The sequence below is a fragment of the Candidatus Pseudothioglobus sp. Uisw_050_01 genome (genome assembly GCF_048085775.1).
Classification (GTDB): Bacteria; Pseudomonadota; Gammaproteobacteria; order PS1; family Pseudothioglobaceae; genus Pseudothioglobus.
The window spans coordinates 460071-517741 of record NZ_CP159804.1 but is presented as its reverse complement, the minus strand read 5'-3'; the positions used below and the strand labels follow the sequence as shown (position 1 = coordinate 517741).

The following is a 57671-nucleotide window of genomic DNA, read 5'->3' as shown; positions in this document are numbered from 1 at the left end:
CATTAGGGCTCGAACACGACAAAATAGCGAGTGAGATTTTTTTCACTCCTAAGTTACCTCGTGTCTATGACTATATTTTTTCGTAAAAGCTTTTTAGCTCTTTGAATGAACTAGGCGCAATTCATATTTAATACCTTATGAAACGCAGCATATTAGATATTGTCGATTATCTTTTTCTTCATTTTTTCAAACTGTTCTTCACTAATAATCCCTGAATCTAATAATGCCTTTGCTTCTTTAATCTTTGCAATATAGTCATCTTCCCCCAAATCTGATGTTGTTTCAGACGAAACTTTGGCTTTTGGAGATACTATCGGTACTTCTGCTGCACCCCCACCCCCCCCACATTTGTATACAAAATAAAAACCATCATCAGAAACACTCTTTGTTGGTTCACCACCATCAGGACAACTTTTAGTCGGAGCAGGTTCATTTGATAATTCTTTAGAAGAATCATCAGCCGGATAAGAAGTACCACTATAACTTATAGTCGAAAAGAAGGATAGAGTTAAAAGGAGAAGTAGACTTTTCATAAAATCACCAAATTTCAAATTTATTTAAATCAGAATACCATGATTATCTATGAATTATTAGAAATATTGCAAGTTGAACTATTATCCAAACCCCCTCCGATGTTATTATTAATAGTTAGCCGAGCTCAATTAGCCTCTCCTCCGGGTATCAAAGTCTGCATATATATGCCTTCCCAATAACAATGAGCCTCCCACTACCGGCATCGAAGTTTGTATATCAACTTGAGCTCTTAAAGCTACTCCATCCATATTAAATGAGCCATCCTTCCAGAGTACTTACCATCTCTTCGGTATGAAAAAAAATGATCTGACTCTTTATAAGTACACCTATCACCTCCACTAATTGAACTAATTCCAAAGCCTTTTAGTACCACTCTTGCTGCATAATATAAATCAAGATAATATTTATTATTTAAATAAGTAAAGCAATTTTCAAAATTTTTATTTTTAGAAAGATATTGAGATTTAATCTCACCTCCTACTTCAAAAGATAATTGAGAAATTGCCGGCCCTAAGTGAACTATTAAGTCTTCTCCTTTACAATTCAAAGATTCAATTAAAGATTCTATGACTCCGTCAACTAAACCTCTCCAGCCAGCATGAGCAATTCCAACAACGGTTCCCTCTTTATTACAAGCAAAAATTGGTAAGCAGTCAGCTGTAAGAACTCCACAAACAGTCCCAATTTTTTTGCTATAACTTGCATCAGCATTCACTATTGATGATATTGCATCAGCATCAACAGTTATTTTAGAGTGCGTTTGATTAATCCATGCTGGCGCAGAAGGTAAATTATAGTGCCTTAACAATAAGTCACGATTTGCCAATACTGAGTTCTGATCATCATCAACATGAAGAGCCAAATTAAAGTTATCAAAGTTACCTTTGCTTCTCCCACCCTCTAAAAGCCTTGGTGTTGAAAGTAACTTAATGTTATTTGGAAAAAAAATCATAATTTTAATTAGTCAAAATTATCAGGAATCACACTTTTTTAATACTTCCAATAACCCTGCCATATCATCTGGTAGGTGTATCTTCCATGACATTGATTCTCCTGAAATAGGATGAATTAGAGTTAATTTTTTTGAGTGAAGTGCCTGCCTTTTAAAATTAAGTAGAGCATCCTTTAGCTCCTCACTTGCTTTTTTTGGAAAACGAACTCTGCCACCATACATTGGATCTCCAATCAAAGAATGACCAACATAAGACAAATGAACGCGTATTTGATGAGTCCGACCAGTTTCTAAAATTGCCTTCACATGAGTATGGCTTTTAAACCGATCAATTGCTCTATAGTGAGTCCTAGCTTCTCTTCCACTTGTTAAAACGGCTTGTTTAACCCTGTCTCTTGGATCTCGTCCTATAGGTTCATCAACTGTTCCACCTGCAATCATATGTCCGTAAACTATTGCAGAATATTCTCTTTCAACTAGGTGAGATTGTAGCTGTTCAACTAAATATTTTTGTGATTTTTCATTTCTTGCAATAACCATTAAACCTGAAGTATTTTTATCTAATCGATGAACAATACCAGCCCTATCAAGCTTTGATAAATCTGAATCATAATAGAGTAGAGCATTTGCTAAAGTACCAGTCCAATTTCCTGCCCCTGGATGAGTAACAAGACCGGATTGCTTATTTATTACAATAATATCTTCATCTTCATAAACAACATTTAATGGAATCTTCTCAGCAATCCAGTCATTAGTTTGCTTCTGATTAAAGGTTAAATAAACAATTTCATTGCCACAAGATTTGTCTTTTGGCTTAAAAAATTTTTGATTAATTAAAGCATCTCCAGATTTAATCCATGCAGAAATTTTTGAGCGCGAATGATCAGGCAGCATTTCAGATAATGAGGCATCTAATCTATTTCCTGACATTCTCTCTGGAATGATAATTGTGAGAGTTTTCATAAAAATATTTTAACTATCCTTTTATTATTTTTAACTAATCGAACTTTCTAATGAATGAAAAATGAAAAATATTGCTCATCAAAAGCCAAGTCCCTTTATTAGCGGCTCAAGATGAGCTGAATATTGCTTCCAAACCTCAGAACTTCCTTGATACATCTTTTTTCTAACTTGCATTAAACTGGCGGTGTGAACGGCACGTTCATTGGTATGAAAATTTAAGCAGTCTTGATCCCACTCTAGTTCACAATATTCCAATAATTTTTGGGTCTCTTCTTCTTGGCTGGTGGTCAAGTCCTCATAACCTAGATCATATATTTGATTTGGATATATCTCATGCCAAAATTCCATAAGTTCTAAATATAATCGATAATATTTAGCTATATCTTCTAGGCTATATGCCCACCCAGTTCCTTCAGAGCTAAAATAATGTTTATAAATAGACCAACATGTTGCCATAGAATCTCTTTTAACATGGATAATCTTGGCTTCAGGAAAGGCTGACAATATAAATCCAATATATCGGAAATTCAAAGGCAATTTATCGGTAATAATTTTTTTAGTGGTATTAAATCTAGAAAGAACATCTAAATACTTTTGACGTGAAGAGCTTATGGTTTTTTTAGATAAACTTGCCTTATCAGTAGTTAATTCATCTTGAAGAATTGAATTAATAATATGAGAGAAATCTTCCAACTCACCACCGCCATATACTTGATGATGGTTAGAGATAATTTGTTCAACTAAAGATGTGCCAGATCTTGGCATTCCAACAATAAAAATAGGCCTTATTGTTGAAGGTTTTTCAATTATGGAAAGAGTTGTGCTGAATAGATTTTTAATAACAGAGCAGCGTTTCTCAAATTTATCAAAAGAGAAATTTAGCTGCTCTTTTCGTAATCGATTACCTTCATTCAAGCATTCAAATAACTGGTCTTCCCTTCCTAAATCTTCATTTACTTTAGCTAAAGCAAAGCTTAAGTGCATTCTGTTTGAGTTGTTCAGAGATGTATTAGAAAAAAGTGATTTCATTTGAGTAATGTGTACATCATTTTCTGAATATTTTTTTAGAATACTTAAATTACGGTGGGCTTCAGCATATTCAGGCTTGTGAGCTATTGCACTTTCAAAACTTTTAACTGCAGAATCTACTTCCCCTCTAATTTGAAATAAATTTCCAAGATTACTATGAGCTTGTGCATATTCTGGCTTAATTGCTATTGCTTGCTTAAAGTTATTAAAGGAAAGATCAAGCTTACCTTGCTTCTGAAGGGTAGCACCAAGATTATTATAGGCCTCTGCAAAATCATATTTATAAGCCAGTGCCCACTCAAAATGTTCAACCGCAAAATCTAACTGGCTCATTTCTAAATATATAATTCCAAGGTTATTATGGGCACTAGGGTAATTTGGAGTAAGTGATATTACATTCTTATAAGCCTTTACTGCACTGTCTAATTTATTTAGCCGTTGGTATATGAGTCCAAGGTTGAAATGCGCCTCAGTATAGTCAGATTTAATTTTTATGGCGTTCAAAAAGGCCTGTGAAGCCTCCTGAAGCTGGCCGATTGATTGATAACACACACCTAAGATGTTAAAAAGTAATGGCACATTAGGAAAGTCTTTATCTAAGGCTTTGATTTTATCTATTGCTTCTTGTATCTGTCCATTATTATAAAGTGTTGTAACTAATGTAATTTGTTCTTGTGTTAATACAGCCATAGTTATCTTGATGCTCTGAAAGAGCTAAGTCCTTTAATTAATATTTTTAAATATGCTTCATGTTCTTTCCAAGCCTCAGAACTTCCTTGGTAAATCTTTTTTCTAACTTGTATTGAACTGGCAGTTTGAACGGCGCGTTCATTGGTATGAAAATTTAAGCAGTTTTCATCCCACTCTAACTCGCAATATTCCAATAACTTCTGAGTCTCTTCTTCTTGGTTGATGGTCAAATCTTCATAACCTACATCATGAATTTGATTTGGATATGACTCATGCCAAAAGTCCATGAGTTCTGAATATAACTCATAATATTTAGCTATATCTTCCTGGTTATAAGCATAGCCATTTCCATTACTAGTAAAACTATGTCTATAAATAGACCAGCAAGTAGCAACAGCGTCTCTTTTAACATGAATAATCTTGGCTTCAGGAAAGGCTGACAATATAAATCCAATATATCGGAAATTCAAAGGCAATTTATCTGTAATAATTTTTTTAGAGGTATTTAATCTAGAAAGTGAATCTAAATAATTTTGGCGTATAGAAAGCAAAGCATTCTCAGAAAAACCATCCTTATCTGATTGCTCTTTTAATTCTTTAAACATGATATTATTTAAAAAATCTAATTCACCTGCACCGAAAACCTCATTATGGCTAGCAATAATTTGCTCAATTAAAGATGTGCCAGATCTTGGCATTCCAACAATAAAAATGGGCCTTATCGTTGAAGTCCAGTAAGAAGACTTTTCAACAATAGAAGGAAGGGACTTAAATTTCTTTTTTATTTTCGAAAATAATTGCTGATCATTATCAAAAGAGTAGTTCAAATCTATTTTTCGCAATCGATTGCCTTCATTTAAGAATTTAAATTGTTCATCTTGATTTTTAAGGCCTTCATTTGCATTAGCTAATGCAAAATTTAAGTTTATAGAGTCTAATTTACTCAAATCACTTTTAGCTAAAAGTTTTTGCATATGAAGTAAATGTATATCATTTTTTTTAAATTTCTGAATATTACTTAAATCCTTATAAACATCTATATAGTCTGGCCTAATATTAATTGCCTTTTTATAACTCTCAATAGCTTTATTTTTTAGCCCTAAATCTTTAAAAACTAGACCAAGACTATAATAGGCCTCAGCAAAATCTGGCTTAATAGCTATTGCCTTTTCAAAATGCTTAATAGCAGTCTTATGGTCAATATCACTAAAAAGAGTCCCCAGATTAAACTCTGTTCCTGCAAATTTACCTGGCTTATATGAAACTGCCCATTGATAACTCTCAATCGCAGCTTTAAAATTACCAAGTTTTTTGAAAATATTTCCAAGATTATTATGGGCATCGGGATAATTTGGAATTAGAGCTATAGCAGTTTTATAAGGTTTAACTGCAGCTTTTAGCTCTCCATTTGCAGCAAGAGTAACACCAAGATTGTAATAAGCTTCAGCATAGTCGGGTTTGATAGTTATTGCAGTCTCAAGCATTTTAGCAGCAGCTGCAAGCTGGCCAAGTGACTTATAACAAACGCCTAAAATATTAAAAAGTAATGGCACATTAGGAAAGTCATTATTTAAGGATTTAATTTTATCTATTGCATCCTGAATATTTCCGCTTGAGTATAGAGCAATAACAGAGTTAACTTGCTCCTGGGATAACTCAAGCTGATTATTGACATTTTTATCTTCCTTTAAAGCCTCAAGCCCCTTAATTGCTTGAAGGTTTTGAGGATTATCTTTAAGGATAGATAGATAAAGGTTTTTTGCTCTTTTTAAATTACCATTATTGGAAAATCTTTCCGCTTGAGCTAAAAGTTTTTTCTGATCAATTTTCATTTAATTCATCCTTAATAATTAAATCCTTTCTCTCAAGAAATTTGAGAATCCTGGATACCGAATAATCTAATGTCTCTTTATCAGTATTAATTATTAATTCTGGATTTTCTGGGACTTCATAAGGAGAGTCAATACCTGTATAGTTTTTTATTTCCCCTGCCCTTGCAAGCTTATATAGCCCCTTAACATCTCTTTTCTCACAAGTTTCTATACTAGCTTTACAGAAAATCTCTATAAAGTGATCATTAGAAATTAAGTTTCTAGCTTCATTCCGATCTTTTTTAAATGGACTAATAAAGGCAGTCATTACAATTAAACCAGCTTCAATCATCAGTTTACTAACTTCACTAATTCGGCGAATATTTTCAGCTCTATCAGTCTTACTAAAATCAAGATTGGAATTTAAACCATAACGAACATTATCTCCATCTAGCACAAATGTTCTGCAGCCTCTTTGAAATAATTTTTCCTCCAATGCATGGGCCAAAGTAGATTTACCAGAGCCAGAAAGCCCAGTAAACCAAAGTACTATTGAAGGATGATTATTTAAATTATTTCGCCTTTCACGAGTTACTGAGGCTTTATGATAGGTTATATTTAAGCTCTTCATTTTGAAATACTAGATTAAAAGTATTAGGTTAAATAAAGATATTATATAGTCCAACCAGATAAATATATTTAGATATCTAATGACCTTTTAAGAGTGCTGCCACTGTAGAACCCATATCAGAGGGAGTAGGAGCAACCATGATTCCAGCATCTTTAAGAATAACTACCTTTTCTGCAGCACTTTCACCACTTGAGCTAACTATGGCACCTGCATGGCCCATTGTTCGTCCAGCAGGAGCTGTTAGCCCAGCAATATATGCTGCCATTGGCTTATTCATATGTTTTTCAAAATATTCAGCTACTTCTGCCTCTTGGGGACCACCGATTTCCCCAATGATCATTACAGCTTCCGTTTCATCATCATTTTCAAAATGTTTCAAAATCTCTAAGAAAGAACTTCCATTAATTGGATCACCACCTATTCCAACACTGGTGCTAATACCAATACCTAAATCTTTCATTTGAGATGCGGCCTCGTAGCCTAAAGTTCCCGATCTTCCAATCAAGCCAACGCTGCCTTGTTTATAAATATGCCCAGGCATAATGCCTAATAACGATTTTCCTGGGCTAATCGTGCCAGCACAATTAGGCCCAGTTAAAATCATGCGTTTTTCTTGGGGAGCGCTATTAATATAGCGCTTCACTCTAATCATATCATGTGTTGGTATTCCATCAGTAATGCTAACGCAAAATCTTATGTTTGATTCTGCTGCTTCCATAATTCCATCCGCAGCATAGGCTGGTGGTACAAAAACAATACTAGCTTCTGCGCCCGTAGCTTCAACAGCCTCTTCAACTGTATTAAACACAGGCTTTCCTAAATGGATTGTTCCACCTTTACCTGGAGTAACACCTGCAACAATATTTGTGCCATAGTCAATCATCTCTTGAGTATGAAAAGAGCCAATGCGGCCAGTTATACCTTGAACTAAAACTGGGGTTTTTTCATCAATAAAAATACTCATAATTAACTCTTACTCTCTTTTGCTTGCTTCCATGCAGACACAACTTTGAGTGCTGCATCAGATAAGGTATCTGCTGTTATAACTTTTTTTCCACTATCTTTTAATATTTTCTGTCCCTTTTCTACATTAGTTCCAGATAAGCGAACAACTAAAGGAATATCAATATCTCGCTTATTTAGTAAATCCACAATGCCTTGGGCAACCCAATCACATCGATTTATTCCAGCAAAAATATTAATCAGAATAGCTTCTACAGATTCATCAGATAATACTAATTCAATCGATGTAGCAACCCTTTCAGCAGATGCGCCGCCACCAATATCTAAAAAATTTGCAGGCTCTCCACCCGCATGTTGAATCATATCCATTGTCGCCATAGCAAGACCTGCACCATTAATCAGGCATCCAATATTTCCATCTAGGCCAACATAACTTAAATCATGTTCAGCAGCATTAGTTTCACGAGGATCCTCTTGCGTCTTATCACGAAATTCTAAAATTTCTGGCCTACGATAAAGTGCATTCTCATCAAATGTCATCTTCGCATCAATAGCCATAACTTTATTATCAGTTGTCAATATTAATGGATTAATTTCCAATAAATTTGCATCAGTATCGCGAAATGCACGATAGCATTTCATTACCGCTCGACTTGCAGCACCAACAACTTCATTAGGTAAATCTAATGTAAAAGCTAACTGACGAGCCTGAAAAGGCTGCATCCCAACAGCAGGATCAATCATAATTTTTGAAATTTTTTCTGGCGCTTCTTCCGCAACTTTTTCAATGTCCATACCGCCTTCTGTGGAGGCGACTAAGGTGACTTTTTGAGTAGCCCTATCAAGAACAATACTAAAATAAAGCTCTTTAGCAATATCACTCGCTTCTTCAACATAGATGCTTGAAACCATCTTTCCCTCAGGGCCAGTCTGGTGAGTTACAAGCTTGTTGCCAAGATGGTTATGACAAAAATCAGCAATTTCTTGATGACTGTTACATAGCTTTACGCCGCCAGCTTTTCCACGAGCACCTGAATGAAGCTGAGCTTTAACAATCCATTTACTTCCACCCAGCTCACTTGCTTGGTAAATTGCCTCAGTCGCAGAGTGAGCAATACCACCCTTTGGTATTGGAACTCCATATTTGGCTAATAGCTTCTTAGCTTGATACTCATGAATATTCATAATTACGCGATAACTTTCCCATTTATTGCATTATCTGTATTGACAATATTTTCAGCCATCTTTGCAGAAGCAGCATCAATCATTCGTCCGTTTAATTGAGCCGCTCCACGCCCCTCCATAGCTGCTTCATCTAATGCAATAAGAATTTGTTTAGCATGCAAAACTTCTGATTCTGGTGGCGTATAAATCTCATTAGCCAACTCAATTTGTGAAGGGTGAATTGCCCACTTTCCCTCAAAACCAAGAGCAGCCCCTCTTCTTGCAGCATCTTTATAAGACTCAGGATCATTAAAATCCCCAAAAGGACCATCAATTGGTCGGATTCCATAGGCTCTACAGGCCACTAACATTTGAGATAGGCCAGCATGCCATTGGTCACCTGGGTAATTAGGATTTAAACCACCTATAACCGTTGTGCGCGCTCGACAACTTGCAGCGTAGTCTGCAACCCCAAAGTGCATCGCCTCGAGTCGCTCTTCGCGGCCACATTTAGCAATATCCATAACATTAGCCATACCTAAAGTAGTTTCAATCAGCACTTCAATTCCAATTCGATGTTTAAAGCCCTTAGAAGTCTCAATTTGATTAAGCATTGCTGACAACATATAAACATCTGAAGCTGTGCCTGCCTTAGGTAGCAAAATAGTATCAAGATGCTGGCCTGCTTGCTCAACCACCTCAACTACATCACGATACATATAGTGCGTATCGATACTATTGATTCGAACAGAAATAGTCTTACCATTACCTTGCCAATCTAAATCTTGCAGTGCATCAATAACATTTTTTCGTGCCTTCACTTTATCATCTGGCGCTACAGCATCTTCTAAATCTAAAAATACAAAATCTGCCCCACTTTTTAGAGCTTTTTCAAACATATTAGGACTGGATCCTGGAACTGCTAATTCACTTCGCTGAAGCCTCTGCTTGACTGGTTCATAAATAATATGGCTCATAATATTTCCTTATATATAGTTTTTTAAAGCACTTCTAAAATAACAGTATCTTTCAAATTAACACAAAATTATCAATTTAAATTTGATGAAGTAGGTACATTAAATAACCACTATAGCAATAAAAAAACTTAGTGAGTTGAGTAATAATCACAGGAGATATAGGTCAAATCAACTCTTATAATATTGATCAATATAAATTTTCAAAACTAAGGTTTAAAACTGAAAAAACTTGAAGTACTAATTAAAATTTTAACCAAGAAAAATTATTGCTATAATAAAATACGCATATCTATTGAGCCCCAAATAAAGAGGCTAAAGCAACTTAATAAGAATGAATCATAGTTTAAATATCAAGTCAATGAAGCTCTACAATAACGTAGAGAGGATATTTAACGAGCTCAGAGAAATAGGCAAATCAACATCTGACAATCTAATGGTTAAAGATTTATCTAAGTTTGACCAGTTTCACTATCATGGAACAGATGCAATTGATATATCTATAAAAAAACTTGGCATAAATGACAAGTCTAAAATATTAGATATTGGCTCAGGTATTGGCGGTCCAGCAAGATATATAGCCAATAAAACAGGAGCAAAAATTACTGCAATTGAGCTTCAATCGGATCAAAATCAGTTAGCTAATAGTCTAACTAAAAAATGTGGATTATCAAATAAAGTGAATCATATTTGTGGGGATATTCTTGATTATGATTTTAAAAACGAAAAGTTTGATGCTGTTGTTAGCTGGCTTACTTTATATCACATACCCAATCATGAAATTTTATTAAAAAAGTTGTATAACTTACTTAATCCGCATGGCTTTTTTTATACAGAAGACATAACGAGTCGAATAGAATTAAGTGATGATGAGGTTAAAGAAATAGAAAAAGAAATTTATGGAAAACATCTCCCTTATTTTAACAAATATATTTCAAATCTAGAGAAAAGTGGTTTTCAATTAATCTATAGTGAAGATATGTCTAGCTCATGGACAGAGTTTACAAAAGATAGAGTAATACAATTCAATAGTGAAAAAGAAAGAAACATAAGAGTTCATGGAAAAGAGGTTGTTGATAGCTTAAATTCATTCTACAATTTTGTTGGCAAATATTATTCAAATGGAAGGTTAGGTGGAATAAGGTGTCTTGCCAAAAAAAAAGACTTGAGTACATCAAGCTCTAACTCTAACTCTAAACTAATTTAAGGTGGCGTCCCGTAGGAGATTTGAACTACCTGTTTCCAGGATGAAATCCTGGCGTCCTGGGCCACTAGACGAACGGGACAAAGGGTTTTAGATGATATTACATTAAAAAATTTGATTAAAATTGCCTTTTTTAATTAAAAAAAATGGCATCGCGTAGGGGAATCGAACCCCTCTTGCCAGGATGAAAACCTGGAGTCCTAACCGATAGACGAACGCGACATTAAAACTATTTTGCTTGGTGGAGCTAGGCGGGATCGAACCGCCGACCTCTTCACTGCCAGCGAAGCGCTCTCCCAGCTGAGCTATAGCCCCAAGAAACTAGGATGTTAGCAAAAGCGTAAATTATAATCTGTATCTCATTTCAGTCAAGTCAAAATTGGTAAAATAATGCATTATGGAAAAAACATATAATAGTAATCAATACTCAATCGATGTGCTTTATCATATTGGCGCCTATGAAAATTCAATTCACTTTATATTTGATGAGGCAACCAAAACATGTGCAATCGTTGATCCCGCATGGGAGCCAGACTTATTTTTAGAGAAAATAAATAGTAAAGGATATACCCTTACTGATATTTGGATTACACACTGGCATGGTGATCATACAAATGCGGTTGATGACTTAGTCAGTAAAACAGGTGCAAAAATTACTGCTGGCGTTAATGAAGTTCCTTACTTAAATATTGAAAATAAAGTTCACACAGTTAAAGATAGTGAAATCATTAAGCTAGGTGAAACAAAAATAAAAATTATTGAAACGCCTGGACATACTGCTGGTGGCATTTGCTACCTTTTAGATGAACACCTTATTGCTGGTGACACATTATTCGTTTATGGCGTTGGCATTTGTAGCCTTGCAGGTTCTAATCCAGTAACGCTATTTCATTCACTTAAAAAATTATTAGCTGAAGTGGGAGATGACATCCACTTATTATGTGGACATAATTATGGATCAGAGATAACAACGACAATAGCAGAGCAAAAAAAGGCAAACCCTTTTTTACTTATCAAAGATGAAGATACGTTTGTTCGATATAGAATGCATGTTCATGACTCAACTAGAACGTACCCTATGTCTCCAATGACACTAGATGAAGTAAATGCCTTACTATGATAGGAATTTATGGCGGCTCCTTTGATCCCGTTCATCTTGGACACCTTCAAACAGCTACATCAATAAAAAATGAACTCAGTATTGATCGACTATTTATGCTACCTTGCTTCGTGCCCGTCCATAAAAACTCTCTAAATTACACCTCAGAAGAAAGACTTCAAATGCTAAATCTGGCTATTAAGGAGTTCACGAGTCTTGAGATAGATACGAGAGAAATTTTACGTGGCGGAAACTCTTTCATGATTGATACCCTACTCGACTTAAAAGAGTCATTTAAAGATGAGTCAATTTGTTTAATTATTGGAATGGATAGCTTTATTAATTTTAAAACTTGGAAAAAATGGGATGAATTCTCAAAGTTGGTTCATTTAGCTGTGCTTCCAAGAATTGGCGATCAACCAATTAGTAAAGCTCTAGAAACTTTTGACACAGCAAAGAATGCTCATCAACTTGAAGCAAAACCAAATGGATACTTATATTTTTCCAATTCTCAAATGATAGATATTTCATCGAGTGATATTAGAGGTAAAATTGCCGCCAATCAAAATCTTGATAATTTTTTACCTACTTCCATAATTAGCTTTATAAAAAAATATGACACTTGACAAACAAACAAAGATTGTTGAAAACGTAATTGATGATTTAAAAGGTGAAAATGTTATAACCCTAAACGTTATGAAGCAGTGTGATGATATAGAGGCGATTATTATAGCTACCGGCAGATCAATACAACATGTCAAAAGTATGGCTACTAATGTCAGCACGGAAGCTAAGAGAGTTGGTATGGTTGTCTTGGGAATCGAAGGCAAACAACAAAGTGAGTGGGCCTTAGTTGATCTTGGTGAGGTTGTTGTTCACTTAATGACTGAAAAAACCAGAGACTTCTATAAATTAGAAAAATTATGGTCTACCGAGGAAGATGAGGATTAACCTAATTACGATTGGCAAAAAAATGCCTAATTGGATTAACCTTGGCATTGAGCACTATCAAAAACAACTTCCTAGTTACTATAATTTCACAATTACAAGCTTAGAATCTCAAAATCGAAAATCAAGTAACTCAGAAAATTCAAAAAACCTTGAAGCAAAATTACTTCTAGAATCTGCCAGCGATTCAACCCTATTGGTGGCCTTTGATGAGACTGGGAGTCAAAAAACTAGTAAACAAATTTCTAAGTCAATCGAAAGCTGGCAGCTTGAAGGCGAGAACGTTGCACTGATTATTGGAGGAGCAGATGGTCTTTCTTCGGAAGTTAAACAAAAATGTCATCAGGTTTGGGGGCTGTCCAATCTAACAATGACACACTCAATGGCAAGACTATTAGTAGTAGAGCAAATCTACCGAGGATATAGCCTACTTAATAATCATCCGTACCATAGAGAATAAAATCAGAGAATTGATTGAATATTCTCTGGAGGTCTTCCAATAGCAACCCCCTTCTCTGTTCTGACGATTGGTCGCTCAATTAAAATTGGAAACTCATGCATTGCTTTAATTAACTCGTCTTCACTTAAAGATTTATTAGATAACTCCAATTCTTTGTACTTCGATTCACTCTTTCTAAGAAGTTCTCTAGCACTCATACCCAAATCACTCAAAATTACTCTGAGCTCTGATTCACTGGGAGGCTCAACCAAGTAATTAACAACATCAAAGTCAACTTCATTTTGTTCTAAAATAGCGACAGTTGCTCTTGATTTGGAGCAACGAGAATTGTGATAAATTTTTGCATTCATAAAACTAACTAATGAAAAAAATTCTAATTATACTCTGGCTAATAACTCCATTTCATGCAAGCCAAGCATTAAGTTTTAACGATATAGTAGAGTGGGCTAAACCTCTAATGCCATGGTATGAATCTGTTCCAGAGCTTTCATTTAGCCTAACAGATACAAAAGGTGTGATTTTTACAGAGAAAAATACTCGTGGAAAATATCTTGTTATTAATTTTTGGGCAACTTGGTGTACTCCTTGCCTAAAAGAGATTCCTGCATTTGTAAAATTTTATGAAGAAAATTCTGATTACGTTGAAATCCTTGGACTGGATTTTGAGCCTGTAGATCTAGAAATAATTAATGACTATGTAGGGCGCTTTTCGATTAACTATCCTATCGTACTTTATAATGAAGATAATGACTCTGAATATTCAAATTTTGGAGAAATTGTTGGCATGCCAACTACTCAAATATATAGCCCAGAGGGTGAATTACTTCATACTTTTATGGGTGAAATTACAATAGACGATTTGAGCGAATTTATAGTACCAACCTCTTAGAGTCACCGCCCTCATCTCGAACCATTCTTGGAACTAAATAACCTGGTAATAAGGTTTGAAGTGTTTTATAAATCTCTTTAGCTCTTTTATCTGAAACTAAAAAACGCTCAGCTCCGGAAATCTTATCAAGAAGGTGGACATAGTATGGCAATATATTAGATTCAAAAAGCTTATTAGACAATTCAGATAAAACCTTAGCACTATCATTCACGTCCTTAAGTAATACTGACTGATTTAATAAAGTATGAGTCTTTAATCTCTCAACATTTTTCATAAACTCATCAGATATTTCCCTCGCATGATTTATATGAAAAACAAAAACGACTTTTAACTTAGTTTTATTAAGCATATCAATCAGCTCCTGAGTAATTCTTGATGGAATTACTACAGCTGTTCTAGTATGAAATCTAACTATTTTAATATGACCAATAACCTCAATTTTATTTAGTATTTTGCTAATTTTTTTATCACTTAATGTCAAAGGATCGCCGCCGCTCAAAACAACTTCACTCACTTCTTTTTTATTCATTAAATAATTTTCAATAGCAGGCCAGTTTTTTAAAATATCATGCGAAACATAATCAAAATTCTGTCTAAAACAGTACTGGCAATGAATTGCGCACACACTAGTTGCTATTAGGAGAACTCGTGAGGGGTACTTATGAATTAAACCCTTAACTGGAGAGTGTTCTTCATCTGAAACAGGTGAATCAAAAAAACCCTCAGTAGCACTGACTTCTTTTGGAAGAATTTGAAGCATTAGCGGATCCAAAGGATCAGACTTATCAATTCGTTCTGCAAATTCAAGTGGTATTTTGATGGGAAAGTGAAATTCTTTAAAAGCACTTCCTTCAAAATATTCGTTGCACTCGTTTGCGCTTTTCAATGATGAGCGCGCACTCTCATTCCAAGATTTATTCATATTAATTTAGTAGTAAGCCAGCTTAACTGTGACAAAGAAATCAGTCATCATTATAATGGCTCATAATCTGATTATAATTTATCTATACTCGCATCAAGTAATAACCTTTTTTTAAATAATCAGAACAAAAAACCTCCAAATTTAATTAAATATCTAATATGAATTCTGCGCCAATAGTTGATGGACTCAATGAAAAACAACAGCAATCTGTCACCCTAAGTGAAGACACAAATGCATTAATTCTTGCAGGAGCCGGGAGCGGAAAAACGCGCGTATTAACTCAAAGAATTCATTATTTAGTGACAACAAAGAATCATCATGTTAACGACATACTTGCAGTGACTTTTACAAATAAAGCTGCAAATGAAATGAAAGAGAGATTGGGTGATTTACTGAGACAGCCAATTGGCAGGATGTGGGTTGGCACTTTCCACTCGCTTGCTCATAGACTCCTTAGGACTCACCCTATGGAGGCAAATCTTTCGCCCACATTTCAAATCCTTGATGCTCAAGATCAGTTTCGAATTGTTAAGCGCTTGATGAAAGAGAATGGTATTGATGAAACAAAGCTTCCGATAAAAAAGGTTCAATGGTTTATTAACCAACAGAAAGATGAAGGTATTTTGCCCCATCAAATTGATGCAGGCTATAACTTTTTTGTAAAGCAAAGCACTAAAGTTTTTGATCTTTATGAGAGGCATTGTCAGGTTAATGACTTGGTTGATTTTGCAGGCTTACTAGTTAAAAGTTACGAGCTTTTAAAGAATAATCAATCCCTTTTAGATTACTACCAAAATAAATTTTGTCATATCTTAGTTGATGAATTTCAAGATACTAACCGAGTCCAATATCAGTTTATAAAAATACTTCATAATAAAGACAACCATGTTTTCTGTGTTGGAGATGATGATCAATCAATTTACGGCTGGAGGGGTGCAAGAATTGAAAATATTCAAAAAATAGAGAGTGACTTTAAACCAATTCAAGTTATCAAGCTTGAGCAAAATTATCGCTCAACAGGAAATATTCTTAGCGCATCAAATGCCCTAATTGCAAACAATCAGAATAGGCTTGAAAAATCACTCTGGACGGAGTCAGGAGATGGCGATCTTATTAATGTATTTAATGCAAGAACCGAAACAGAGGAAGCTCAATATGTAATTGGTGAAATCCAGACCCAATTTAATCAAGGTAGAAACCTAGATGAATGCGCCATACTTTATCGATCAAACGCCCAATCTAGAGAATTTGAACAAGCACTTAGAGGGCAAAATCTTAACTATAAAATCTTTGGGGGTTTGCCATTTTTTGTACGTGCAGAAGTAAAAGATGCAATGGGTTATGTTCGACTCATTGAAAACACTTCTGATAATATTGCTTTTGAGAGGATTGTGAACTTTCCAACTCGTGGGATTGGGCTATCAACTATTGAAAAAATCAGATCTCACGCTATTGAAAACCATACTGACCTTTTTCAGTCATCTATTGCTATTATTAATAGCCTGCCAACACGGGCAGCAAATGCTTTACAGTCATTTATCCATTTAATTGAAGAAATTAGTGACAGCACCAAAAATCTAATGCTTAGTGAAAAAGTTGACTCTATTCTACTTCAATCTGGATTAATGGCACACTATGCTAATGATAAGACTGATAAGGCTGGCACTAAAAAAGCAAACCTAGGTGAACTAGTTACAGCAGCAACTAAATATACCCATGAAGAAGATAATGAACTAAATGAAACTCAGGGCTTTATTGCTCTTGCAACTCTTGACTCAAGTGGTGAGTCTAATAAAAGTAATCAAGGGTCTGTTCAGCTAATGACTGTCCATTCAGCAAAAGGATTAGAGTTTCCTGTAGTCTTTTTGGTAGGTCTGGAAGAAGATTTGTTTCCATCCAGACAACGCGAGGGAGAGGCTCCTAATACTGATGAAGAAAGGCGTCTTTGTTATGTAGGTATAACTAGAGCGATGAAGTCTCTTACTCTCACCTATGCAAGTAGACGTTTTATTAATGGGCAATCCTTTTATTCAATGCAATCAAGGTTCCTTGATGAAATTCCAAAAAGTTTTTTAAACTATATTAAAAACACTAATAGTGAAAACACTCATCAAGGATATGAAAAAAATACCAACGTTAGTAAGAAGATGGTTGCAACTTCAGATTCAATGTACTCAATAGGTCAAGTTGTTAAGCACACAAAATTTGGACTTGGCACTATTTTAAATTATGAGGGAAGTGGTGACTCAATGCGACTGCAAATTAATTTTCAAAAAGCTGGAACGAAATGGTTGATTAGCTCTTACGCTAACTTAGAGATAGTTTAGCCTTGAGACCAAGCCATACCGTCGTGTCGCCAACCATTAAGGTTACCACGATGATCGTTTTCATCCAAGTCACCCTCAAATCCACTAGCAACATGGGAAAGACAAGTAAAACCATTACTTTGAAGGCATTTTAAAGCCTCATTTGATCTGAATCCACTTCTGCATATAAAAATCAGTTCAGTATTTAATACTTCACTTCGGTCTCCAAGTTCATTCAGAACTGATTCGTAAAAAGCCTCTGGATCAGATTTTAAATCTGGCTCATCAAACCAAGGAATAAGAATTGAATTTTCTGGATAGCCTACATACTTATGTTCAGCACGTGTTCTAACATCAATCAATACAGCCTCTGGATTTTCCTTAAGTCTTTCCATAGCCATATTTGGCAACAAATTTCGCTTATAGCTCATTTATCTTTCCTATTGAAATTAAAATTTTATCAAATATTATGATACGTTAAACTCATTTTTTACGAGTAAAAAGTGCAATTGACTCTACGTGCGCAGTTTGCGGAAACATATCCATCACACCCGCACTCATCAAAGTAAAGCCTAATTCAATCAAACGAGCAGTATCTCTAGCAAGAGTAGCAGGATTGCAAGAAACATAAACTAATCGCTCAATGTTTAATTTTGGAAGAAGCTCAACAATCTCAATTGCCCCAGTTCTAGCTGGGTCAATTAAAGCTTTATTATATTTTTGACCTCTAAACCACTCAGAGCCTGATACATCTTCAGACAGGTCTGCCTTATAAAATGAAGCGTTAGTAATTCCATTCGCATCAGCATTTGCTTTAGCTCTTTCTACTAAGCCTTTATCGCCCTCTATACCAACTATTTTTTCCACATATTTTGAAATAGGAAGCGTAAAGTTACCAAGCCCACAGAAAAGATCAAGAACACTATCTTGATCATTCAATTCGAGCAATTCAATCGCAAGGTTAATCATTTTTTGATTAAGCGCAAAATTAACTTGAGTAAAGTCATTCGGTAAAAATGTCATTTCAACCTTATGATCAGGAATAGAGTAAGTTAGAGTTACAGCCTCAATCAGAGGCTTGATGGTGTCTAAGCCTCCACTCTGCGTATACCAAGTTATTGATAATTTTTCACCGCACTTTTTAAGTATAGCTTCATCAACCTCAGTTAAAGGTTGTAGATGCCTTAAAATTAATATTGTATGTGACTCCGAAATTGCAGCCTCAATCTGAGGAATATGCTCCCTAATACTGAGCTTACCAATACAGTCTGCAATTATTTCTAGATTGTCACCAAGCGATGGATGTAAAACCTCACAGCGGCTCATCACAGCTATAAATGAAGACTTTCTTTCTCTAAAACCAACAAGAACTTTTTCTTTTTTGGCAACATAGCGAACGCCCAATCGGGCTTTGCGGCGATAACCCCAGCTCTCAATCTGCATGGGCTTGAGCCAGTTTTTAGGTTCAGTCTTGGCTTGACCAATAAACGCACTTTGAAGCCAAATCTGCTTTGCAATTATTTGATTTTCAGATGAAAGGTGCTGAAATGAGCAACCACCACATATTCCATAAACAGCACATTTCGCATCAATTCTATCTGGTGATGATTTAATTATTTCGACAACATCAGCCTCTTCGAACTTTGCTCTGGAGAGCGTACGGGATGCAATAACTTTTTCTCCAGGTAAAGCCCCTCGAGTAAAGATAACTTTGTTGTCACTATGAGAAATACCTCTGCCTTCATGGGATAATGACTCAATCTCTATTTCATAAATTTTATTCTTTAACTTTCTACCTCTAGACATCTAACAACTCCACCCAATGCTTCACAGGAATTGAGCTGCCTTTTTGAAGATGCATCAAACAGCCTATATTGCTAGTAACTATCATCTCTGGCTGAGAAGCATTTAAATTTTCAAGTTTATTTATCATTAATTTATTTGATATTTCAGTTTCAAAGATTGAATATGTTCCCGCAGAGCCACAGCAGATATGTGAATCCTTAATTGGAGCTTTAAGATAGCCAAACTGAGAGAGGATTGACTCAACAAGTCCGCCTAATTTTTGGCCGTGTTGTAAAGTGCATGGCTCATGATAGGAAATATTTAGCTCTGATAATTGCAGTCCACTTAAATCTTGATTTGCTAGATATTCTGCAATATCTTGAGTTTTTGATGAAACTTTTTTAGCCTTCTCAAAATATGGGTCTGACTCCTCAAATAGGCTTGGATAATCCTTTACCATGACCCCGCATCCACTTGCGCTGGAAATGATAACCTCTGCATTTGACTCAAGTTCTAGAGTCCATTTATCAATATTACGTTTCACTTTTGATAAAGCATCTTTTGGTGCAGCCAAGTGCTGATCTAATGCACCACAACAATCACTTTGCCTGCCCTCTAGAACTCTTATATCTAATTTAGCTAAAATATTTTTTATACTATGATTAATGTTAGGAGCTAATGTTGGCTGCACACAACCTCCTAAAAGTAGCACTGTGGACTTTACCTTTTTAGGCTTAATTGGTTTTGAAATAATTTTAGAGTGTCGAAAAAAATAACCTACTGATTTAAAAATTAAAGGTGTTGAAAGAACCTTTCTTACTGAAAATCGATAAAGTGTTTGCAGGGTTGATCTTTTAGGCTCTATAAAATTACGGCCAACTTCAAGCAGCTTGCCATATTCAACACCTGAAGGGCAGGTTGTTTCACAGGAGCGACAAGTAAGGCACTGATCCAAATGCTTTAGAGATTTAGAGCTATATTCATTATTTTCAAGTGCTGACTTTATTAAATAAATTCGACCTCTTGGAGAATCAAGCTCATCACCTGAAATTTGATAGGTCGGACAGGTTGGCAAACAAAATCCACAGTGCACACATGAGGCAATTACTTGGCTAGCAATGTCATTTTCATGTTGTGTGATCGATGGTTGTTTAAGCTCTGCATGCATTAGATAAAAACCCCATAAGGATCAAATACTTTTTTTAACTTAATTTCAACTTGCTCTCTTAATGAAGACTCTTTATTTTTTATTGATGGTTTTTTATGAAACTGTACTGCTACCTTTTCAGGCAAGATCTTTAAGCTAATTTGGGTTATTATTGCCAAACGACCCATTGAGCCAACCAAGAGGCGAGATACATCATAACCAGCAACATTCTTCATAACCTGGCCACCAAAATTTAGCAGTTCACCCTTACCATTAATTATTTGAACGCCTAAAACACTATCTGAAAATTCTGCTCCAGATGTTGCATACAATGACCCAATTGTTTTTTTAGAGTCATTGGTAAAAAAAGCTAGAGCTTGATTATTTTTTGAAAGAATTTTATTAACTTCATCAATAGTTGTTCCCGCCTTTAACGTAATGACTAACTCTTCTGGGAAGTATTCGACAATCCCAGAATATGAAGACATATTTAATTGCTCTTCTTTATTATCTTTAACATTATTAGTAATTCTGAGTTTATTAGCTTTCCTTACTTTATGCTGTATTTCTGAAATTGAGCTCATAACTAGAAGCGTTCCAATTCAGGGTGAGGTAAATTGCCATTATGAACATGCATATTTCCTAATTCAGCACAACGATGAAGCGAAGGCACTGCCTTTCCAGGATTAAGAAGAGAATGGGGATCAAAGACCGCCTTAATTTGATGAAAAATCTCTAGCTCTGAACTATTATATTGATGGCACATGGCATCTAATTTCTCAATTCCCACGCCATGCTCACCAGTAATTGATCCACCCATATCAACACATAACTTGAGGATGTCATTACCAAAGTCTTCTGCTTTTTCAAGCTCTCCTGGCTGAGCAGCATCATATAAGATTAAAGGGTGTAAATTGCCATCACCGGCATGAAAAACATTTGCAACTCTTAGATCATATGTTGCTGAAAGGTTGCTTATCTTTTCCAGAACATCAGCTAAAAATCTTTTTGGAATTGTGCCATCCATACAATAATAATCAGGAGACAACCTACCAACCGCAGGAAATGCTGACTTCCTTCCTTGCCAAAAAAGTAAGCGCTCCTCTTCATTTTCTGACACTCTTACAGAAGAGGCTTTAGAAAGTATATTAATAACTTTATTTAAATCTTCCTTTACCAAGTCTTCAGAGCCATCTAACTCACACAGTAATAATGCCTTAGCACCTAATGGGTATCCTGCATGAGCAAAGGCCTCAGAGGCTTCAATAGCAAATTGATCCATCATCTCCAGCCCGGCTGGGATAACTCCAATCTTAATAATTTCTGCTACTGTATTAGCACAATCTCTAACACTATCAAAACCAGCCATTACAAGTTTTGCTACTTGTGGCTTTTTAGTCAGCTTAACAGTAATTTCAGATATAACACCCAAAAGACCTTCAGATCCCGTCATTAATGCCAATAAGCCCATACCTTCATCTTGCCTTGAAAAAAGCAACTCTTCACCATCTATTGTCAATATTTTTACTGCCTCTAAGTTTTGAACTGTTAGTCCATACTTAAGACAATGAACGCCACCTGAATTCTCTGCAACATTTCCACCAATAGTGCATGCTATTTGAGAAGAAGGGTCTGGAGCATAATACAAACCATATTCTTCAACTGCCTCACTAATAGCAATATTGCGAACTCCTGGCTCAACAATTGCTGTTTGAGCTTCTGGATCAATAGAGAGGATGCGTGTTAACTTTGAAAGCCCCAGAACGACGCTATCTTTAAGCGGTAAAGCGCCTCCAGATAGCCCTGTCCCCGCCCCTCTTGTGACCACAGGAGTGTTATTTTTCTTACAAATTTCCAAAACTTTTTTAATTTGATCAACACTACTAGGCAAGGCAACAGCTAAGGGCTTTTGTTTATAGACACTAAGGCCATCGCATTCGAAAGGACGAGTATTCTCTTCCCCAGATATGACTGAATTTTTGGGCAAAGCCTTGGTTAACTGCGAAATAATAGACATATAACTTATATTTAAATAATTAATGTTAATATTGATTTACTCTATTAACTTATCCCTATAGTATCTTAATTAAATAGTAGCTCAATTAATATAGTTCAAGTTGCTTTGAATATTATTAAAAACAATTTACACAGCTTCTATGATAATGCTCAGGACTGAAAACATTATAAAGAGTTATTAATTATATTTCCTTTAAAAAAAACTTATGAAATCATTCAACCCTCCTTCAAGAACTCTTATGGGCCCTGGCCCTTCAGATGTTCATCCAAGAATCCTTAATGCAATGGCAAAAACAACCATTGGCCATCTAGACCCTGCTTTTATTGACATGATGGATGAAATTAAAGAGATGCTGCAATATGCCTACATGACTGAAAATGCATTAACAATGCCAATCTCAGCGCCCGGCTCAGCTGGAATGGAGGCCTGCTTTGTAAATCTTGTAGAGCCTGGAGATAAGGTTATAGTTTGTATCAATGGTGTCTTTGGATCAAGAATGAAAGAAAATGTAACTCGAATCGGTGGCCAAGCAATAATCATTGAAGATGACTGGGGAGCACCCGTTAGCCCTCAAAAACTTGAGCAGTGCTTGACTGAAAATCCTGATACTAAAATTGTTGCATTTGTTCATGCAGAAACTTCAACAGGAGCCTTGTCGGATGCAAAATTACTTTGTGAGATTGCCAATAAGCATAATTGCTTAACTATTGTTGATGCAGTGACCTCACTAGTAGGCTCAGAGTTAAGGGTGGATGACTGGGGTATTGACGCAATCTATTCTGGGTCTCAAAAATGTCTTTCTGCTATGCCAGGGTTGTCACCAGTTAGCTTTAGTGAAAAAGCAGTTCATAAAATTAGTAATCGAAAAACGCCTGTAACAAGCTGGTTTTTGGATCTTAATTTAGTGATGGGTTATTGGGGTAAAGGCTCAAAGCGGGCATATCACCATACAGCTCCGGTCAATACTCTATATGGCCTTCATGAATCTTTAGTTATGCTTTGCGAAGAGGGACTTGAAAATTCATGGGATCGACACCAACAAAATCACCAGTTACTTAGAGATGGTTTAAGTGAACTTGGAATTAGTTACTTGGTTGAAAAGTCTAGCAGGCTGCCTCAGCTTAATAGCGTATTCATTCCTGAAGGAGCAAATGATGATGAAATTCGCACCACTTTATTAAATGATTACAATATGGAAATCGGCGCTGGCCTTGGTAATTTGGCAGGAAAGATATGGCGAATTGGACTTATGGGCTATACTTCAAGAAAAGAGAATATAGAGCTTTGTTTGACCGCACTAAAAAAGACGTTATAGGGCTTTAACTTTCCCGGTCTTTAATTTTTGCTAAAAGCACTTCATCGGTCTCAACCCTGTCAGGATCTGGGAGACAACAATCAACTGGGCAAACCTCAACGCACTGTGGTGTATCAAAATGCCCTACACACTCTGTACAAAGATCGCCATCAATTTCGTAGATCTCTTCGCCCATATAAATAGCCTCATTTGGGCATTCAGGAACACAGACATCACAATTAATGCATTCATCTGTAATTAGCAAAGACATAAACGATCCTCAAGTTAGATAATAATTTAATACAACCAAGGCAGCTGTATCTTCTATTTATTAGATGCATATTTTAACGTATCAGAGTAAAAATAAAGATGATTTTGGGTATCATTAATCATTTTATTTCTAGGGTTATTATGAGAGTACTTTTAGTTGTTTTTTCATTATTATTTTCTTCTATGTCATTTGCTGCAACTAATGATGGAATTTATGCACATTTGCAGACCAACAAAGGAAAAATAGTTGTTGAGTTGGCTTATAAAAAAGCGCCGCTAACTGTAATCAACTTTATTGCATTATCAGAAGGTACTAAAAAAAGTAACAAGGATATTGGCGTTCCTTTTTATGATGGCATATTTTTTCATAGAGTAATAGATGACTTCATGATTCAAGGTGGAGATCCCAAGGGAGATGGCACTGGTGGACCTGGGTATCGATTTGCAGATGAATTTAGCGATTTAATGCATGACAAACCTGGAATCCTATCAATGGCTAACTCTGGACCGGCAACGAATGGATCACAATTTTTTATTACTCATGTGCCAACTCCATGGCTAGATGGCAAGCATACAGTTTTTGGTCATGTCGTTGAGGGCATGGACGTTGTAAATTCCATTCAAAAAGGTGATACTTTGGTGACTGTAAGAATTGAGCGTATTGGTAACAATGCAAATAAATTTATTGCTAATGAGGGCTCATTTAATGATCTACTAGCAAAAGCAAACGAAGGAATTATTGCTCAACAAGCCTTGCGACAAGTTGAATTTGAAGACTATGCTACTTCCACTTATCCAGATGCTACAAAAAATGATTTAGGTTACTTCACAAGAATTAATAAGGAAGGTGATGGCAATCTAGCAAATCAAGGTCAGCTTGTTTCAGTAGATATAGCATTAAAAGCTAATAGTGGACAAATAATGCGCGCGCCAGGAAGCGCAATTGACTTCACGCTTGGAAGTGGTGAGATAATTAGAATTGTTGAGGAAAATACTCAAGCAATGTCCATTGGAGAAGAGCGTACTATTATTGCTACCTATGAATATGTATTTGGTGATGCTCCAAGTGGCAACATACCTCAAGACTCATTCATAATATTTGAACTAATTCTGATTTCTGCAAAGGATAAATAATAATGTTTTTAGAAATATTAAGCTTTCTTTCCTCATTAGATACTGGCTTTAATGTTCTAAGCTATTTAACTGTAAGAGCTGTATTTGCAATGATGACCGCCCTTCTTATTACATTAGTTCTTGGCAAATGGATTATTTCAAAACTTCAGCATTATCAAATTGGTCAAGTGATTCGTAATGATGGCCCAGAAACTCACTTAGAAAAAGCAGGGACTCCAACTATGGGTGGAGTACTAATACTTTTTGCTTTTTTTATCAGTGTCCTTATTTGGGGAGATTGGGACAACCCATTCCTCTGGATAGTAATTGTTACAGCTCTTCTTTTTAGTGCAATTGGCTTTATTGATGACTATCTAAAAATTAAAAAACAAAACTCAGATGGTCTAAGTCGAAGACAAAAAATCCTAGCGCAGTCGATTAGTGCAATATTAATTTGTGTGTGGCTACTCAGCTTGAATTCTAAAACTATTGGTGCAGAGCTATTGATTCCATTCTTCAAAAACCTTATTATTCCGCTTAATGCGTTTGCTTTTTTAGTTATTGGCTGGTTTGCACTTGTTGGAAGCTCAAATTCTGTCAATCTTACAGATGGTCTAGATGGCTTAGCAATCATGCCTGTTATTTTAATCAGTGGAGCACTTGCAGTTTTTGCTTATATTGGGGGAAATTATAATTTCTCAGGCTATCTGAATATGCCATTCATGCCAGGAACAGGTGAAATATTTGTACTATGCGCAGCATTAGTAGGAGCTGGCTTTGGCTTTCTTTGGTTTAATACCTACCCAGCTGAAATATTTATGGGTGACACTGGATCGCTCTCTTTAGGTGCAATCTTAGGTGTTATTGCTATTATTGTTCACCAGGAGATACTGTTAATTCTAATGGGTGGTATATTTGTTGCTGAGACCTTATCAGTAATTATTCAAATAGGCTACTTTAAGCGCACTCAAAAAAGAATCTTTTTAATGGCGCCACTGCATCATCACTATGAAAAAAAAGGACTTAAAGAGCCAAAAATTATTGTGAGGTTTTGGATTATTACCCTGATTTTGGTTTTAATTAGTTTAGCCAGCATAAAGATTCGATAATGTTGATTGTTTACGCACTGTAAAATACCAATTCATGAGTATAAAATCAGACAAGTGGATTCGTAAAATGTCCCTAGAAAATGGGATGATTAATCCATTTGAGCCAAAACAAGTTCGACAATCAAACGATCAAAAAATAATCTCTTATGGCACCTCTAGCTATGGCTATGATGTCCGCTGCTCAACTGAATTCAAAATATTTACCAATATCAATCACAATATTGTTGATCCTAAAAATTTTAATGCCAAAAGCTTTGTTGAAATTGACTCAGATGAGTGCATTATTCCTCCAAATTCTTTTGCACTTGCAAGAACAGTTGAGTACTTTAAAATTCCTCGCTCTACGCTAGTTATTTGCCTTGGGAAGTCCACTTATGCAAGGTGCGGCATTATTGTTAATGTCACTCCACTTGAGCCAGAATGGGAAGGACACGTAACACTAGAGTTTTCTAATACAACCCCTTTGCCTGCAAAAATATATGCCAATGAGGGAGTTGCTCAAATGCTCTTTTTTGAGTCTGACGAAGTATGTGAAACTTCATATAAAGATAGAGACGGAAAATACCAAGGCCAAACTGGCGTAACTTTACCAAAGGCTTAGGCAATATGTCTGAAACCTCCAAACGTCGCACTTTTGCGATCATTTCACATCCTGATGCTGGTAAGACTACAGTTACTGAAAAGTTGCTTCTTTATGGTGGAGCTATTAAAACAGCTGGAAGCGTAAAGGCAAGAAAAGCTGATAGTCATGCTACAAGTGACTGGATGGAAATGGAGAAGGAAAGAGGCATCTCTATTACTTCATCCGTGATGCAGTTTCCTTATGATAATCACGTTATCAATCTACTAGATACACCTGGACACGAAGACTTTTCTGAGGATACTTACCGCACTTTAACTGCTGTGGACTCTGCTTTAATGGTTATTGATGTAGCCAAAGGTGTTGAGCAAAGAACAATTAAATTAATGGAAGTATGCAGACTTCGTGATACACCAATCATAACCTTTATCAATAAGATGGACCGTGAAGGACGTGAACCTATTGATCTTCTGGATGAAGTTGAATCTGTACTAAATATTGAATGCTCACCGATCACATGGCCAATTGGTATGGGAAAGGGTTTTAAAGGAGTTTTTCACCTGCTTGAAAACAAAGTTTATTTATTTGAAAGTGGTAAAAATGCAAATATTGGTGACAATACAATTATCGAGGGAATTGATAATCCTGAATTAGATAAAATATTAGGTGAAGATCTTGCAAAAGAAGCCCGAGAAGAAATTGAACTCATTAGCGGAACAACAAATCCTTTCAATTTAAATGATTTTCTTGAGGGTAAGCAGACGCCGGTTTTTTTTGGATCAGCAATCAACAATTTTGGTATCGAAAACTTACTAGATGGGTTTATTAAATATGCCCCTTTACCTCAAAGCAGGCAATGTGATACTAGAAAAGTATCTCCTAATGAAGGAAAACTCACTGGATTTATCTTTAAAATTCAAGCAAATATGGATCCTAAGCATCATGATAGATTAGCCTTTATGCGAATTGTCAGTGGTGAATATCAAAAAGGAATGAAGGTTCTTCAAGTTCCAACAGGCAAACAAATAAAAATTGCAAACGCTGTAACCTTTATGTCTCGTGAAAGAAGTTCAACTGAAGTGGCCTATGCAGGTGATGTTATAGGTATTCATAATCATGGTGGGATAAGTATTGGAGATACATTCACTCAAGGCGAGAAAATTAACTTCCAAGGCATCCCTAACTTTGCTCCAGAGCTTTTTAGAAGAGCACAGCTCAAAGACCCTCTCAAGGCTAAGGCATTACAAAAAGGGCTTGATCAGCTTTCAGAAGAAGGAGCAACTCAAGTATTCAGACCCATTTCTAATAGCTCTCAAATTTTAGGGGCTGTAGGTATTCTTCAATTTGACGTTGTTGCGCATAGACTCAAATATGAGTATGGGGTTGATTGTCAATTCGAAACGATAAATGTAGCAACAGCAAGATGGGTTACTGGTCTCGATAAAGATATCGATCAGCTCAAAATAAAAGCTGGGAATAATGTAGCAATTGATAGCGCAGGAATGCTTTCTTATTTAGCTCCAAGCATGGTAAATCTTCAGCTTACAATCGAGCGTCACCCAGACTTAACCTTTAGCTCTACAAGAGAGCATTGACTCTTAAGCTTCTAATGGCTTAACAACTTCAGCTATATCTTTCTTATTTAAATAGCCTACAACTGAGCCGCCTGAGTCATGAACTATGCAGCAATCAGCATTTTCACGAAGCATCTCACATAAAGCGGAGTCAACTGAATCTGTCTCGTTAACGGTGATATTTGAAGAAGTCTTTGCTGGCTTCTGATCAGTCATAACAGATTTTGTTTGAAGGACATGAGAGCGATTTACTTTTTTAACAAAATCCTTAACATAATCATCAGCAGGAGTCATTATAATTTCCTGAGTTGTTCCATGTTGAACCAGTTCGCCACCATTAAGAATAGCAATACGGTCTCCAATCTTTAGAGCCTCTTCCAGATCATGAGTAATAAATACGATAGTCTTGTGGAGTTCTTTTTGGAGTTCCAATAATAAATCCTGCATATCACTTCGTATGAGTGGATCAAGCGCACTAAAGGCCTCATCCATCATTAAAATTTCAGTATCGCACGTTAAAGCTCTCGCTAAACCAACACGCTGCTGCATTCCGCCAGAAAGCTGCGATGGATAACGATCTTCATAGCCAGATAAGCCTACGCGATCAATCCATTTCTTCGCTCTTTTTACTGCTTCATCACCCTTTACTCCTTGCAAATGAACACCTAAACAAACATTATCCATAATCGTTTTATGGGGAAGGAGCGCAAAGCTTTGAAATACCATTGCAGTTTTTTGTTGTCTAAATTTACGAAGTTTTTCCATTGGCATTTGAATCACATCCTCACCGCCAATAATAACTGAACCTGCAGTAGGCTCAATAAGTCGATTAATATGACGAATAAGTGTAGATTTACCAGAGCCAGAAAGGCCCATAATTACTTCAATATTTTTATTGGCTAAATCAAGATTAATATTACTTAAACCAAGAACATGTTTATGCTCCTTAAGGAGATCATCCTTGGTCATGCCGTTATCAACATGCTTTAAAACGGAGTTTGCCTTTGGCCCAAAAATTTTAGTTAGATTTGTAATCTTAATTTTAATATCTTGAGTCATAGAACATCTCCAGAACGGTGTTTTTGAATCCGGGTTCCAAACGCTTGTGAAACTCTATCAAAGATTACTGCCAAAGCAACTATCGCTAAACCATTAAGCAGTCCAAGTGATAAATACTGGTTTTGAACAGCTTGAAGTACTGGCAAACCTAAGCCTGTAACTCCAATCATTGAGGCAATCACAACCATTGATAATGCCATCATAATTGTTTGGTTTACACCAGCAAAAATATTTGGAAGTGCGAGTGGTATTTGCACCATAAATAATCGCTGCCTGTAAGTAGCACCAAAAGCATCAGCAGCCTCCATCGCTTCTCTGTCAACTAAGCGAATACCCAAGTTTGTTAAACGAACAATAGGTGGCATTGCATATATACAAACCGCTATTAAGCCAGGAACTTTACCAATACCAAGAAGCATAACTACAGGTATAAGATAAACAAAGGATGGGATTGTTTGCATAATATCCAGCATTGGGGTGATTACAGATTGTGCTCTATTTGATCGAGACATCCATATCCCTAATGGAATTCCAATTGTTAAGCACAATAAAGTGGCAGCAGAAATCATCGTCACAGTTGAAATCATAGGAGTCCACATATCAAAGAATCCAATGGTAAAAAAGGCAAACATAACCCCAAATGTAACCTTCATACTTCTAGAACCAAGCCAAGCTAAGCCACCTGCAATAGCCAGAAATAATGGCCAAGGCGTTGCAAGTAATAATTGCTCAAATTGGGCTAAAAAATAAAGCAATGGATCGAAAATTTTTTCCATAGTGCTTCCAACCTCCCTGCTAAAGTCCTTAAACGCGCTATCTACGCACTGACGAGAATTCATCATTACATCATGAGAGATTGATTGAGCATTATTTATAAAAATAGAAAGCTCTGATAAATTAATTGTTTTATCGATAGTAACAACTAAGCTATCAAAGTAATCAATTTGACTAGAAGGATCAACCGACCTAATAGTATCAAACTGAAGTTTTGCATCATTAGATAGTTCACTAATTATTCCAGATAAATTTTCTGGATCTGATGGGCGAATAGACATGTAAGTCCTTTCAAGTCTTGATATTTCGTTATCAATACTTTTTGCTAACTTAACGGGAATTTGACTATAACTAGAACTCTCAAACTGAGCGGCTAATTCCATCACTTTGCCACTAAGCTCGCTTGTTTTAACAACCAATGGCATAAGGGTATTTTCAACTGCGCTTACATTAGTCCTTAATGAGGCTTCTATTACAGCTTGAGAAAGTACTTCAGAATCATTAACATGGGGTAAGAGTTTTGATACTGCATCATAACTATCGAACATGTCTTGAACTTTTGCATGAGTTGCAAGACTCAAATCATTTAAATTTAGAACCAATTCTTCAGAGCCAGAAAAATTTTTAAATGCAGGCGCAGAAGAATTTACTACTTCTCTAATTTGAGAAAGTTGCTGAAGGTGAGCCTCAACCGCATATGAAGAGTTGAGAGAGTCAACATTATTATAAAGTCCAGCAATTTGATCATTTAATAACTTTACTTGAAACTCCACATTATTAACAAATGAGGAGCCATAAAACTCAGATTTTTCACTATATTGCCTGGCTAAAGCTTCTACATCATTGATAAATTGACTCGCATTAATATCACTATTAAGATATCTTGCATTTTCAGCAATATCTTTTAAAAATAGCTCTAAATTCTTATACTGAGCTACAACTTCTGAAGATGAAGAAATTGAATTTACACTTTGGCTCAACTCACTCAAAGAACTGCTGTAACTTTCATATTTTGAAGTTACCATAGAGTTAAATTGCTCAGTAAGTTCATTAGTTTTCAATTCAAGATTATTTGACAATAACTGAACCTTTTCAAAATATTGTGATGAATCATTTATTTGAGTTAATGGGTTTGAATCTTTTGAAAATTCTTTTAAAGTCTCACCTCTATCTACTGCTCTTTTAGTAAGAGATGTAAACTTGTCAGTTATTGAAACAATTTGAGAGTAATCAGTTGCGTTGAGAGCTTGTGTCGCTAAATCATCAGCCCTTTTAATATTTGCTTGTATGAAGTTTAGATCTTTATTTGCAACCCTTAAGTCAGCAATTTCAACTGCTGTTGGTAAGCAATCAAGGACACTTTGTTGTGGAACAGATCTAATAGCCATTTATCACTCCATTTAAATAAAAAATTGCCCGTAGTAGCTATACTATACGGGCAATTACTTTTAGAAATTTAAAACTTTTTCTTAAACTACATTGCAGCCTCAACTGATGCTGCAGTTTCATCATCAACCCATGCCTTCCAAACTTCAGGATAAGTTTGAAGGAAGTAAGTTGTTGCATCTGCTCCACCAGCTTGGTTATCACCCATCCATACAAGCATAGAGTTCATAACTGAACCAGGATAAGTACGGGCAGCAAAGTAATCCATTGCCTCTTTTGGCGCATTGTAATAAAAATTATCACTTAAAAGTGTATTTACTCGCGACTCTGTCCATCCAGATGGCTTAGGGTCAGCACATAAGTCTGCAGCAAGTGCAACACACTCATTCCAGTTAGCATCTCCCGCAAATGGACCTAAGTCAACTGATTTAAGGTCATATTTTCCAATAATTTGAGTTGGAGCCCAGTAGTATCCGAACCATGGTTCTCCTTGCTCTCCTGCTCTAACAATATCAGCATCAAGACCTGCAGCTGATCCAGGGTCAAGAAGTTTCCATCCTTTGGCTTCCATGTCATGTGCTCTGAAAAGATTTATACTTGCTAATTGACAACCCCAGCCTGCTGGACATCCCATAAAAGCTCCCTTAGAAGGGTCTTCTTTGTCTGGAAATAAGTCAGGTCGAGCAATTACTGCTTCAACAGTCGTTAATTCTGGATTTGCATCAAGTGTTATTGGATCAATCCACCAACCCTCACCTAAACCACTCATTGGAGCTGCATTACCAATATGTACCCTTCCTGCAGCAACTGCACTATCTACTAGTGTAGCCATTGCATTAGCCCATAGTTCTGGCGCAACATCTGGCTTACCTGTTGCGTCCATTGATGCCCATGTAGTCATTGTAGCTCCAACAACTAGCTCAGTTTCACAACCCATAGCTGTTAACACTGCAGCATCAACATTAGCCATCAACGATGCTGAAGGCCAATTCATGTCTGCAATTTGCATTTTTCCACATGCAGCATTAGCAGAAGTGCTAAGCAATAATGCTCCAGCGACTGCTCCAAATAACTTAGTGGTAAACTTAATATTCATATTTTTTTCTCCTAGAGATTAATCATAAATAGAGTGAATTATTTCAAACTCTTTTAGAATTATAGCAATAGAGCAACAATAAATTTAGTTTATTTTAAAAAATAAATAAATGCCACATTTACCTATAGAATTAATAAGTACTAACAATAATTCATAATGAACTATTGTTAATAACAAGCCGACGAGTCGACTTATTTCTCATCTTGACTATCATCTGCTATTGGAGCTTCATCCCCTTCTATTAGCATGTCGCCTTCTTCCTCATCATCTGTTTCAGCTATTTTAGCTACTGAAACTAATTTTTCATCATCAGCAATGTTAATTAAAGTTACGCCCTGAGTATTCCTTCCAATAATTGAAACATCAACTGCTCGCGCCCTAACTAGGGTACCTTTATTAGAAATTAGCATCATTTCATCTTCATCAGTAACCTGTATAGCACCAACTACTTCACCATTTCTATCTGATGTTTTTATTGAAATAACACCTGATCCACCTCTTGCTTGAGAGCGATATTCATCCAATTGAGTTCTCTTACCATAACCTTTTTCAGTCGCTGTAAGAATAGGGTCGTCTGACTCAGCAACTATCAAGGAGACTACTTGATCTTTATCAGCTAAACGTATTCCTCTAACTCCTATGGCAGTTCTACCAACAGAGCGGACATCAGATTCTTTAAAGCGAATTGATTTTCCTGCTGAAGAGAAAAGTAAGATATCATGCTCACCGGCAGTGATTTCAACACCAACTAGCTTGTCATCATCTCTTAGCTCAATTGCAATAATCCCGCCATTTCTTGGGCGTGAAAAGTTTTTAAGTGATGTTTTTTTACACGTGCCTGAACTGGTAACCATAAACACGAACTGATCATCAGTAAACTCTTTGACAGGCAATATTGCATTTATCGATTCATCCTTCTCCAAAGGAAGCAGGTTAATAATTGGCTTTCCTCTAGAAATTCTTGAAGCCATTGGCAGTTCATAAACTTTTAGCCAGTGAACTCTTCCCCTAGATGAGAAGCATAAAACCGTGTCATGGGAGTTTGCTACAAATAACTGATCTACAAAATCCTCATCTTTCATCTTAGTAGCAGCCTTACCTTTACCTCCACGTCTTTGCGCATGATAGTCACTAAGCGATTGAGCCTTAACATAACCTCCATGAGATAAAGTTACCACTCTATCTTCTTGTGCAATTAAATCTTCAAGTGTAAGGTCGATTTTATTTTCGATAATCTCAGTAATTCGAGGTGCGCCAAAATTATCTCGAATTTCAGCAATCTCTTGACGAATAACGTCCATTAATTGGTCTGGATTTTGAAGAATATCAAGTAACTTTTTGATTTCTTCAAGTAACCCATTAAATTCATTAAATATTTTGTCCTTTTCAAGACCCGTTAATCTATGGAGTCTTAAATCAAGAATAGCTTGCGCTTGTTTTTCTGATAATTGATAATCACCATTCTTTTGAAGGCCAAGGTCAGCGCCTAAATCTTGCGGCTTGAACTGAGCCATGTCTCTATCACCAATAAGCTCTTGAATGACAGAGCCCTTCCAGACTCTTACAACTAAACCTTCTTTTGCCTCACTAGGATTCTGTGCAGCCTTTATAAGAGCAATTACCTCATCAATATTAAAAAGAGCAACGGAAAGTCCTTCCAATAAATGGGCCCTATCTTTTGCCTTATTAAGCTCAAAAATAGAGCGGCGAGTTACTATCTCTCTTCTATGTGCAATAAATGCACTCAAGATAGACTTTAGATTCATTAGTTTTGGCATTCCTTGGTCAATTGCAACCATATTGATACCAAAAACAGTTTGCATTTCTGTTAACTTATATAAGTTATTTAGCATCACCTCAGGAACTTCTCCCCTCCTAAGCTCAACCACCATTCGCATACCATCTTTATCTGATTCATCTCTAAGACCAGTAATTCCGTCAATCTTTTTATCTTTAACAAGCTCTGCAATTTTAGTAATGAGCCTTGCTTTATTAACTTGGTATGGGAGCTCAGTTACAACGATGCTTAATTTATCTTCGCCTTCAACATGAGATCTTGAGCGCATATAAATCTTTCCCTTACCAGTCTCATAAGCTTCTCGAATACCAGAGGCGCCATTAATTATTCCAGCTGTAGGAAAATCAGGTCCAGGCATAATTTCTAAAAGCTCATCAATAGTTATGTCTTCATTATCAATAAATCGAAGGCAAGCTTCAGTAACTTCTGTTGGGTTATGTGGTGGAATATTTGTGGCCATTCCCACAGCAATACCTGAAGAGCCATTCACTAATAAAGTGGGAACACGTGTAGGTAATACTGAAGGCTCACTTTCAGAGCCATCATAGTTATCAATAAAGTCTACCGTTTCTTTATCTAGATCTCTTAAAAGTTCATGTGAAAGCTTTGTCATGCGTATTTCTGTATACCGCATAGCCGCTGCACGGTCTCCATCTACCGAGCCAAAGTTTCCTTGGCCATCTACTAGGATACATCTCATCGAAAATGGCTGAGCCATTCTTACGATAGTGTCATAAACTGCTGTGTCACCATGAGGGTGATACTTACCAATTACATCACCCACAATTCGGGCAGATTTTTTATAAGATTTATTGTAATCATTACCAAGCACTTCCATGGCATAAAGAACGCGTCTATGAACTGGCTTTAAGCCATCTCTAACATCAGGCAAAGCCCTTCCTACTATTACGCTCATTGCGTACTCTAGGTAGGAGTCACGCATCTCGTCTTCTATAGTAACTATTGGGAACTTTTGCTCGAGAATTTCTTTAGAATCGATATCGTCAGACATACAATAAACCTATAAAAATAACTAGATTTAATTGTACCCTAGATGAGGTGAAAACACACCAATAATTTGGGTCTTTTTGAAGGGTAAAAACTGCAAAAAATCCCTAAGAATTTCGAGCTTTTATAGATTTTGCAAGATCTCTTAAAAGAGCTTCTGTATCGTCCCAGCCAATACAGCTATCAGTGATACTAACACCGTACTTTAGAGATGGCAATGGTCCAACTTTTTGATTCCCCTCATTGATATGAGATTCAATCATTACGCCAAAGATTGACTCTGAGCCCTCTTCAATCTGAGCTGCAATATTTGCACCTACTTTTAATTGATTTTTAAACTGCTTCTCAGAGTTTGCATGAGAGAAATCTACCATAACTTTAGAGACTAATCCCTTATCTTTTAGTTTCTCACAGGTTTTTTCAATATGTTCTTTGGAATAATTTGGCCCATCTTTACCGCCTCTAAGAATAATATGAGCCGTATCATTACCTAAAGAAGTAAAGTGGCTAATACCCCCATCCTTGTTCACAGACAAGAGATGATGAGGACTATTGGCAGACTGAATTGCATCAAAAGCAATTTCTAAAGAGCCACCTGTGCCATTTTTAAAGCCAACAGGGCAAGATAGTGCTGATGCTAACTCCCTATGAGATTGGCTCTCCGTTGTTCTAGCGCCTATAGCGCCCCAAGAAATCAAATCAGATAAGTATTGCGGCGTTAAAACATCTAAGTACTCAACACCAACTGACATATTTATTTCACCTAGATCAACTAGAAGTTTCCTCGCAGTCTCAAGGCCTTTATCAATATCAAAACTTTCATCTAGATATGGATCATTAATTAAACCTTTCCAGCCAACAGTAGTTCTTGGCTTTTCAAAATACACACGCATAACTATCAACAAATCTTCAGACAGCTCTTCTTTAAGTTTAAGGAGGTTATTTGCATACTCCATTGCTGCCTTAGTGTCATGAATTGAGCACGGGCCTACAAGAACCATAAGACGGTTATCATTTCCGTATAGAATATTTTTGATAGCGTTTCTAGAGCTTACAACTCCTGATGCAGCTTTTTCAGATAGAGGTAATTTCTCTATAAGAGCATTAGGCGAGACCATCGGCGCACTAGATACAATTCGAACATTATCAGTATTATGATGCATAAGTCTTACTTTTGATTTGTAATAACAGCGTATGCAGAGTGATTGTGAATTGACTCAAAGTTTTCTGACTCTAAAGAGTAGTAATTAATTTTATCATCTGCATTTAATTCTACAGCGATATCTCTGACTATATCTTCGACAAACGCAGGATTTTCATAAGCCCTCTCAGTAACAACTTTTTCATCATCACGCTTAAGTATCGCATAAAGCTCGCTTGATGCTTTTTGCTCTGCTAAATCAATTAAATCTTCTAGGAAAACAACTGATCCCTCAGAAGGTTTTGCTTCGATAGTTATGTGCGATCTTTGATTATGAGCACCATATTCTGAAATACTCTTAGAGCATGGGCACAAGCTAGTTACTGGAACTACAACTTTCACAGACATGTCTGCCTTACCATCAACGATATTACCAATTAATGTTGCTTGATAATCAAGCAAACTTTGAACGCCAGAAGATGGAGCTGATTTGTTTCGAAAAAATGGAAAATCCACTACGATGCGAGCACTTGTTGAATCAAGCTTTTCAGCAACTGTTTGAACAAGATCCATAAAACTTTCCACACTAAAGCTGCATTCATTAGCATTTAAGATTTCAATAAATCTAGACATATGAGTTCCCTTTACATTCTCTGGAAGCCTCACTGTCATAGTAAAATTGGCAACTGATGGTTGCACCACTTGTGCTTTATTAACAAAGCTAATCGGATGCAGAATATCTTTAATTCCAACTTGGTTAATAACAATATTACGAAGATCTTTAATATTTTGAGTATCAGGTAGTAGTGATTTTTTCATAATTAATTATTCCGAATAAGTAACTGCAGATCTGGGCGTTTCCCAAATAATAACTTCTTTAACCTTGACATCTTTATTGGGAATTAACAAGGCAATTTCATCAAAAAAATATTTAGCAATATTTTCAGCAGTAGGGTTTAGAACATCAAAAGGCTTAATCTCATTTAAATATTGGTGATCCAGCCTTTTAACCACCAACTTCGTTTGTTTTTTAATTTCACGAAAATCTATTGCAATACCAGAATCATCAAGAACTTGTGAACATACAGAAACTTCCACTTGCCAGTTATGGCCATGAAGTCTTGCACAATCACCAGGATAATCTCTGAGTGAATGGGCGGATGCAAAGTCTGTAACAATTTTTAGGACGAACATATTCGGAAAAATTGATAAAAAAAATACGGATTATACCTATTTGATTGTAAATTACCAACTTCATGAACTATGAAATTAACCCGGTAGATACTAAGTGTAAAGCATTTTGAGCTATATTGAATTCTAACTAATCTACAGCTTCAATGCTATCAACTTTTTTGAAAACGCCTGGAAGAATTAAACCTTTGCGTGCACGATGACTTACAAAATTAACTAACTCTTCAAAAGAGTATTTTTTATGTTTCTTTCCATATTGAACTTTTAATTTTTGATTATCTTTAATAGCACAAACGCCAATAACAAATTCTTCTCGATCAATGAAGTCCTTATTTGCAATCTGAATAAGCTTATTACCCTTTCCTTTTGAAAGATGTGGCAATTCAGATATTGGAAATATCAATAATCTAGCTCTATTAGTAGCTACTGCAACATAATGATTATCAACATCTTCAACTATAGCAAGCCTATTTGCTCTTGCTTGTTTTGATAATGTAATCAGATGTTTGCCAGATTTAGTTTTTGAATTTAAATTACCCAAGGTTGATACAAAACCATAGCCAGCGTCTGACGACAGAATTACAGCTTGCTCATCTTTTCCCATAACTACATCTATAAATTCAGCGCCTAATGGAGGTGTTAATTTTCCAGTTAGAGGCTCTCCCTGACCCCTAGCACTAGGAAGGCTGTTGGCCATTATAGAATATGACCTTCCCGTAGAGTCAATAAAAAATGCCATTTGATTACTTCTACCTTTGGCATCTTTTAAGTATGTATCTCCTGACTTGTAGTTAAGTGAAGAGGAATCAATTTCATGACCTTTAGCTGCTTTAACCCAGCCTTTTTCACTTAGAACGACAGTAACATTTTCAGCTGGAATCATGTCTTGGTCATTAAATGCCTGAGCAGAAGAGACATCAGAAATAATTTGACAGCGTCTTTTATCTCCAAACTCCTCAAGGATTACTCTTAGTTCTTTTTTTATATAAGTCTTTAGCCTTGTTTCACTTGAAAGCAAAAGTTCAATTGACTTTCGCTCTTTTCCAAGCTCATCTGCTTCACTTTTAATTTTAACTTCTTCAAGTTTAGCTAGGTGACGTAACTTTAATTCTAATATTGCTTCGGCCTGTATTTCACTGATTTTGAATTGCTCAATTAAAACAGGCTTGGGTTTTTCTTCACGGCGAATTATTGCAATAACCTCATCAATATTAAGATAAGCTATCAGTAAGCCATCAAGAATATGCAGCCGATCTAAAATTTTATCCAACCGAGATTGGAGTCTATTAACAACAACCTGCATTCTAAATTCTAGCCACTCTTTAAGTAAAGGAATCAATGGCTTCACTTGAGGCTTACCATTTAAACCAATAACATTCATATTGACTCGATAGTTTTTCTCAAGATCTGTAGTTGCAAATAAATGAAGCATTAATTGCTCACAATCGACTCTATTAGACCTTGGAACAATTACTAATCGAGTTGGGTTTTCATGATCTGACTCATCGCGAAGATCCTCAACCAATGGAAGTTTTTTATTGCGCATCTGAGCTGCAATTTGAGTGATAACCTTAGCTCCTGATGTCTGGTAGGGAAGAGACTCAATAACAATTTCTCCATCCTCTTTAATATAGCCAGCCCTCATTTTGACTGAGCCATTTCCAGTTTCATACATTTGGCGGAGGTCTTCTTTTGAGCTAACAATATAAGCATCCGTTGGATAGTCAGGAGCTGGAATAATCTGCATAAGCTCATCAAGCTCAGTTGAAGGTTTTTCTAGCAGCTGGATACACGCAGCTATAACCTCCAAAAGATTGTGTGGTGGAACATCCGTTGCCATACCAACTGCAATTCCAGAAGTTCCATTAAGCAGCAAATTTGGCACCTGCGCAGGAAGTTGAAGGGGCTCTTGAATCGTTCCATCAAAATTATCAGTCCAGCTAACTGTGCCTTTATTAATTTCAGCAAGAAGTAAATCTGCATAAGGCGATAATTTAGACTCGGTATAACGCATCGCTGCAAAAGACTTAGGGTCGTCAGGAGCTCCCCAGTTGCCCTGACCATCAATAAATGGATAGCGATAGGAAAAAGGCTGCGCCATTAAAACCATGGCTTCATAGCAGGCACTATCACCATGAGGATGAAATTTACCTAAGACGTCTCCAACAGTTCTGGCAGATTTTTTAAATTTTGCAGTCGATTTCAGTCCGAGCTCACTCATCGCATAAATGATTCTTCTTTGGACTGGCTTTAAACCATCTCCAATAAAGGGTAGCGCACGATCGAGTATGACATACATTGAGTAATCAAGATAAGCGCGTTCACTATATTCTCCAACGCTTTGTCGCTCAATGCCGTTTTGGCTCATTCTTTCCTTAGTTTATATTTTGAAAATTTAACTCAAAAAGAGTTAGAGTCGGCGTTATTTTAATTCAACTCTGAACCCATTTAAGATTAATTATTTATCTTCCTTAAAAGGTCTAACCTGGAGGCCAATTCAACTGACGTCCACCCAAACAATGAAGGTGTATATGAAATACACTTTGACAGCCATCACCATTACAATTCATAACAAGTCTATAACCACTTTCAGAAAATCCACGCTCTTTAGCAATCATAACTGCAGTAGTATTTAGTTTGCCAAGCAGAGCCTCATCAGTCGCATCATTCGGTGTAGAAATATGTTCTTTCGGTATTACTAAAAAATGCTCAGGAGCTTGCGCATTTACATCCTTAAAAGCCAACACTGTGTCATCTTCATAAAGTTTTTCAGAGGGTATATCGCCCTTAATAATTGAGCAAAAAATACAATTTTTCATAGTTCAGTTTTTTATATCTTTCAAATTCTATTATTAAAGATACACTAGAAGAACATATAATTAATGATTAATAATTAATAAGGTCAGGCTATATGCTCTCCACTAAAACTCTAGACACACTCTTTAGAACAGCACGCAGTCATAAGGGATGGTTAAATAAAGACATTACCAATGATCAAATTCATCAAATCTATGATTTACTAAAATTTGCACCAACCTCTGGCAATTGCTGTCCTGCAAGATTTACATTTATTAGAAGTACTGAAGCAAAAAATAGAATCAAGCCGTCATTGGATGAGGGAAATATTGACAAAACTATGCAAGCTCCTTCTGTAGTAATCATTAGCTATGACACTAAATTTTATGAAGCACTACCAACTCTATCTCCACATAATGATGCTAAATCTTTTTATGAAGGTAAAGATAAAATAATAAAAAATACTGCGGAATTTAACTCAGCGCTCCAAGGCGCATACTTTATTATTGCAGCTCGCTCTATAGGTCTAGATTGCTGCCCAATGCTTGGATTTAACAAGGAGATACTAAATCAGGAATTCTTCCCGGATAATAAGAATAAAGCTATTTTTATTTGTGGAATTGGTTATGGAGATGAGTCAAAATTACGCCCCCGAGCACCACGACTAGATTTCGAGGAAGCTTGTAACATTATATAAACAATAACTCAAAATAATAGTTAAAAAAAATTGTTACCAGTATTTAGGGTAACTTCTATTTTTAGATAAGTTGTTATAAAGAAGTGCTACCATTACGATTAATACAGAGCCTATCAGAGTTGGCATCCATAAATAATCCCAATTAGCACCAAGCAAAAAAACAATAAATGGGTTTGAACCTGCCGGTGGGTGAGGGATCCTTAGAAACTGCATTAACGCAATAGCAAGAGCCAAAGCTAAAGCCATACTCCACCAATCAGAACTAACAAGATGGTAGAAAATAAGCCCCGCAAGAGTTGTAACAAAGTGACCAGCAATGACATTTCGAGGCTGCGCAAATGGAGAATCAGGAAGCACAAATAAAACAAAGATTGATGCACCAAATGAGCCCATAATAATTGGCTCGTTAGTGAAATATGCTAAGAATCCAATGACGCATGCTGCTAGGAAAGCACCTAAAGAAATAAAACCCATTTCTTTAAATGATGGCCTAGGTGGGATTTTTGCTGGTGAGCCTTTAAGTTTAGTGAGATAAGACATAACTTCATCCATAGCAAAAAAATAAGAATTATATATTAAATTATTAACCCTACCTTTGAATCAAGAAATTTCCACACTCTTTCTAGTAAAGTATTTTTGTAATATTAGACCTGAACAAATAAGAATAACTCCAATAATAGTTGAAGCTAAGATATCGTCTTTTAATACAAAATGAAGAATTAATAGAGATAAAAAAGGGGTTATAAAGACAAGACTTGCAACCCTTGAAACAGTTGTTGAGATTTTTAAAGCTGACTGCCAAAGAACTACGGAAATCCCCATCTCAAAGAGTCCTATATATACGGAGCCAATGACACCCTTTACTGAGGGGATAACAAATGAATCACTGAAGTAAGTAATTATCAAAATATAGGGCAAACTAAATAAAAAAATTAAAAATAAACTCACTACAGAGTCATTTGAATTTTTGGTGTTGAAAAGCCAAAATAAAGACCATATAACAGTCGTAATTAGAATGTAAACAACCCCCAAAGAATTCTCAAATTGCATTGAAAATACATCACCTTTTGTAGCAATAACAACAACTCCAACATAACAAACAATAATTGACAAGAAGGATTTAATATCAATCTTTTGCTTAAGAATTGGAATGGATAAAATAACAATCATGATTGGCCAACTAAAGTTGATCACCATGGCCTCCTGTGCAGGCAAAATATCATAACCTTTAAAAAGAATTATGTAATAAAGGCATGGGTTTAAAAGTCCAAGAAAAGCGCATTGCACTAGAGCACGCTTTGAGAAACTCTTAATTAAACCAATCTTACCTTGAATAAGGGTAATAACAAAAAGCACTTTTACTGAAAATAGTGTTGAATAAAAAACCAACTGAATAGGTTCTAAATGTTCTAAGGCAAGCTTAAAAGCAGTAGCAACAGTAGACCAGAAAAAAATAGCAATGCCTGCAAAAAGGTACGCTTTATTTTGATTTGAAAAACCTAAAAACATATTATTTTATTTGGTTACTTGGTACAAGCATAATTGACAAGTTACGCCCTCTTGAGTGTTGTACTTTGATGTATAGCGCTCAACCTGCTGCCACAACTTAGAGAGCTCTAATTCTTTGATAATTTTTTCATAAGGCGATGCTTCCCACTCTTGCTTTCGAACTGTAAAGCTTATGTATCCATCATTTTTTGTGATTCTTATCATTTCATTAAGCGCTTCAGGCCCGACATGACCGCATGTAAAAGTACCCGCACACACGATAGCATCAAAAGAGTTATCTTCAAACTCTATCTTTTGGGTTAAATCACATAAACTTAGAGACTCATAAACATTTTTTTTGAGCGCTCTATTAAGCATTTCCTTTGAAAAATCCACACCAACTATATTTTTATATTCCTTGCTATAAAGAATATCACCTACCAGTCCAGTACCGCAACCTGCATCCAATATCTTGGCCTCCTTATCCTTTAAGTGCCTAAGCAGAGCCTCAGTTGTAACTAGATGACCAACGTAACCAGCTAATTGAATAACGTCACTCTCGTATTCATCCCAATTTTTATAAAGCTCCCCTAATTCATCTTGATTTGACACATGCAGTGTCTTAAAAATTGTAGGAATCATATTTTTAGTATTCTTCATAAAACTTTCCGCATAAGAGACTTCAGTAAGCATTCTTGAGTGAGCTATTTGCCCTTTATAAGAGCGTAACTATACATAACAAGTCCCGCCCAAACGCCAATAAATCCAAGCAATTGATTGAAATTAACAGGCTCATCATACAACACATAACCAACTAAAAATTGTAACGTAGGAGTAATTAAGAATAATATACCTACGGTTGTCATTGGGAGTAATTTTGTGCCTGCAGTGAATAATGCTAACGGAACAACAGTAACAATCCCTGCCAAAATTAATAAAATATCTGTTGATACGTTTATATTAAAAATAGCTAAATCATAATTTGCATAAAACCATAAGCTAAATATAAAAATAAATGGCAAAAGAAGCAATGTCTCAATATATAGCCCTGGAACTGCTGAAGTAAACATTGCCTTTCTTGCAATTCCATACGAAGAGAAAGTAAGTCCGATGAGAAGACCAAGCCAAGGGAAGGAGTCACCACTAAAAACATAATATAGCGCACCTATTGTTGCAAAAAATACTGCCCACTGCTTAAGTCTAGAAATTCTTTCGTGAAAAAAAATATAGCCACCAATCATGTTTATTACAGGAGCTAAGAAATAGCCCATAGATGCCTCAACTACTCGTTCTAAATTTACAGCAAGAATGTATCCTCCCCAATTAATGGTGATGAGGATAGCAGTTAAAAATAAGAAAAATAATTCTTTTTTAGAAGATATTGCTTCTTTAAAGTTTGCCTGCCATGATGGCTTGAAGTAGACAAGAGCAAATAGAATAGGAATTGACCAGAAGATCCTGTGAAGAAGAACTTCAGAAGGATTAACATGATTCAGTAATGCCCAATAAAGAGGGAACGCTCCCCAAATCAGATAGCCTGAAAGGACAAGCAGGATACCTTTATTCATAAAACAGAAACTTACGTTAGAAAAACGCCTATTGTAGACTAAATAATCTAATGTTATTTTTATTAATGCTTATAGTAATCTTTTTCAAAACTAGTACTACTTAGAGAGTCATTCTCACTAGTTTTTTCATTAATTTCATTTAAGTTTTCATTAATTCTAAATAGAATTACCACCATTTCACAGGCTACTCGAGAGGCTAAAGAACCTCCAATTACCCAGACTAGGCCACGCCAGAAATCGCCCTCAAGGAATATATCTCCAAGCCCTTTTGTTATAAAGGCAAATAACAGTATCCAATAGAAAAGCGTTATAAGCTTAGGAGTAACCATCTCATCTAGATAAAACATGTAATGGTTATCAAGCTTATCCACTGAAAGTTTAAAAGCTTTTTTTATACCTTCTAAGATCTCATTATTATTCATTTTGATTACCCTTATTTTTCTTCAATCTAAGTTAATATAATACCAGTCTAAGAAAATGTTGTAAATTCATAAATAAATAGAAATTTTAAAAATAAAAAAAGCCCATCATAAGACGGGCTTTTTTAGTCAAAATTTAAAGCTTATTACTTGTGGATTTTTACGTTAGTAAATGCACCACCAATAACTTCACGCTCTGCATATGAGCCATTAGCTGTTCCACCTGCATCTAATTCAACACCAGTAGCACCAACATAGTCAACAACAACGCCGCCTGAAATCATTTTCAAGCAAGTTGCTAATTCACCAGCTTGACACTGGAAACCTGGACCGTTAGCAATATTCAATACTTGTGCTTGAATAGCTGCTCTGTCTGTTGAACCTGCAGCCTGTGAAGCAAGAATAATCAATGCCATAGCATCATAAGATTCACCTGCATATGCACCAGAACCATCAACACCACCAGCAGAAGCTACTGCTGTCCAGATATCAACTAAATCTGCATCTGGAGATGCAATTGTGCCCCAAGAACCATCTCCAACCGCACCTGAAGTTAATTCACTGATCATACCGTCACCAAATACATAGTCAGAAAATGCACCAGTATCTTCAGAAGCAGCAATAATTCCTCTACCACCAGTATCAGCATAACCTAATACAGCTAAAGTAGCTGAGCCACCTGCAGACAATGCAGCAACATCAGCTGAATAGTCAGCCTTGTCGTCGTCATGTCCAGCCATAACTGTCACTGTTCCGCCCATAGCTTCATAAGCAGTTACGAATGCATCAGCCAAACCTTTACCATAGTCACTGTTTGAGTGAGTTACAGCCATATCAGTTTGTCCTCTTGACATTGCAATACTTGCAAGTACTGGACCCTGTCTAGCATCTGAAGGAGCAGTTCTAAAGAACCATCCACCGTCTTCTAGAGTTGTTAAAGCAGGTGAAGTAGCTGATGGTGAAATTGAAACAATACCATTAGGTACAAGCACGTTGGTTATAACTGCACCAGTATTACCTGAACAGTTAGGACCCATAATAGCCATAACATTATCATCATTAATCATTTTTTCTGCTTGAGCAATCGCAACGGCTGGATCGATACATACTGAATCGCCCTGCACAACATTGATTGTTCCTTGGAGGTAGTTACCAGAAGCATTAGCCTCAGTTACTGCTAAGTTTGCACCACCAGACATCGCGCCAATCATTGATTCAAGCGGTCCAGTAAATCCTTGTAGCTCTCCTATAGTTACATCAGCATGTGATACTGATGCCATCGTAGCTGATAATACAAATCCAGCTGTTGTTTTTAAATAACCTTTCATTTCGTCTCCTAAAATATAAAAAAGAGTCCCTACACCTAATAAAGTATTAAAGCGTATTTCTTATGGGAATCCCCTTAATGATAAACAGTTTCCTGTAGTTTGTGTTAAAAATATTATAAAAAAAAATGAACTAAACCTTTCTAGAATAGTTCATTTCAGCCCAATTTAAAGAGCATATTACAGTTCTTTATTTTTCTCTGGAAGAATTCCGCCAGGAGAAAATCTCATAATCAAGAGCATTATGCTGCCCATAAAGATAAGTCTTAGATAGTGGACTCGATCTTCTATAAATTCTAGTGATGTATTTCCTTCTTGAACATAATTACCAAGCATTTCAACCACCCAAAGACCTATAGGGCCAGACTGAATCCAAATAAACCACATAATAAAAGCCCCTAGAACCGACCCTAGATTATTACCTGACCCTCCAACAATAACCATCACCCAAATTAAAAAAGTAAATCGAAGGGGCTGATATGCAGTAGGAATAAATATCCCATCATAAGTCACTAATAATGCACCAGCGACACCGACAATTGCTGATCCAATAACAAAAATTTGTAGATGTTGACGCGTAATATTCTTACCCATCGCAGAGGCTGCTACTTCATTATCCCTTATTGCCCTTACTTTTCTACCCCATGGAGAATTTAAAGCAAGATTAGAAAAAATAATAAAGGCGACTAAAATTACAAGAAATAAACCTGAATAACTTAGCTTTACAAATACGACTGATGCCTCTCGAACATAGTCACCTAGCTTATCAATTTGCTCTGATTGAGACAAAAACTGCAACTCTGACTTATGAATCCAAGCAACAATATTTTGAAGCCATTCTGATTTTTGCATATCAACTTCGTAAGGAACAGGTCTTTGAAGTCCATAAACATTTTTAAGTCCCCGTACAAACCAGTCTTCATTTTTGATGACATAAATAATAATTTCAGAAATTCCAAGAGTTGCTATCGCAAGATAATCAGATCTTAAGCTTAAGGTAATTTTTCCAATCCACCATGCCGCTGCAGCTGCAGCTAAGCCACCCACTATCCAAGAGAGCATTATAGGAAGTCCAAAACCGCCTAAATAGCCTGTAATTGCAGGATCTACTTTTTCAATTAATTTTGAAGCCTCAGAGAAATAAAATCTTGTAAAGAGATAGCCAATAACTACGATTAGAGATATTAACCATTTATTGATCCCCCTTCTGTTTAATAAAACTCCTGCGGCAATCGTTGCAGCTCCTAGAGCCAAAGCAAGAAGCATCTTTATACCGCCAGCATCTATCGCCTCAGTTACAGGTTGCTGAGAAATTAAAACAACACTAACGCCTCCCAAGGCGGCAAACCCCATAATTCCAACATTAAATAATCCAGCATAACCCCATTGGATATTTACACCTAAGGCCATAATAGCTGAAATCAAAGACATGTTAATAATGCCTATTACAAGTGCCCATGACTGATTAAAACCAACAAATAAAAGTACAAAACCCATAAGGGAGAAAGTAATAATTGCTCTATACGATTGCCAAATATTATTTAGATTATTCATCAACTATCACCTTACCTTTAAATAACCCAGTAGGCTTTATTAAAAGAACAATAACCAAAATAACAAAGGATATTGCATATTTATACTCAGTACCAATAAGCTGAACCAAAGACGAAGGATGCATCGATAGTGGTAATAAATATATTAAAAACTTTTTGTAGGCATAAGTAAGGAGTATTTCAGAAAATGCTACTAAGAAAGCACCTGCAATAGCCCCAATTGGAGAGCCAATACCGCCAACAATGACAGAGGCAAAAATTGGTAAGAGTAATAAATGATATTGTTGAGGTGCGAAGCCTTTATCTAATCCATAAAGGGCGCCAGCAATTGTAGTAAGAGCTGCAACTATTAACCAAGTTATTTGAACCATCTTATCTGGATCAATACCAGAAAGAAGTGCTAGTTCTTTATTGTCAGAATAAGCTCTCATAGCCTTACCCGTTTTAGTTTTTTGTAAAAAGTAAAATACAAAAGCCACTAATAAAAAAGCGATGGTAATAGTTAAAAATTGAGATGTTTTAAAAGCAATTCCTTGTTCAAGGCCGGTATAAGCCTTAAACTCTCTAACAGAAAAAATAAACCTCTCACCATCTTCAAATTTTTGCGCAGTCGCGCCTAATACGAACCTGACTATTCCGCCAGTAACAAACATAACTCCTATTGAGGACATTACGATCGTAATTGATTTTGCTTTTATTTTTCGATAGTGCCGATAAATCAGTCTATCCATTGTAAGCAAGTACATTGAGGTAAAAACTATAGCTATAGGGATTACTAATAGAGCAGTGGGAATTCCTGAAATTGTCCACCCTCTACTAATCATAAAACCAGTAAGTAATATAACAATCATGGTCCCAAACGCCATACTATCGCCTTGAGCAAAATTAGAAAACCTCAATACTGAATAAACTAAAGTTACAGCTAGTGCTCCCAATGCTAATTGTGAGCCATAAGATAATGCAGGAAGAATTACAAAATTAGTTAGTAAGGCAAATGCATTAATAATATCAATTGAGTCTGATGTCATCTAACCTCCTAAAAACTTTTTTCTAACTTCAGGGTTATTTATGAGCTCTTTACCAGTTCCAGTATGCTCATTACGTCCAGATACTAAAACGTAGCCCTTATCAGCTATATTAAGAGCTTGCTGTGCATTTTGCTCAACCATAAGAACAGCCATACCAGCATTTCTAACGTCCAAAATATTAGAAAAAATCTCATCCATCACTATTGGTGAGACACCTGCTGTTGGCTCGTCTAAAAGCATAATTGAAGGTTTCGTCATCATAGCCCTTCCAAATGCAACCTGTTGTCTTTGGCCTCCAGAAAGCTGCTCTGCAAGTTGTTTGCGTTTGTCATAGAGAATTGGAAAAAGCGCGTAGACCTCTTCAATTGTTTTATTGATGTCATCTTGTCTAATAAAACCACCCATCTGAAGATTTTCTTCAACTGTCATTGAAGGGAAAACATTTTTTGTTTGCGGAACAAATGCTAATCCATGGCTAATTCGGTCCTGAGTAGAAAGCATTGAAATATCTTTTCCATCTAGCGTTACTGAACCTGAAGTTGCCTCCAGCATCCCGAGCAATACTCTCATTACAGTAGATTTTCCTGCACCATTTGGGCCAACAATTACTGCAAGCTCGCCTTTTTCAACTTCAACAGAGCATTCATGGAGTATTGGAACTACTCCGTATGATGCAACTAAATTTTTACCTTCAAGATAAGCCATTAACTAGTAGCCTCGATCTTAATTCCTTTACCTAAATAAGCCTCAATAACTGCATCACTACTTTTAATTTCATCAGGGGTGCCGCTTGTCAAAATTCTACCTTCAGCTAAAACTACTACTGGATTACAAAGCCTTGAAATAAAATCCATATCGTGCTCAATCATGCAGAATGTATAGCCTCTTTCTGAATTAAGCCTTAGTATGGCATCACCAATCTGATTAAGGAGTGTTCGATTAACGCCTGCTCCAACTTCATCCAAAAGAACTACCTTGGCATCTACCATCATAGTTCGAGCCAACTCTAATAATTTTTTCTGACCTCCAGAGAGATTGCCTGCTCTCTCGTTTTTAAGGTGACTAATACTCAGGAAATCAATAACTTCTTCTGCTTTTTCTTGAAGCAACTTTTCTTCTTCTTGAATTTGTCTTCTCTTTAGCCAAGTATTCATCAAACTTTCACCTAACTGATTTGCAGGCACCATCATCAAATTTTCTAATACACTTAGAGTTGGAAACTCATGGGCTATTTGAAATGTTCTTAAGAGTCCTTTATGAAAAAGTTGGTGTGACGTTAGCTCTGTAACATCTTCACCATCTAATATGATTTCGCCTTCTGTTGGCTGATAAAGTCCAGCGATAAGGTTAAACATTGTAGTTTTTCCTGCACCATTAGGACCAACTAAGCCTGTAATAGAACCCTTATCAATATGCAGGTCAACACCGTCAACAGCCTTGATTCCGCCAAAATGTTTTGATAAATTTTTAACTGTAATCATTATTAAAGTTTTTGATTGAGCTACATTTGTCAAAAAAGTCTAAATTATCCAGCAAAGAATCTCCTTTATGGAAATCATTTAAGGCAAAACCTTATTGAAATTTTTAACAACAACGCTTGAATATACGCCAGCAGCAACATAAGGATCTTCGTTAGCCCAGGAGCGCGCCTCTTTAAGATTTTCAAACTCAGCAACAATAAGTGACCCTGTAAAACCTGCATCACCTGGATCTATTGAGTCGATAGCAGGATGAGGTCCGGCCAAAATAAGGCGACCTTCATCTTTTAATTGAATTAAACGAGCAACATGATCAGGTCTAGCGCCTATGCGTTTTTTAAAACTATCCTCTACATCTTGAGAAATAATTGCATACAACATTAATAATTCCTAAAGCTCTAAAACATCTTGCATTGAATATAGACCACTAGGCTTGTCACTAAGCCAGTTAGCTGCTCTTACAGCACCATTAGCATAAATCATTCTAGAAGATGCTTTATGTGTTATTTCAACGCGCTCACCTTCCATAAAAAAAGTAACAGTATGATCGCCTACAACATCACCGCCCCTAATCGATGAAAATCCAATGGTATTTAGATCTCTAGGCTCATCAATACCTTCACGGCCATATACTGCGCAGTTAGCTAAGTCTCTTCCAAGCGCATTTGCAACAACCTCACCCATCTTGAGAGCCGTTCCTGAAGGCGAATCAACCTTATAACGATGGTGGGTTTCAATAATTTCTATACTAGAATCTTGCCCAATAACTTTTGCAGAAGTCTCCAACAACTTAAGCGTTAAATTAACTCCAACACTCATATTAGGAGCAAAAACAATTGGTATCTGAGTTGAAGCTTGCTTAATTACTTTTAGCTCATCATCACTAAACCCAGTAGTTCCAATGACCATAGCTTTTCCAGAATTTTTACAAATTGAGATGGCCTTCAGAGAAGCCTCGGGTCTTGAAAAATCAATTAAAACGTCGAAATCTTGGAGTGAATCATTAAGGTTATCATCCTTATCAACAGCTGCAGCTAACATCGCACTATTATTTAAATTGACAGCCTCAACAAGGGTTTGCCCCATCTTTCCTTTAGATCCGTTTATTGCAATTCTAGTCATTTATAGAATCCTCTAATAAATCATTATTTTTAGTTACTTCATCAATCTTCTTGAGAGTTTCAAGTAATGTAAACATTAAGTTCATTGGCATAGAGTTAAGGCCATCACTTTTTGCAAGCTTAGGATTTGGATGCGTCTCCATAAAGACACCAGAAACGCCAACTGCAACAGCTGCTCTAGCTAAAACTGGTACCATTTCTCTTTGCCCACCAGAGGATGCTCCCTCTCCACCAGGCTGCTGAACAGAGTGAGTTGCATCAAAAACAATTGGACAGTTTGTTGACCTCATACTGGATAAGCCTCTCATATCTGAAACAAGTGTATTGTATCCAAAAGATGTCCCTCTATCACAAACCATAATTTGTTGATTTCCTGTTGCCTTGGCCTTCTCAACAACATTGACCATATCCCAAGGCGCTTGAAATTGGCCTTTCTTAATATTCACAGGCAAACCTTGACTACACACATTTTGAATAAAATTAGTCTGCCTTACAAGAAAAGCAGGAGTTTGAAGCACATCAACTACTGAAGAGACCTCATCTAGAGGCGAATCTTCATGAACATCAGTTAAAACAGAGACCTCAACTTCAGACTTTACTTTTTCTAAAATACGAAGCCCTTCTTCAATACCTAGACCACGGAAACTATCTGCACTTGTTCGATTGGCCTTGTCATAAGAAGACTTATAGATAAAATTGATATTAAGCTCGCTACAAACTTTTTTCAAATAGCTTGCGCTTTCCATTGCCAAAGACTCTGACTCAACAACACATGGACCAGCAATCAAAAAAAATGGGTGATCAATTCCAGCCTGAAAATCTAGTAAATTCATGTACTTCACTCATTACTTAAATATATACGTAAATTATATTCGTTTAAAATAAGCATTGTTATAAATTCATTAAAACCATGGTACAAAAAACACCTGACATACTTAAAAAAATTGTTGCTCGAAAGCAAGAAGAAATAGCAGAGTCAACAAAACGACTTCCAATTGAAAAAATGATTGAGCTAGCAAATAGTGCAGATACCCCCCGAGGTTTCTTTAATTCATTAAACAAAAAAGTAAAAGAGCGTCAAAGTGGAATAATTGCTGAAATTAAAAAAGCCTCTCCAAGCAAAGGTGTTTTAAGAGAAAATTTTGAGCCTGTAGAAATTGCAAAAAGCTACGAAGACGGAGGTGCAAGCTGCCTTTCTATATTAACAGATCGTGATTTTTTTCAAGGTGATCCTTTGTATTTGATAAAAGCGCGAGCTGCAGTTTCATTACCAGTTATTCGTAAAGATTTTATTATTAAACCCTATCAAGTCTATGAATCAAGAGCGATGGGAGCAGATTGTATTTTACTAATTGTGTCTTGTCTAGAAGATGATGAAATCAAACATTTAAGCGACCTTGCTTTATCTTTCAATATGGATGTATTAGTTGAAACTCATGATTTAAATGAACTTCGTCGTGCGCTTAAATTAGATTTACCAATGATTGGAATTAATAATAGGAATCTTCGAAACTTTGAAGTTAGCCTTCAAACTACCATTGACTTGCTTAGTGAAATTAGCGGTGATAAACTTGTGATAACTGAGTCAGGAATTGCATCTAAAGCTGATGTTGAGTTGATGCACAAGAATGATGTATTTGGTTTTTTAATTGGCGAGGCATTTATGAAGCACTCAAATCCTGGCCAAAAACTTAAGGAGTTTTTTGAATGAATCTTTCTGTAAATTGGGTTGATGGCATGTTAATGGTTGGTAAGTCTCATAGTGGTCACTCTATTACGATGGATGGTCCGATAGAGATTGGCGGTGAAAATCTTGGTGTTAGACCGATGGAAATGCTTCTGCTTGGAGTGGCGGGCTGCACTATGATTGATGTCGTTACAACGCTTCAAAAAATGCGTCAAGACCTATCGCATTGTGAAACAAAGATAAGCGCTGAAAGAGCCAATGAACACCCAAAGGTGTTTACCGATATACATATTCACTTTATTGTTAAGGGAAAAGACTTAGACTCTAAAAAAGTTGATAAAGCAATTTCACTCTCAGCTGAAAAATACTGCTCTGCATCTATCATGCTTGGTAAAACGGCAAACATTACCCATGACTTTGAAGTCACTGAATAATATTTAATAAAACCCTTATTACTAAAATACTCATTGAAAATAATTCCAGTATAATATTCCATCTTCGGAGAGATGGCCGAGTGGCTGAAGGCGCTCCCCTGCTAAGGGAGTATAGGCTTTAACTCCTATCGAGGGTTCGAATCCCTCTCTCTCCGCCATAATATTGAATGCTCTATGAATACACCTAAAGTTATCCATTGGTTTCGCCAAGATCTAAGGTTATCTGACAACCCTGCACTATTTGAGGCAGCAAAAAATAGTTCAATACTTCCTATCTACATTCTGGACGATATAAATTCAAAAGAACTTGCGATGGGAGAAGCAAGTCGATTTTGGCTGCATCACTCTCTAAATTCTCTTAACAAAAGCCTAGATCAAAATTTATCAATTTACTCGGGAGATCCCATTACAGTAATATTAGATATTATTGATCGATTAGATATTAAAGAGATATTTTGGAATCGTTGTTATGAGCCATGGCGCATCAATCGTGATACTCATATCAAAAAAGGACTTGAGTCTAAAGGAATTAAAGTTAATACTTTAAATGGTTCATTACTCTGGGAGCCCTGGACAATAAAAAAAGGAGACGGGACTCCATATAAAGTTTTTACGCCCTACTTTCGAAAAGGGTGTCTTTTATCTGACGAGCCACGTAAGCCAATTTCTACTCCAATAAATCTAGATCTTTTTAATGATAACAATAGTTTAAAAGATATCAATGCTTTATCTTTATTGCCATCCACTAAATGGGATATTAAAATGAAATCATTTTGGAATATTGGTGAGCTTGGAGCAAATAACCGATTAACCGAATTCCTAAATAATGGAGTGGAAAATTATAAACAAGGCCGAAATATTCCATCAAAACCTTTTGTCTCTAGGCTATCTCCACATCTTCATTTTGGTGAGATTTCTCCCAATCAAGCTTGGCATGCTGCACAGAATAAAGGCGATGACACCAATATTGATCACTTCTGTAGCGAGCTCGGTTGGCGCGAATTTTCATACACGCAGCTCTACTTTAATCCTGAACTTCCTAAAAAGAATTTGCAACCCAAGTTTGATCTATTCCCATGGGATAAAGATGAGAAAAAATTAATTGCTTGGCAAAAAGGTCAAACTGGAATACCTATGGTTGATGCAGGCATGAGAGAGTTATGGCTAACTGGCGCAATGCATAACCGTGTAAGAATGGTTGTAGGTTCATTTTTAGTTAAAAATCTTCTACTTCACTGGCATCATGGTGAAAGATGGTTTTGGGACTGTTTAGTAGATGCAGATTTAGCTAGCAATAGTGCAAGCTGGCAATGGATTGCAGGTTGTGGCGCAGATGCAGCGCCATACTTCAGAATCTTTAATCCAGTAACCCAGGGTGAGAAGTTTGACCCTGATGGCGAGTATATTCGTAAATACATCCCAGAAATTAGCAACCTATCCAATAAATATTTATTTAGCCCATGGGAAGCTCCTCAAGATGAATTAGATAGGGCTGGAGTTGTTATTGGAAAAGACTATCCAAAGCCTATTATAGATTTAAAATTATCTCGCCAGAATGCTCTTGAAGCATTCAAATCTTTAAAAAAAGTGGATGATTAATCATCAAAGCTCTGTTAAAGCCCCTACTCTAAAAAATCATTAAATGATTGACTCCAATCAGGGTGAGTATGTTTGTCCCAATAACTCTGATGAAGTATTTTGGTAATTTTTCCTGGGACACCTTTGCCAACTAATTTATTATTTATTCTTGTAATTGGCATTATTCCACCCGCTGTTGAAGTTGCAAAAACTTCAATTGAATTTTGAAGCTTTTCTAATGATATTGAACTTAACTGAAAAGGAACGCCTAATTCTTTTGCTAAATCAAGAACTGTTTGTCTAGTTATGCCTTCTAAAACACCCTGATTAGGGGAATGAAGCCCATCTTTATCTACACAAAAAATATTAAAGCCTGGCCCTTCTGAAATATTATTTTCTTCATCCACAAGGATTACCGTGTCATGATCTAAGTCATAAGCTTCATACATTCCACTTACCAAATCAAGCCAGTGATAATTTTTAATTCTTGAATCAATAGAATTAGTTGGTATTCTCCTTCTAGCACTTACTAAAACGTCCAAACCTTTCTCAAAATCTTCGGGCTTCAGAATCCAGCCAAATGGAACAGCAAAAGCAATAAACCGAGGCTTAGATTTGCGTGGGTCTCTGTCAAATTTAGGGGACATTCCTCTAGTTTGAATCATTTCTACATAGACATCATCCAGTCCAGATCGATGGACACAACCAGCAAGTATTTTTTTAAGCTCTTCACGGCTCACTATACAAGGCATTCTTAATTTTTCTGTTGATTCAAAAAATCTGTCAATATGCTTATCTAAGCGAAAAAAACGACCTTTCCAAACATGAACAACATCATAAGTTGCATCAGACCTTAAAAATCCCCAATCTAAAATCGGAATATGAGCTTCAGATAGTTGAATGAATTCACCATTCATCCAGGCCGCTCCTTTTGGAAAAATATCTTCTTCCAAGATTATTTACTTAGTTCCAAAAATCTTATCGCCAGCATCACCTAGTCCCGGAAGAATATAGCCCTGCTCATTCAAAGAGTCATCCACTGCAGCTATAAAAAGATCTACATCAGGATGAAGTTTAGTTACCCTTTCTAACCCCTCAGGAGAGGCAACTAAAAATAATCCAATAATTTTTTTGCAACCTTTCTGCTTTAGCAGGTCAATTGTAGCAAGGAGGGTTCCTCCAGTTGCCAACATAGGGTCAATAATTAAGGCAGTTCTTTGATCAATATCTGTAATAACTTTATCAAAGTATGCAACCGGATTTAAAGTATCCTCATCTCTGTAAAGACCAACGACACTAACTTTAGCATTTGGCACCAGAGTCAATACACCATCAAGCATTCCCAAGCCAGCTCGCAAAATAGGAACAATTGATAATTTTTTTCCAGATAACATTTGAGTTTTTATTGGCTCATCTTGCCAGCCATTAATTTCACGGTCTTCGAGTGGTAAATTCCGAGTAGCTTCATACGTCAATAGACTTGCAACTTCATTCGCTAGTTCACGAAATTGTTTTGTGCTAATTCCATATTGTCTAAGTAAGGCAATCTTATGGGCTAAAAGAGGATGTTTAATTGCATTTAGGGGCATTGATATTCCTTCAAAAAAAACTTATTAAGAAACCAATTTTACATGTTAATACAATTTGTAATATTTTTCTAAAAATCATATAGAAAGAACAAGTATTATTATCTCTTCATTAACAAAAATAAAGGGTTTAAATGAAATTTGGAATTTTAGGTGAAGCGAAAATTGCTCGCGAATATGTTGTTCCAGCAATATTAGCTGCAGGACATGAAGTTACTCATGTTGGAAGAAGAAACCCTGGTCAAGTACCATTACCAAGTATCTATAAAAATGCTATTGAGACTGACTATGATGCTCTTCTATCAGAGCCATCAATAGATGCAATTTATAACCCGCTCCCAAATCATCTGCATGTGCCCTTTTCTATTCAAGCACTTAAATTAGGCAAGCATGTTCTTTGTGAAAAGCCAGTTGCCCTTAACATGAACGAATTAAAGGAATTAGAATCAGCAGCTGCAAGTAGTGAATCTTTTTTTTATGAAGCCTACATGGTAAGAAGTCACCCACAATGGACATGGCTCAAAGAGCTTGACATTGGAGAGCATCAGTCATCTCACTTTATTTTTAGCTATCCTGATCAGCCTAAAGGCAACATTCGAAATCGCAAAGTAGATGGAGGTGGCCCATTATATGACATTGGTTGTTATGCAATATTATCAGGATGCATGCTATTTACAGGTACCCCTAAAGTTCTTTCAGCAACTGCAATAATGAGTGATCACTATGATATTGAGAAGCAAGTTGATGCAATACTTCAATGGCCAAATGGCGAAACACTGAGCTTCACTGTTTCAGGTAACGCAGCACTTTGCCAAGCATTGACGGTTTTAGGGTCAAGTGGCTGGGCAAAACTAAGCGTCCCTGTTAACCCACCTGAAATTACTCACGCTTATTGGGCTAACGGAGGCTTGCAGGAAGGTACTAAAGTTAGCTTCCCACCATGTAATCAGTACAAACTTATGATTGATGACTTTGTATCGCTTGCAGAATCAAAATCTAAGTCTGATTTTTTAATTTCTCAGATTGTTACGA

At 36.2% G+C, this 57671-nt stretch carries 59 protein-coding genes and 4 tRNA genes (2 of these 63 cut by a window edge); 19 read left to right on the top strand and 44 right to left on the bottom strand.

Annotated elements, in window-relative coordinates:
* Nucleotides 1-86, top strand: the final stretch of a protein-coding gene (locus ABXT51_RS02600; RefSeq protein ID WP_416696016.1) for a DUF1501 domain-containing protein. It extends 1072 nt beyond the left edge of the window; only the last 86 of its 1158 coding nucleotides appear in the window; the start codon falls outside the window, past its left edge; it ends in the stop codon at nt 84-86.
* 66 nt (nt 87-152) lie between these two features.
* On the opposite strand, the gene ABXT51_RS02595 is transcribed toward ABXT51_RS02600, so the two are convergent.
* The 9 genes from ABXT51_RS02595 to ABXT51_RS02555 all read right to left on the bottom strand — a co-directional run bounded on the left by ABXT51_RS02595 (nt 153) and on the right by ABXT51_RS02555 (nt 9714).
* The gene (locus ABXT51_RS02595; RefSeq protein WP_416696015.1) at nt 153-533 is read right to left on the bottom strand and encodes an SHOCT domain-containing protein; all 381 of its coding nucleotides are present in this window, start codon (nt 531-533) and stop codon (nt 153-155) included.
* Between the two features lie 236 nt (nt 534-769).
* Nucleotides 770-1486, bottom strand: coding sequence for a peptidoglycan editing factor PgeF (gene pgeF / locus ABXT51_RS02590; protein WP_416696014.1), 717 nt, complete (start codon nt 1484-1486; stop codon nt 770-772).
* Nucleotides 1487-1507: 21 nt separating this feature from the next.
* Nucleotides 1508-2449 (bottom strand): 23S rRNA pseudouridine(1911/1915/1917) synthase RluD, encoded by a 942-nt coding sequence (gene rluD, locus ABXT51_RS02585; RefSeq protein WP_416696013.1) that lies wholly within the window; start codon nt 2447-2449, stop codon nt 1508-1510.
* Between the two features lie 78 nt (nt 2450-2527).
* The gene (locus ABXT51_RS02580) at nt 2528-4168 is read right to left on the bottom strand and encodes a tetratricopeptide repeat-containing sulfotransferase family protein (RefSeq protein ID WP_416696012.1); all 1641 of its coding nucleotides are present in this window, start codon (nt 4166-4168) and stop codon (nt 2528-2530) included.
* A 2-nt stretch (nt 4169-4170) separates the two neighbouring features.
* Nucleotides 4171-6000 (bottom strand): sulfotransferase, encoded by a 1830-nt coding sequence (locus ABXT51_RS02575; protein WP_416696011.1) that lies wholly within the window; start codon nt 5998-6000, stop codon nt 4171-4173.
* Nucleotides 5990-6610: an adenylyl-sulfate kinase gene (gene cysC / locus ABXT51_RS02570; RefSeq protein WP_416696010.1), complete on the bottom strand. Its 621-nt coding sequence runs from the start codon at nt 6608-6610 to the stop codon at nt 5990-5992. Before cysC ends, ABXT51_RS02575 begins: the two co-directional genes overlap by 11 nt.
* 76 nt (nt 6611-6686) lie before the next feature.
* Nucleotides 6687-7574, bottom strand: a complete 888-nt coding sequence (sucD, locus tag ABXT51_RS02565) for a succinate--CoA ligase subunit alpha (protein ID WP_416696009.1) — start codon at nt 7572-7574, stop codon at nt 6687-6689.
* Nucleotides 7575-7576: 2 nt separating this feature from the next.
* Nucleotides 7577-8758 (bottom strand): malate--CoA ligase subunit beta, encoded by a 1182-nt coding sequence (locus ABXT51_RS02560; protein ID WP_416696008.1) that lies wholly within the window; start codon nt 8756-8758, stop codon nt 7577-7579.
* Nucleotides 8759-8760: 2 nt separating this feature from the next.
* Nucleotides 8761-9714 (bottom strand): HpcH/HpaI aldolase/citrate lyase family protein, encoded by a 954-nt coding sequence (locus tag ABXT51_RS02555; protein WP_416696007.1) that lies wholly within the window; start codon nt 9712-9714, stop codon nt 8761-8763.
* 331 nt (nt 9715-10045) lie between these two features.
* Here ABXT51_RS02555 and ABXT51_RS02550 point away from each other — a divergent pair, with 331 nt between their 5' ends.
* On the top strand, nt 10046-10918 hold the full coding sequence (locus ABXT51_RS02550) for a class I SAM-dependent methyltransferase (RefSeq protein ID WP_416696006.1): 873 nt from the start codon (nt 10046-10048) through the stop codon (nt 10916-10918).
* A gap of 2 nt (nt 10919-10920) precedes the next feature.
* Here ABXT51_RS02550 and ABXT51_RS02545 read toward each other — a convergent pair.
* The 3 genes from ABXT51_RS02545 to ABXT51_RS02535 all read right to left on the bottom strand — a co-directional run bounded on the left by ABXT51_RS02545 (nt 10921) and on the right by ABXT51_RS02535 (nt 11230).
* Nucleotides 10921-10997, bottom strand: a tRNA-Glu gene (locus ABXT51_RS02545).
* 65 nt (nt 10998-11062) lie between these two features.
* Nucleotides 11063-11137, bottom strand: a tRNA-Glu gene (locus tag ABXT51_RS02540).
* A 17-nt stretch (nt 11138-11154) separates the two neighbouring features.
* Nucleotides 11155-11230: transfer RNA gene (locus tag ABXT51_RS02535), tRNA-Ala, on the bottom strand.
* Between the two features lie 82 nt (nt 11231-11312).
* Here ABXT51_RS02535 and ABXT51_RS02530 point away from each other — a divergent pair.
* Genes ABXT51_RS02530 through rlmH form a run of 4 tightly spaced genes read left to right on the top strand, consistent with a single transcriptional unit; the run spans nt 11313 to nt 13422 of the window.
* Nucleotides 11313-12035, top strand: a complete 723-nt coding sequence (locus ABXT51_RS02530; RefSeq protein WP_416696005.1) for an MBL fold metallo-hydrolase — start codon at nt 11313-11315, stop codon at nt 12033-12035.
* The gene (nadD, locus tag ABXT51_RS02525) at nt 12032-12640 is read left to right on the top strand and encodes a nicotinate (nicotinamide) nucleotide adenylyltransferase (RefSeq protein ID WP_416696004.1); all 609 of its coding nucleotides are present in this window, start codon (nt 12032-12034) and stop codon (nt 12638-12640) included. Before ABXT51_RS02530 ends, nadD begins: the two co-directional genes overlap by 4 nt.
* Nucleotides 12630-12965 carry a ribosome silencing factor gene (gene rsfS / locus ABXT51_RS02520; protein ID WP_271537391.1) on the top strand — a complete coding sequence of 112 codons (336 nt, stop codon included), beginning with the start codon at nt 12630-12632 and terminating at the stop codon, nt 12963-12965. The genes nadD and rsfS overlap by 11 nt, the downstream gene beginning before the upstream one ends.
* 22 nt (nt 12966-12987) lie before the next feature.
* On the top strand, nt 12988-13422 hold the full coding sequence (gene rlmH, locus ABXT51_RS02515) for a 23S rRNA (pseudouridine(1915)-N(3))-methyltransferase RlmH (RefSeq protein WP_416696003.1): 435 nt from the start codon (nt 12988-12990) through the stop codon (nt 13420-13422).
* A gap of 2 nt (nt 13423-13424) precedes the next feature.
* On the opposite strand, the gene arsC is transcribed toward rlmH, so the two are convergent.
* Nucleotides 13425-13772 (bottom strand): arsenate reductase (glutaredoxin), encoded by a 348-nt coding sequence (gene arsC / locus ABXT51_RS02510; protein WP_416696002.1) that lies wholly within the window; start codon nt 13770-13772, stop codon nt 13425-13427.
* Between the two features lie 11 nt (nt 13773-13783).
* Between arsC and ABXT51_RS02505 the strand changes: the two genes are divergently transcribed.
* Nucleotides 13784-14311 (top strand): TlpA family protein disulfide reductase, encoded by a 528-nt coding sequence (locus tag ABXT51_RS02505; protein WP_416696001.1) that lies wholly within the window; start codon nt 13784-13786, stop codon nt 14309-14311.
* On the opposite strand, the gene ABXT51_RS02500 is transcribed toward ABXT51_RS02505, so the two are convergent.
* Complete coding sequence (locus tag ABXT51_RS02500) at nt 14292-15233, bottom strand: KamA family radical SAM protein (RefSeq protein ID WP_416696000.1); 942 nt, start codon at nt 15231-15233, stop codon at nt 14292-14294. The genes ABXT51_RS02505 and ABXT51_RS02500 overlap by 20 nt on opposite strands.
* A 158-nt stretch (nt 15234-15391) precedes the next feature.
* On the opposite strand from ABXT51_RS02500, the gene ABXT51_RS02495 reads away from it, so the two are divergent.
* Nucleotides 15392-17560 carry a UvrD-helicase domain-containing protein gene (locus ABXT51_RS02495; protein ID WP_416695999.1) on the top strand — a complete coding sequence of 723 codons (2169 nt, stop codon included), beginning with the start codon at nt 15392-15394 and terminating at the stop codon, nt 17558-17560.
* Here the strand turns inward: ABXT51_RS02495 and ABXT51_RS02490 are convergent.
* Genes ABXT51_RS02490 through ABXT51_RS02470 form a run of 5 tightly spaced genes read right to left on the bottom strand, consistent with a single transcriptional unit; the run spans nt 17557 to nt 22488 of the window.
* On the bottom strand, nt 17557-17970 hold the full coding sequence (locus tag ABXT51_RS02490; protein WP_416695998.1) for a rhodanese-like domain-containing protein: 414 nt from the start codon (nt 17968-17970) through the stop codon (nt 17557-17559). The genes ABXT51_RS02495 and ABXT51_RS02490 overlap by 4 nt on opposite strands.
* A 52-nt stretch (nt 17971-18022) precedes the next feature.
* Nucleotides 18023-19345: a 23S rRNA (uracil(1939)-C(5))-methyltransferase RlmD gene (gene rlmD, locus ABXT51_RS02485; RefSeq protein ID WP_416695997.1), complete on the bottom strand. Its 1323-nt coding sequence runs from the start codon at nt 19343-19345 to the stop codon at nt 18023-18025.
* A complete protein-coding gene (glcF, locus tag ABXT51_RS02480) occupies nt 19338-20492 on the bottom strand; it encodes a glycolate oxidase subunit GlcF (RefSeq protein WP_416695996.1) in 1155 nt (384 codons plus the stop codon). Before glcF ends, rlmD begins: the two co-directional genes overlap by 8 nt.
* Nucleotides 20492-21055, bottom strand: coding sequence for an FAD-binding protein (locus ABXT51_RS02475; RefSeq protein WP_416695995.1), 564 nt, complete (start codon nt 21053-21055; stop codon nt 20492-20494). Before ABXT51_RS02475 ends, glcF begins: the two co-directional genes overlap by 1 nt.
* A 2-nt stretch (nt 21056-21057) precedes the next feature.
* Complete coding sequence (locus ABXT51_RS02470) at nt 21058-22488, bottom strand: FAD-linked oxidase C-terminal domain-containing protein (RefSeq protein WP_416695994.1); 1431 nt, start codon at nt 22486-22488, stop codon at nt 21058-21060.
* 205 nt (nt 22489-22693) lie between these two features.
* On the opposite strand from ABXT51_RS02470, the gene ABXT51_RS02465 reads away from it, so the two are divergent.
* Nucleotides 22694-23803, top strand: a complete 1110-nt coding sequence (locus tag ABXT51_RS02465) for a pyridoxal-phosphate-dependent aminotransferase family protein (protein WP_416695993.1) — start codon at nt 22694-22696, stop codon at nt 23801-23803.
* 4 nt (nt 23804-23807) lie between these two features.
* Here ABXT51_RS02465 and ABXT51_RS02460 read toward each other — a convergent pair whose 3' ends face one another.
* Complete coding sequence (locus ABXT51_RS02460; protein WP_271537370.1) at nt 23808-24053, bottom strand: YfhL family 4Fe-4S dicluster ferredoxin; 246 nt, start codon at nt 24051-24053, stop codon at nt 23808-23810.
* A 140-nt stretch (nt 24054-24193) separates the two neighbouring features.
* Between ABXT51_RS02460 and ABXT51_RS02455 the strand changes: the two genes are divergently transcribed.
* The 4 genes from ABXT51_RS02455 to ABXT51_RS02440 are packed head-to-tail and all read left to right on the top strand — an operon-like array spanning nt 24194 to nt 28449.
* Entirely contained in the window at nt 24194-25186 is a 993-nt protein-coding gene (locus ABXT51_RS02455; RefSeq protein WP_416695992.1) for a peptidylprolyl isomerase, read from the top strand.
* A gap of 2 nt (nt 25187-25188) precedes the next feature.
* Entirely contained in the window at nt 25189-26274 is a 1086-nt protein-coding gene (gene mraY, locus ABXT51_RS02450; protein ID WP_416695991.1) for a phospho-N-acetylmuramoyl-pentapeptide-transferase, read from the top strand.
* Nucleotides 26275-26308: 34 nt separating this feature from the next.
* A complete protein-coding gene (gene dcd, locus ABXT51_RS02445) occupies nt 26309-26875 on the top strand; it encodes a dCTP deaminase (protein WP_416695990.1) in 567 nt (188 codons plus the stop codon).
* A 5-nt stretch (nt 26876-26880) separates the two neighbouring features.
* Nucleotides 26881-28449, top strand: a complete 1569-nt coding sequence (locus tag ABXT51_RS02440) for a peptide chain release factor 3 (RefSeq protein ID WP_416695989.1) — start codon at nt 26881-26883, stop codon at nt 28447-28449.
* Nucleotides 28450-28452: 3 nt separating this feature from the next.
* On the opposite strand, the gene ABXT51_RS02435 is transcribed toward ABXT51_RS02440, so the two are convergent.
* The 9 genes from ABXT51_RS02435 to ABXT51_RS02395 all read right to left on the bottom strand — a co-directional run bounded on the left by ABXT51_RS02435 (nt 28453) and on the right by ABXT51_RS02395 (nt 40700).
* The gene (locus ABXT51_RS02435) at nt 28453-29487 is read right to left on the bottom strand and encodes a quaternary amine ABC transporter ATP-binding protein (RefSeq protein WP_416695988.1); all 1035 of its coding nucleotides are present in this window, start codon (nt 29485-29487) and stop codon (nt 28453-28455) included.
* Nucleotides 29484-31649 (bottom strand): ABC transporter permease, encoded by a 2166-nt coding sequence (locus tag ABXT51_RS02430; protein WP_416695987.1) that lies wholly within the window; start codon nt 31647-31649, stop codon nt 29484-29486. Before ABXT51_RS02430 ends, ABXT51_RS02435 begins: the two co-directional genes overlap by 4 nt.
* A gap of 86 nt (nt 31650-31735) precedes the next feature.
* Nucleotides 31736-32743 (bottom strand): glycine betaine ABC transporter substrate-binding protein, encoded by a 1008-nt coding sequence (locus tag ABXT51_RS02425; RefSeq protein WP_416695986.1) that lies wholly within the window; start codon nt 32741-32743, stop codon nt 31736-31738.
* A gap of 191 nt (nt 32744-32934) precedes the next feature.
* Entirely contained in the window at nt 32935-35553 is a 2619-nt protein-coding gene (gene gyrA / locus ABXT51_RS02420) for a DNA gyrase subunit A (protein WP_416695985.1), read from the bottom strand.
* A 103-nt stretch (nt 35554-35656) separates the two neighbouring features.
* Complete coding sequence (locus ABXT51_RS02415; RefSeq protein ID WP_416695984.1) at nt 35657-36712, bottom strand: 3-deoxy-7-phosphoheptulonate synthase; 1056 nt, start codon at nt 36710-36712, stop codon at nt 35657-35659.
* Nucleotides 36713-36717: 5 nt separating this feature from the next.
* Entirely contained in the window at nt 36718-37509 is a 792-nt protein-coding gene (folE2, locus tag ABXT51_RS02410; RefSeq protein WP_416695983.1) for a GTP cyclohydrolase FolE2, read from the bottom strand.
* Between the two features lie 6 nt (nt 37510-37515).
* Nucleotides 37516-37884: a 6-carboxytetrahydropterin synthase QueD gene (gene queD / locus ABXT51_RS02405; protein ID WP_416695982.1), complete on the bottom strand. Its 369-nt coding sequence runs from the start codon at nt 37882-37884 to the stop codon at nt 37516-37518.
* 127 nt (nt 37885-38011) lie between these two features.
* Nucleotides 38012-40249, bottom strand: coding sequence for a DNA topoisomerase IV subunit A (parC, locus tag ABXT51_RS02400; RefSeq protein ID WP_416695981.1), 2238 nt, complete (start codon nt 40247-40249; stop codon nt 38012-38014).
* Nucleotides 40250-40361: 112 nt separating this feature from the next.
* Nucleotides 40362-40700, bottom strand: a complete 339-nt coding sequence (locus ABXT51_RS02395) for a histidine triad nucleotide-binding protein (protein ID WP_416695980.1) — start codon at nt 40698-40700, stop codon at nt 40362-40364.
* Between the two features lie 92 nt (nt 40701-40792).
* Between ABXT51_RS02395 and ABXT51_RS02390 the strand changes: the two genes are divergently transcribed.
* Entirely contained in the window at nt 40793-41374 is a 582-nt protein-coding gene (locus ABXT51_RS02390; protein WP_416695979.1) for a malonic semialdehyde reductase, read from the top strand.
* Nucleotides 41375-41407: 33 nt separating this feature from the next.
* Here the strand turns inward: ABXT51_RS02390 and ABXT51_RS02385 are convergent, their stop codons facing one another.
* From ABXT51_RS02385 to kdsA, 13 genes are all read right to left on the bottom strand, one after another.
* Nucleotides 41408-41914 carry an HPP family protein gene (locus tag ABXT51_RS02385; protein ID WP_416695978.1) on the bottom strand — a complete coding sequence of 169 codons (507 nt, stop codon included), beginning with the start codon at nt 41912-41914 and terminating at the stop codon, nt 41408-41410.
* Nucleotides 41915-41974: 60 nt separating this feature from the next.
* Nucleotides 41975-42883: a DMT family transporter gene (locus ABXT51_RS02380; RefSeq protein ID WP_416695977.1), complete on the bottom strand. Its 909-nt coding sequence runs from the start codon at nt 42881-42883 to the stop codon at nt 41975-41977.
* Nucleotides 42884-42889: 6 nt separating this feature from the next.
* Nucleotides 42890-43522, bottom strand: a complete 633-nt coding sequence (locus ABXT51_RS02375) for a class I SAM-dependent DNA methyltransferase (RefSeq protein ID WP_416695976.1) — start codon at nt 43520-43522, stop codon at nt 42890-42892.
* A 44-nt stretch (nt 43523-43566) separates the two neighbouring features.
* Nucleotides 43567-44430: an EamA family transporter RarD gene (gene rarD, locus ABXT51_RS02370; RefSeq protein ID WP_416695975.1), complete on the bottom strand. Its 864-nt coding sequence runs from the start codon at nt 44428-44430 to the stop codon at nt 43567-43569.
* Between the two features lie 62 nt (nt 44431-44492).
* Nucleotides 44493-44852 (bottom strand): DUF4282 domain-containing protein, encoded by a 360-nt coding sequence (locus ABXT51_RS02365; protein WP_416678845.1) that lies wholly within the window; start codon nt 44850-44852, stop codon nt 44493-44495.
* 143 nt (nt 44853-44995) lie between these two features.
* Nucleotides 44996-46177 (bottom strand): ABC transporter substrate-binding protein, encoded by a 1182-nt coding sequence (locus ABXT51_RS02360; RefSeq protein ID WP_416678843.1) that lies wholly within the window; start codon nt 46175-46177, stop codon nt 44996-44998.
* A 177-nt stretch (nt 46178-46354) separates the two neighbouring features.
* Nucleotides 46355-47728: a branched-chain amino acid ABC transporter permease gene (locus ABXT51_RS02355; protein WP_416695974.1), complete on the bottom strand. Its 1374-nt coding sequence runs from the start codon at nt 47726-47728 to the stop codon at nt 46355-46357.
* The gene (locus tag ABXT51_RS02350) at nt 47721-48755 is read right to left on the bottom strand and encodes a branched-chain amino acid ABC transporter permease (RefSeq protein WP_416687798.1); all 1035 of its coding nucleotides are present in this window, start codon (nt 48753-48755) and stop codon (nt 47721-47723) included. Before ABXT51_RS02350 ends, ABXT51_RS02355 begins: the two co-directional genes overlap by 8 nt.
* Entirely contained in the window at nt 48756-49460 is a 705-nt protein-coding gene (locus ABXT51_RS02345; protein WP_271557194.1) for an ABC transporter ATP-binding protein, read from the bottom strand.
* Nucleotides 49460-50236 (bottom strand): ABC transporter ATP-binding protein, encoded by a 777-nt coding sequence (locus ABXT51_RS02340; protein WP_416695973.1) that lies wholly within the window; start codon nt 50234-50236, stop codon nt 49460-49462. The genes ABXT51_RS02345 and ABXT51_RS02340 overlap by 1 nt, the downstream gene beginning before the upstream one ends.
* A gap of 78 nt (nt 50237-50314) precedes the next feature.
* Nucleotides 50315-50614, bottom strand: a complete 300-nt coding sequence (locus tag ABXT51_RS02335) for a YciI family protein (RefSeq protein ID WP_416678831.1) — start codon at nt 50612-50614, stop codon at nt 50315-50317.
* Between the two features lie 9 nt (nt 50615-50623).
* The gene (gene dapB / locus ABXT51_RS02330; protein WP_416695972.1) at nt 50624-51355 is read right to left on the bottom strand and encodes a 4-hydroxy-tetrahydrodipicolinate reductase; all 732 of its coding nucleotides are present in this window, start codon (nt 51353-51355) and stop codon (nt 50624-50626) included.
* On the bottom strand, nt 51348-52187 hold the full coding sequence (kdsA, locus tag ABXT51_RS02325; RefSeq protein ID WP_416695971.1) for a 3-deoxy-8-phosphooctulonate synthase: 840 nt from the start codon (nt 52185-52187) through the stop codon (nt 51348-51350). The genes dapB and kdsA overlap by 8 nt, the downstream gene beginning before the upstream one ends.
* Nucleotides 52188-52264: 77 nt before the next feature.
* Here kdsA and trpC point away from each other — a divergent pair, with 77 nt between their 5' ends.
* From trpC to ABXT51_RS02305, 4 genes are all read left to right on the top strand, one after another.
* Nucleotides 52265-53065, top strand: a complete 801-nt coding sequence (gene trpC / locus ABXT51_RS02320; protein ID WP_416695970.1) for an indole-3-glycerol phosphate synthase TrpC — start codon at nt 52265-52267, stop codon at nt 53063-53065.
* Nucleotides 53062-53475 carry an OsmC family protein gene (locus ABXT51_RS02315; RefSeq protein ID WP_416687791.1) on the top strand — a complete coding sequence of 138 codons (414 nt, stop codon included), beginning with the start codon at nt 53062-53064 and terminating at the stop codon, nt 53473-53475. Before trpC ends, ABXT51_RS02315 begins: the two co-directional genes overlap by 4 nt.
* Before the next feature lie 66 nt (nt 53476-53541).
* Nucleotides 53542-53633, top strand: a tRNA-Ser gene (locus ABXT51_RS02310).
* Between the two features lie 16 nt (nt 53634-53649).
* Entirely contained in the window at nt 53650-55074 is a 1425-nt protein-coding gene (locus ABXT51_RS02305) for a cryptochrome/photolyase family protein (RefSeq protein WP_416695969.1), read from the top strand.
* Between the two features lie 23 nt (nt 55075-55097).
* On the opposite strand, the gene ABXT51_RS02300 is transcribed toward ABXT51_RS02305, so the two are convergent.
* Together ABXT51_RS02300 and upp are read right to left on the bottom strand one after the other, a co-directional pair.
* On the bottom strand, nt 55098-56006 hold the full coding sequence (locus ABXT51_RS02300; protein WP_416695968.1) for an aminotransferase class IV: 909 nt from the start codon (nt 56004-56006) through the stop codon (nt 55098-55100).
* A gap of 6 nt (nt 56007-56012) precedes the next feature.
* Nucleotides 56013-56642 carry a uracil phosphoribosyltransferase gene (gene upp / locus ABXT51_RS02295; RefSeq protein WP_416695967.1) on the bottom strand — a complete coding sequence of 210 codons (630 nt, stop codon included), beginning with the start codon at nt 56640-56642 and terminating at the stop codon, nt 56013-56015.
* A 131-nt stretch (nt 56643-56773) separates the two neighbouring features.
* Here upp and ABXT51_RS02290 point away from each other — a divergent pair, with 131 nt between their 5' ends.
* Nucleotides 56774-57671 carry the 5' portion of a Gfo/Idh/MocA family protein gene (locus ABXT51_RS02290; RefSeq protein ID WP_416695966.1) on the top strand. The gene runs 44 nt beyond the window's last position, so only the first 898 of its 942 coding nucleotides appear in the window; it begins with the start codon at nt 56774-56776; the stop codon falls past the right edge of the window.

Excerpts from the sequence above, each read along its gene's own strand:
- ABXT51_RS02595 (WP_416696015.1), bottom strand. The coding sequence starts at position 533 with ATGAAAAGTCTACTTCTCCTTTTAACTCTATCCTTCTTTTCGACTATA.
- pgeF (WP_416696014.1), bottom strand. The coding sequence starts at position 1,486 with ATGATTTTTTTTCCAAATAACATTAAGTTACTTTCAACACCAAGGCTT.
- rluD (WP_416696013.1), bottom strand. The coding sequence starts at position 2,449 with ATGAAAACTCTCACAATTATCATTCCAGAGAGAATGTCAGGAAATAGA.
- ABXT51_RS02580 (WP_416696012.1), bottom strand. The coding sequence starts at position 4,168 with ATGGCTGTATTAACACAAGAACAAATTACATTAGTTACAACACTTTAT.
- ABXT51_RS02575 (WP_416696011.1), bottom strand. The coding sequence starts at position 6,000 with ATGAAAATTGATCAGAAAAAACTTTTAGCTCAAGCGGAAAGATTTTCC.
- cysC (WP_416696010.1), bottom strand. The coding sequence starts at position 6,610 with ATGAAGAGCTTAAATATAACCTATCATAAAGCCTCAGTAACTCGTGAA.
- sucD (WP_416696009.1), bottom strand. The coding sequence starts at position 7,574 with ATGAGTATTTTTATTGATGAAAAAACCCCAGTTTTAGTTCAAGGTATA.
- ABXT51_RS02560 (WP_416696008.1), bottom strand. The coding sequence starts at position 8,758 with ATGAATATTCATGAGTATCAAGCTAAGAAGCTATTAGCCAAATATGGA.
- ABXT51_RS02555 (WP_416696007.1), bottom strand. The coding sequence starts at position 9,714 with ATGAGCCATATTATTTATGAACCAGTCAAGCAGAGGCTTCAGCGAAGT.
- ABXT51_RS02550 (WP_416696006.1), top strand. The coding sequence starts at position 10,046 with ATGAATCATAGTTTAAATATCAAGTCAATGAAGCTCTACAATAACGTA.
- ABXT51_RS02530 (WP_416696005.1), top strand. The coding sequence starts at position 11,313 with ATGGAAAAAACATATAATAGTAATCAATACTCAATCGATGTGCTTTAT.
- nadD (WP_416696004.1), top strand. The coding sequence starts at position 12,032 with ATGATAGGAATTTATGGCGGCTCCTTTGATCCCGTTCATCTTGGACAC.
- rsfS (WP_271537391.1), top strand. The coding sequence starts at position 12,630 with ATGACACTTGACAAACAAACAAAGATTGTTGAAAACGTAATTGATGAT.
- rlmH (WP_416696003.1), top strand. The coding sequence starts at position 12,988 with ATGCCTAATTGGATTAACCTTGGCATTGAGCACTATCAAAAACAACTT.
- arsC (WP_416696002.1), bottom strand. The coding sequence starts at position 13,772 with ATGAATGCAAAAATTTATCACAATTCTCGTTGCTCCAAATCAAGAGCA.
- ABXT51_RS02505 (WP_416696001.1), top strand. The coding sequence starts at position 13,784 with ATGAAAAAAATTCTAATTATACTCTGGCTAATAACTCCATTTCATGCA.
- ABXT51_RS02500 (WP_416696000.1), bottom strand. The coding sequence starts at position 15,233 with ATGAATAAATCTTGGAATGAGAGTGCGCGCTCATCATTGAAAAGCGCA.
- ABXT51_RS02495 (WP_416695999.1), top strand. The coding sequence starts at position 15,392 with ATGAATTCTGCGCCAATAGTTGATGGACTCAATGAAAAACAACAGCAA.
- ABXT51_RS02490 (WP_416695998.1), bottom strand. The coding sequence starts at position 17,970 with ATGAGCTATAAGCGAAATTTGTTGCCAAATATGGCTATGGAAAGACTT.
- rlmD (WP_416695997.1), bottom strand. The coding sequence starts at position 19,345 with ATGTCTAGAGGTAGAAAGTTAAAGAATAAAATTTATGAAATAGAGATT.
- glcF (WP_416695996.1), bottom strand. The coding sequence starts at position 20,492 with ATGCATGCAGAGCTTAAACAACCATCGATCACACAACATGAAAATGAC.
- ABXT51_RS02475 (WP_416695995.1), bottom strand. The coding sequence starts at position 21,055 with ATGAGCTCAATTTCAGAAATACAGCATAAAGTAAGGAAAGCTAATAAA.
- ABXT51_RS02470 (WP_416695994.1), bottom strand. The coding sequence starts at position 22,488 with ATGTCTATTATTTCGCAGTTAACCAAGGCTTTGCCCAAAAATTCAGTC.
- ABXT51_RS02465 (WP_416695993.1), top strand. The coding sequence starts at position 22,694 with ATGAAATCATTCAACCCTCCTTCAAGAACTCTTATGGGCCCTGGCCCT.
- ABXT51_RS02460 (WP_271537370.1), bottom strand. The coding sequence starts at position 24,053 with ATGTCTTTGCTAATTACAGATGAATGCATTAATTGTGATGTCTGTGTT.
- ABXT51_RS02455 (WP_416695992.1), top strand. The coding sequence starts at position 24,194 with ATGAGAGTACTTTTAGTTGTTTTTTCATTATTATTTTCTTCTATGTCA.
- mraY (WP_416695991.1), top strand. The coding sequence starts at position 25,189 with ATGTTTTTAGAAATATTAAGCTTTCTTTCCTCATTAGATACTGGCTTT.
- dcd (WP_416695990.1), top strand. The coding sequence starts at position 26,309 with ATGAGTATAAAATCAGACAAGTGGATTCGTAAAATGTCCCTAGAAAAT.
- ABXT51_RS02440 (WP_416695989.1), top strand. The coding sequence starts at position 26,881 with ATGTCTGAAACCTCCAAACGTCGCACTTTTGCGATCATTTCACATCCT.
- ABXT51_RS02435 (WP_416695988.1), bottom strand. The coding sequence starts at position 29,487 with ATGACTCAAGATATTAAAATTAAGATTACAAATCTAACTAAAATTTTT.
- ABXT51_RS02430 (WP_416695987.1), bottom strand. The coding sequence starts at position 31,649 with ATGGCTATTAGATCTGTTCCACAACAAAGTGTCCTTGATTGCTTACCA.
- ABXT51_RS02425 (WP_416695986.1), bottom strand. The coding sequence starts at position 32,743 with ATGAATATTAAGTTTACCACTAAGTTATTTGGAGCAGTCGCTGGAGCA.
- gyrA (WP_416695985.1), bottom strand. The coding sequence starts at position 35,553 with ATGTCTGACGATATCGATTCTAAAGAAATTCTCGAGCAAAAGTTCCCA.
- ABXT51_RS02415 (WP_416695984.1), bottom strand. The coding sequence starts at position 36,712 with ATGCATCATAATACTGATAATGTTCGAATTGTATCTAGTGCGCCGATG.
- folE2 (WP_416695983.1), bottom strand. The coding sequence starts at position 37,509 with ATGAAAAAATCACTACTACCTGATACTCAAAATATTAAAGATCTTCGT.
- queD (WP_416695982.1), bottom strand. The coding sequence starts at position 37,884 with ATGTTCGTCCTAAAAATTGTTACAGACTTTGCATCCGCCCATTCACTC.
- parC (WP_416695981.1), bottom strand. The coding sequence starts at position 40,249 with ATGAGCCAAAACGGCATTGAGCGACAAAGCGTTGGAGAATATAGTGAA.
- ABXT51_RS02395 (WP_416695980.1), bottom strand. The coding sequence starts at position 40,700 with ATGAAAAATTGTATTTTTTGCTCAATTATTAAGGGCGATATACCCTCT.
- ABXT51_RS02390 (WP_416695979.1), top strand. The coding sequence starts at position 40,793 with ATGCTCTCCACTAAAACTCTAGACACACTCTTTAGAACAGCACGCAGT.
- ABXT51_RS02385 (WP_416695978.1), bottom strand. The coding sequence starts at position 41,914 with ATGTCTTATCTCACTAAACTTAAAGGCTCACCAGCAAAAATCCCACCT.
- ABXT51_RS02380 (WP_416695977.1), bottom strand. The coding sequence starts at position 42,883 with ATGTTTTTAGGTTTTTCAAATCAAAATAAAGCGTACCTTTTTGCAGGC.
- ABXT51_RS02375 (WP_416695976.1), bottom strand. The coding sequence starts at position 43,522 with ATGAAGAATACTAAAAATATGATTCCTACAATTTTTAAGACACTGCAT.
- rarD (WP_416695975.1), bottom strand. The coding sequence starts at position 44,430 with ATGAATAAAGGTATCCTGCTTGTCCTTTCAGGCTATCTGATTTGGGGA.
- ABXT51_RS02365 (WP_416678845.1), bottom strand. The coding sequence starts at position 44,852 with ATGAATAATAATGAGATCTTAGAAGGTATAAAAAAAGCTTTTAAACTT.
- ABXT51_RS02360 (WP_416678843.1), bottom strand. The coding sequence starts at position 46,177 with ATGAAAGGTTATTTAAAAACAACAGCTGGATTTGTATTATCAGCTACG.
- ABXT51_RS02355 (WP_416695974.1), bottom strand. The coding sequence starts at position 47,728 with ATGAATAATCTAAATAATATTTGGCAATCGTATAGAGCAATTATTACT.
- ABXT51_RS02350 (WP_416687798.1), bottom strand. The coding sequence starts at position 48,755 with ATGACATCAGACTCAATTGATATTATTAATGCATTTGCCTTACTAACT.
- ABXT51_RS02345 (WP_271557194.1), bottom strand. The coding sequence starts at position 49,460 with ATGGCTTATCTTGAAGGTAAAAATTTAGTTGCATCATACGGAGTAGTT.
- ABXT51_RS02340 (WP_416695973.1), bottom strand. The coding sequence starts at position 50,236 with ATGATTACAGTTAAAAATTTATCAAAACATTTTGGCGGAATCAAGGCT.
- ABXT51_RS02335 (WP_416678831.1), bottom strand. The coding sequence starts at position 50,614 with ATGTTGTATGCAATTATTTCTCAAGATGTAGAGGATAGTTTTAAAAAA.
- dapB (WP_416695972.1), bottom strand. The coding sequence starts at position 51,355 with ATGACTAGAATTGCAATAAACGGATCTAAAGGAAAGATGGGGCAAACC.
- kdsA (WP_416695971.1), bottom strand. The coding sequence starts at position 52,187 with ATGAATTTACTAGATTTTCAGGCTGGAATTGATCACCCATTTTTTTTG.
- trpC (WP_416695970.1), top strand. The coding sequence starts at position 52,265 with ATGGTACAAAAAACACCTGACATACTTAAAAAAATTGTTGCTCGAAAG.
- ABXT51_RS02315 (WP_416687791.1), top strand. The coding sequence starts at position 53,062 with ATGAATCTTTCTGTAAATTGGGTTGATGGCATGTTAATGGTTGGTAAG.
- ABXT51_RS02305 (WP_416695969.1), top strand. The coding sequence starts at position 53,650 with ATGAATACACCTAAAGTTATCCATTGGTTTCGCCAAGATCTAAGGTTA.
- upp (WP_416695967.1), bottom strand. The coding sequence starts at position 56,642 with ATGCCCCTAAATGCAATTAAACATCCTCTTTTAGCCCATAAGATTGCC.